General features: G+C 71.7%; 57 protein-coding genes and 1 riboswitch (2 of these 58 cut by a window edge). Of the genes, 40 read left to right on the forward strand and 17 right to left on the reverse strand.

Annotated elements, in window-relative coordinates:
- Positions 1-390 carry the 5' end (the start) of a 3-deoxy-7-phosphoheptulonate synthase gene (gene aroF, locus AB0L65_RS29100; protein WP_364251325.1) on the reverse strand. 642 nt of this gene lie to the left of the window's left edge, so the window shows 390 of its 1,032 coding nt (coding positions 1-390); it begins with the start codon at positions 388-390; its stop codon lies beyond the left edge, outside the window.
- A gap of 194 nt (positions 391-584) precedes the next feature.
- Between aroF and AB0L65_RS29105 the strand changes: the two genes are divergently transcribed.
- The 5 genes from AB0L65_RS29105 to AB0L65_RS29125 all read left to right on the forward strand — a co-directional run bounded on the left by AB0L65_RS29105 (position 585) and on the right by AB0L65_RS29125 (position 5,089).
- On the forward strand, positions 585-1,226 hold the full coding sequence (locus AB0L65_RS29105; RefSeq protein WP_364251329.1) for a molybdopterin-dependent oxidoreductase: 642 nt from the start codon (positions 585-587) through the stop codon (positions 1,224-1,226).
- A gap of 54 nt (positions 1,227-1,280) precedes the next feature.
- A complete protein-coding gene (locus tag AB0L65_RS29110) occupies positions 1,281-2,438 on the forward strand; it encodes a histidine kinase (protein ID WP_364251332.1) in 1,158 nt (385 codons plus the stop codon).
- Between the two features lie 66 nt (positions 2,439-2,504).
- Complete coding sequence (locus tag AB0L65_RS29115) at positions 2,505-3,245, forward strand: LytTR family DNA-binding domain-containing protein (protein ID WP_185072934.1); 741 nt, start codon at positions 2,505-2,507, stop codon at positions 3,243-3,245.
- The gene (locus AB0L65_RS29120; RefSeq protein ID WP_364251336.1) at positions 3,242-3,535 is read left to right on the forward strand and encodes a hypothetical protein; all 294 of its coding nucleotides are present in this window, start codon (positions 3,242-3,244) and stop codon (positions 3,533-3,535) included. Before AB0L65_RS29115 ends, AB0L65_RS29120 begins: the two co-directional genes overlap by 4 nt.
- A gap of 63 nt (positions 3,536-3,598) precedes the next feature.
- A complete protein-coding gene (locus AB0L65_RS29125) occupies positions 3,599-5,089 on the forward strand; it encodes a cation acetate symporter (protein WP_364251339.1) in 1,491 nt (496 codons plus the stop codon).
- 338 nt (positions 5,090-5,427) lie between these two features.
- Here the strand turns inward: AB0L65_RS29125 and AB0L65_RS29130 are convergent, their stop codons facing one another.
- On the reverse strand, positions 5,428-6,267 hold the full coding sequence (locus AB0L65_RS29130) for a deoxyribonuclease IV (RefSeq protein ID WP_364251342.1): 840 nt from the start codon (positions 6,265-6,267) through the stop codon (positions 5,428-5,430).
- A gap of 167 nt (positions 6,268-6,434) precedes the next feature.
- Between AB0L65_RS29130 and uraD the strand changes: the two genes are divergently transcribed.
- From uraD to AB0L65_RS29165, 7 genes are read left to right on the forward strand one after another with little or no spacing between them, the layout of a single operon-like run.
- The gene (gene uraD, locus AB0L65_RS29135; RefSeq protein ID WP_355191621.1) at positions 6,435-6,935 is read left to right on the forward strand and encodes a 2-oxo-4-hydroxy-4-carboxy-5-ureidoimidazoline decarboxylase; all 501 of its coding nucleotides are present in this window, start codon (positions 6,435-6,437) and stop codon (positions 6,933-6,935) included.
- On the forward strand, positions 6,932-7,231 hold the full coding sequence (uraH, locus tag AB0L65_RS29140) for a hydroxyisourate hydrolase (RefSeq protein ID WP_185072939.1): 300 nt from the start codon (positions 6,932-6,934) through the stop codon (positions 7,229-7,231). Before uraD ends, uraH begins: the two co-directional genes overlap by 4 nt.
- Positions 7,232-8,092: a factor-independent urate hydroxylase gene (pucL, locus tag AB0L65_RS29145; RefSeq protein WP_364251345.1), complete on the forward strand. Its 861-nt coding sequence runs from the start codon at positions 7,232-7,234 to the stop codon at positions 8,090-8,092.
- A gap of 5 nt (positions 8,093-8,097) precedes the next feature.
- On the forward strand, positions 8,098-8,958 hold the full coding sequence (locus AB0L65_RS29150; RefSeq protein ID WP_364251348.1) for an FAD binding domain-containing protein: 861 nt from the start codon (positions 8,098-8,100) through the stop codon (positions 8,956-8,958).
- Positions 8,958-9,431, forward strand: a complete 474-nt coding sequence (locus AB0L65_RS29155) for a (2Fe-2S)-binding protein (RefSeq protein ID WP_364251351.1) — start codon at positions 8,958-8,960, stop codon at positions 9,429-9,431. The genes AB0L65_RS29150 and AB0L65_RS29155 overlap by 1 nt, the downstream gene beginning before the upstream one ends.
- Positions 9,428-10,819, forward strand: coding sequence for an 8-oxoguanine deaminase (locus tag AB0L65_RS29160; protein WP_364251354.1), 1,392 nt, complete (start codon positions 9,428-9,430; stop codon positions 10,817-10,819). Before AB0L65_RS29155 ends, AB0L65_RS29160 begins: the two co-directional genes overlap by 4 nt.
- A 48-nt stretch (positions 10,820-10,867) precedes the next feature.
- Positions 10,868-11,080: an EF-hand domain-containing protein gene (locus AB0L65_RS29165; protein ID WP_364251357.1), complete on the forward strand. Its 213-nt coding sequence runs from the start codon at positions 10,868-10,870 to the stop codon at positions 11,078-11,080.
- Between the two features lie 56 nt (positions 11,081-11,136).
- Here the strand turns inward: AB0L65_RS29165 and ppk2 are convergent, their stop codons facing one another.
- Positions 11,137-12,021, reverse strand: a complete 885-nt coding sequence (gene ppk2 / locus AB0L65_RS29170; RefSeq protein ID WP_364251359.1) for a polyphosphate kinase 2 — start codon at positions 12,019-12,021, stop codon at positions 11,137-11,139.
- Positions 12,022-12,311: 290 nt separating this feature from the next.
- Here ppk2 and AB0L65_RS29175 point away from each other — a divergent pair, with 290 nt between their 5' ends.
- The 3 genes from AB0L65_RS29175 to alc are packed head-to-tail and all read left to right on the forward strand — an operon-like array spanning position 12,312 to position 15,796.
- Positions 12,312-13,538, forward strand: a complete 1,227-nt coding sequence (locus AB0L65_RS29175) for a glycerate kinase (protein ID WP_364251362.1) — start codon at positions 12,312-12,314, stop codon at positions 13,536-13,538.
- Positions 13,539-14,843, forward strand: a complete 1,305-nt coding sequence (gene allB / locus AB0L65_RS29180) for an allantoinase AllB (RefSeq protein WP_364251365.1) — start codon at positions 13,539-13,541, stop codon at positions 14,841-14,843.
- Positions 14,844-14,845: 2 nt separating this feature from the next.
- Entirely contained in the window at positions 14,846-15,796 is a 951-nt protein-coding gene (alc, locus tag AB0L65_RS29185) for an allantoicase (RefSeq protein WP_364251368.1), read from the forward strand.
- A 146-nt stretch (positions 15,797-15,942) separates the two neighbouring features.
- Here alc and pknB read toward each other — a convergent pair whose 3' ends face one another.
- From pknB to thiO, 4 genes are all read right to left on the reverse strand, one after another.
- Positions 15,943-17,847 carry a Stk1 family PASTA domain-containing Ser/Thr kinase gene (gene pknB, locus AB0L65_RS29190; RefSeq protein ID WP_364251371.1) on the reverse strand — a complete coding sequence of 635 codons (1,905 nt, stop codon included), beginning with the start codon at positions 17,845-17,847 and terminating at the stop codon, positions 15,943-15,945.
- A gap of 220 nt (positions 17,848-18,067) precedes the next feature.
- Positions 18,068-18,823, reverse strand: a complete 756-nt coding sequence (locus AB0L65_RS29195; protein ID WP_350729052.1) for a thiazole synthase — start codon at positions 18,821-18,823, stop codon at positions 18,068-18,070.
- Positions 18,816-19,016: a sulfur carrier protein ThiS gene (gene thiS / locus AB0L65_RS29200; RefSeq protein WP_350729053.1), complete on the reverse strand. Its 201-nt coding sequence runs from the start codon at positions 19,014-19,016 to the stop codon at positions 18,816-18,818. The genes AB0L65_RS29195 and thiS overlap by 8 nt, the downstream gene beginning before the upstream one ends.
- Positions 19,013-20,128 carry a glycine oxidase ThiO gene (gene thiO, locus AB0L65_RS29205; RefSeq protein ID WP_364251375.1) on the reverse strand — a complete coding sequence of 372 codons (1,116 nt, stop codon included), beginning with the start codon at positions 20,126-20,128 and terminating at the stop codon, positions 19,013-19,015. Before thiO ends, thiS begins: the two co-directional genes overlap by 4 nt.
- A riboswitch (TPP riboswitch) is annotated at positions 20,118-20,235 on the reverse strand. (Overlaps the previous gene by 11 nt.)
- Before the next feature lie 53 nt (positions 20,236-20,288).
- On the opposite strand from thiO, the gene AB0L65_RS29210 reads away from it, so the two are divergent.
- From AB0L65_RS29210 to thiE, 3 genes are read left to right on the forward strand one after another with little or no spacing between them, the layout of a single operon-like run.
- Entirely contained in the window at positions 20,289-21,458 is a 1,170-nt protein-coding gene (locus AB0L65_RS29210; RefSeq protein WP_364251378.1) for an FAD-dependent oxidoreductase, read from the forward strand.
- Positions 21,459-21,488: 30 nt separating this feature from the next.
- On the forward strand, positions 21,489-21,863 hold the full coding sequence (locus AB0L65_RS29215) for an Rv2175c family DNA-binding protein (RefSeq protein WP_357705314.1): 375 nt from the start codon (positions 21,489-21,491) through the stop codon (positions 21,861-21,863).
- A complete protein-coding gene (gene thiE / locus AB0L65_RS29220) occupies positions 21,841-22,479 on the forward strand; it encodes a thiamine phosphate synthase (RefSeq protein WP_364251381.1) in 639 nt (212 codons plus the stop codon). The genes AB0L65_RS29215 and thiE overlap by 23 nt, the downstream gene beginning before the upstream one ends.
- Before the next feature lie 168 nt (positions 22,480-22,647).
- Here thiE and AB0L65_RS29225 read toward each other — a convergent pair whose 3' ends face one another.
- A complete protein-coding gene (locus AB0L65_RS29225; protein WP_364251384.1) occupies positions 22,648-23,715 on the reverse strand; it encodes a polyprenyl synthetase family protein in 1,068 nt (355 codons plus the stop codon).
- A gap of 169 nt (positions 23,716-23,884) precedes the next feature.
- On the opposite strand from AB0L65_RS29225, the gene metF reads away from it, so the two are divergent.
- Positions 23,885-24,805 carry a methylenetetrahydrofolate reductase [NAD(P)H] gene (metF, locus tag AB0L65_RS29230; protein WP_363963605.1) on the forward strand — a complete coding sequence of 307 codons (921 nt, stop codon included), beginning with the start codon at positions 23,885-23,887 and terminating at the stop codon, positions 24,803-24,805.
- A 789-nt stretch (positions 24,806-25,594) separates the two neighbouring features.
- Here metF and AB0L65_RS29235 read toward each other — a convergent pair.
- Both AB0L65_RS29235 and AB0L65_RS29240 read right to left on the reverse strand, forming a co-directional pair.
- Positions 25,595-26,155 carry a GNAT family N-acetyltransferase gene (locus AB0L65_RS29235; RefSeq protein ID WP_364251387.1) on the reverse strand — a complete coding sequence of 187 codons (561 nt, stop codon included), beginning with the start codon at positions 26,153-26,155 and terminating at the stop codon, positions 25,595-25,597.
- 10 nt (positions 26,156-26,165) lie between these two features.
- Complete coding sequence (locus AB0L65_RS29240) at positions 26,166-26,642, reverse strand: YbaK/EbsC family protein (protein ID WP_364251390.1); 477 nt, start codon at positions 26,640-26,642, stop codon at positions 26,166-26,168.
- Between the two features lie 199 nt (positions 26,643-26,841).
- Here AB0L65_RS29240 and AB0L65_RS29245 point away from each other — a divergent pair, with 199 nt between their 5' ends.
- Both AB0L65_RS29245 and AB0L65_RS29250 read left to right on the forward strand, forming a co-directional pair.
- Positions 26,842-27,570, forward strand: coding sequence for a L,D-transpeptidase family protein (locus tag AB0L65_RS29245; protein WP_364251393.1), 729 nt, complete (start codon positions 26,842-26,844; stop codon positions 27,568-27,570).
- A 123-nt stretch (positions 27,571-27,693) separates the two neighbouring features.
- On the forward strand, positions 27,694-29,391 hold the full coding sequence (locus AB0L65_RS29250) for a hypothetical protein (protein ID WP_364251396.1): 1,698 nt from the start codon (positions 27,694-27,696) through the stop codon (positions 29,389-29,391).
- Positions 29,392-29,426: 35 nt separating this feature from the next.
- On the opposite strand, the gene AB0L65_RS29255 is transcribed toward AB0L65_RS29250, so the two are convergent.
- Together AB0L65_RS29255 and AB0L65_RS29260 are read right to left on the reverse strand one after the other, a co-directional pair.
- Positions 29,427-29,945, reverse strand: a complete 519-nt coding sequence (locus AB0L65_RS29255; protein ID WP_364251399.1) for a hypothetical protein — start codon at positions 29,943-29,945, stop codon at positions 29,427-29,429.
- 49 nt (positions 29,946-29,994) lie between these two features.
- A complete protein-coding gene (locus tag AB0L65_RS29260) occupies positions 29,995-30,612 on the reverse strand; it encodes a TetR family transcriptional regulator (protein WP_363963615.1) in 618 nt (205 codons plus the stop codon).
- Between the two features lie 96 nt (positions 30,613-30,708).
- Here AB0L65_RS29260 and AB0L65_RS29265 point away from each other — a divergent pair, with 96 nt between their 5' ends.
- From AB0L65_RS29265 to AB0L65_RS29275, 3 genes are all read left to right on the forward strand, one after another.
- Positions 30,709-31,902, forward strand: a complete 1,194-nt coding sequence (locus AB0L65_RS29265; RefSeq protein ID WP_364251402.1) for a cytochrome P450 — start codon at positions 30,709-30,711, stop codon at positions 31,900-31,902.
- A gap of 6 nt (positions 31,903-31,908) precedes the next feature.
- Positions 31,909-32,100, forward strand: coding sequence for a ferredoxin (locus tag AB0L65_RS29270; protein ID WP_185072964.1), 192 nt, complete (start codon positions 31,909-31,911; stop codon positions 32,098-32,100).
- Positions 32,101-32,573: 473 nt separating this feature from the next.
- Complete coding sequence (locus tag AB0L65_RS29275; RefSeq protein ID WP_350729075.1) at positions 32,574-32,960, forward strand: SAV_6107 family HEPN domain-containing protein; 387 nt, start codon at positions 32,574-32,576, stop codon at positions 32,958-32,960.
- A 694-nt stretch (positions 32,961-33,654) separates the two neighbouring features.
- Here the strand turns inward: AB0L65_RS29275 and AB0L65_RS29280 are convergent.
- The 5 genes from AB0L65_RS29280 to AB0L65_RS29300 form a co-directional block, all read right to left on the reverse strand.
- Entirely contained in the window at positions 33,655-34,149 is a 495-nt protein-coding gene (locus AB0L65_RS29280; protein WP_026214021.1) for a transcriptional regulator, read from the reverse strand.
- A gap of 263 nt (positions 34,150-34,412) precedes the next feature.
- Entirely contained in the window at positions 34,413-35,306 is an 894-nt protein-coding gene (locus AB0L65_RS29285) for a universal stress protein (RefSeq protein ID WP_364251405.1), read from the reverse strand.
- On the reverse strand, positions 35,307-36,728 hold the full coding sequence (locus AB0L65_RS29290; RefSeq protein ID WP_364251408.1) for an amino acid permease: 1,422 nt from the start codon (positions 36,726-36,728) through the stop codon (positions 35,307-35,309).
- A 10-nt stretch (positions 36,729-36,738) separates the two neighbouring features.
- Positions 36,739-37,674: a carbamate kinase gene (gene arcC, locus AB0L65_RS29295; protein ID WP_364251411.1), complete on the reverse strand. Its 936-nt coding sequence runs from the start codon at positions 37,672-37,674 to the stop codon at positions 36,739-36,741.
- A 10-nt stretch (positions 37,675-37,684) separates the two neighbouring features.
- Positions 37,685-38,929 (reverse strand): arginine deiminase, encoded by a 1,245-nt coding sequence (locus AB0L65_RS29300; protein ID WP_364251414.1) that lies wholly within the window; start codon positions 38,927-38,929, stop codon positions 37,685-37,687.
- A gap of 205 nt (positions 38,930-39,134) precedes the next feature.
- Here AB0L65_RS29300 and pyrR point away from each other — a divergent pair, with 205 nt between their 5' ends.
- The 16 genes from pyrR to AB0L65_RS29380 all read left to right on the forward strand — a co-directional run.
- Complete coding sequence (gene pyrR, locus AB0L65_RS29305) at positions 39,135-39,680, forward strand: bifunctional pyr operon transcriptional regulator/uracil phosphoribosyltransferase PyrR (RefSeq protein WP_185072969.1); 546 nt, start codon at positions 39,135-39,137, stop codon at positions 39,678-39,680.
- The gene (locus AB0L65_RS29310; RefSeq protein ID WP_350729083.1) at positions 39,677-40,594 is read left to right on the forward strand and encodes an aspartate carbamoyltransferase catalytic subunit; all 918 of its coding nucleotides are present in this window, start codon (positions 39,677-39,679) and stop codon (positions 40,592-40,594) included. Before pyrR ends, AB0L65_RS29310 begins: the two co-directional genes overlap by 4 nt.
- The gene (locus AB0L65_RS29315) at positions 40,591-41,877 is read left to right on the forward strand and encodes a dihydroorotase (protein ID WP_364251417.1); all 1,287 of its coding nucleotides are present in this window, start codon (positions 40,591-40,593) and stop codon (positions 41,875-41,877) included. The genes AB0L65_RS29310 and AB0L65_RS29315 overlap by 4 nt, the downstream gene beginning before the upstream one ends.
- Positions 41,874-42,980: a glutamine-hydrolyzing carbamoyl-phosphate synthase small subunit gene (gene carA / locus AB0L65_RS29320; protein WP_364251420.1), complete on the forward strand. Its 1,107-nt coding sequence runs from the start codon at positions 41,874-41,876 to the stop codon at positions 42,978-42,980. Before AB0L65_RS29315 ends, carA begins: the two co-directional genes overlap by 4 nt.
- Positions 42,967-46,254 (forward strand): carbamoyl-phosphate synthase large subunit, encoded by a 3,288-nt coding sequence (carB, locus tag AB0L65_RS29325; protein ID WP_364251423.1) that lies wholly within the window; start codon positions 42,967-42,969, stop codon positions 46,252-46,254. Before carA ends, carB begins: the two co-directional genes overlap by 14 nt.
- Before the next feature lie 38 nt (positions 46,255-46,292).
- Positions 46,293-47,144 carry a dihydroorotate dehydrogenase electron transfer subunit gene (locus tag AB0L65_RS29330; RefSeq protein WP_350729091.1) on the forward strand — a complete coding sequence of 284 codons (852 nt, stop codon included), beginning with the start codon at positions 46,293-46,295 and terminating at the stop codon, positions 47,142-47,144.
- On the forward strand, positions 47,134-48,111 hold the full coding sequence (locus AB0L65_RS29335) for a dihydroorotate dehydrogenase (RefSeq protein ID WP_350729093.1): 978 nt from the start codon (positions 47,134-47,136) through the stop codon (positions 48,109-48,111). Before AB0L65_RS29330 ends, AB0L65_RS29335 begins: the two co-directional genes overlap by 11 nt.
- Before the next feature lie 49 nt (positions 48,112-48,160).
- Complete coding sequence (gene pyrF / locus AB0L65_RS29340; protein ID WP_364251626.1) at positions 48,161-48,856, forward strand: orotidine-5'-phosphate decarboxylase; 696 nt, start codon at positions 48,161-48,163, stop codon at positions 48,854-48,856.
- 908 nt (positions 48,857-49,764) lie between these two features.
- Entirely contained in the window at positions 49,765-50,088 is a 324-nt protein-coding gene (mihF, locus tag AB0L65_RS29345; RefSeq protein ID WP_020541698.1) for an integration host factor, actinobacterial type, read from the forward strand.
- A 116-nt stretch (positions 50,089-50,204) separates the two neighbouring features.
- Positions 50,205-50,798 (forward strand): guanylate kinase, encoded by a 594-nt coding sequence (gene gmk, locus AB0L65_RS29350; RefSeq protein ID WP_185072975.1) that lies wholly within the window; start codon positions 50,205-50,207, stop codon positions 50,796-50,798.
- Positions 50,799-50,803: 5 nt separating this feature from the next.
- Complete coding sequence (rpoZ, locus tag AB0L65_RS29355) at positions 50,804-51,073, forward strand: DNA-directed RNA polymerase subunit omega (RefSeq protein ID WP_364251426.1); 270 nt, start codon at positions 50,804-50,806, stop codon at positions 51,071-51,073.
- Positions 51,074-51,081: 8 nt separating this feature from the next.
- A complete protein-coding gene (gene coaBC, locus AB0L65_RS29360) occupies positions 51,082-52,386 on the forward strand; it encodes a bifunctional phosphopantothenoylcysteine decarboxylase/phosphopantothenate--cysteine ligase CoaBC (protein ID WP_364251429.1) in 1,305 nt (434 codons plus the stop codon).
- A gap of 180 nt (positions 52,387-52,566) precedes the next feature.
- Positions 52,567-52,890, forward strand: a complete 324-nt coding sequence (locus AB0L65_RS29365) for a hypothetical protein (protein ID WP_350729099.1) — start codon at positions 52,567-52,569, stop codon at positions 52,888-52,890.
- 128 nt (positions 52,891-53,018) lie between these two features.
- A complete protein-coding gene (gene metK / locus AB0L65_RS29370) occupies positions 53,019-54,206 on the forward strand; it encodes a methionine adenosyltransferase (protein WP_350729101.1) in 1,188 nt (395 codons plus the stop codon).
- Between the two features lie 257 nt (positions 54,207-54,463).
- Complete coding sequence (locus AB0L65_RS29375) at positions 54,464-56,599, forward strand: primosomal protein N' (RefSeq protein WP_364251432.1); 2,136 nt, start codon at positions 54,464-54,466, stop codon at positions 56,597-56,599.
- 49 nt (positions 56,600-56,648) lie between these two features.
- A protein-coding gene (locus AB0L65_RS29380) for a hypothetical protein (protein ID WP_364251435.1) crosses the window boundary here: on the forward strand, positions 56,649-56,916 show its beginning. Its footprint extends 1,166 nt past the window's final position; 268 of the gene's 1,434 nt are visible here — the first part of the coding sequence; the start codon lies at positions 56,649-56,651; its stop codon lies beyond the right edge, outside the window.

Raw genomic sequence — 56,916 nt, forward strand, 5'->3', positions numbered from 1 at the left:
GAAGGCCCCGCCGCGCAGCAGCACCGCCCCGGCCGCCTGCGCCATCCTGGCCGCGTCCAGCGTCTGCTGGTGCGTCTCCACCGCGCACGGCCCCGCGATCAACGTCACGGTGTCGGGGCCGATCGGCACGCCGCCCACGTGGACCGTGGAGCGTTCCGGGTGGTTCTCCCTGCTGACCAGCTTGTACGGGGTGGACACGCGCATGACGTCGCGCACCCCGCCCATGCCCCGCAACGTGACCGGGTCGAGCTGGGTCACGTCGCCGACCAGCCCGACGATCGTCCGTTTCACACCCTTGCTGACGAAAGCCTCGACCCCGGCCGCCTGGACGACCGACACGATCGCCGAAAGATCATCCGCGGTGGCCTCGGGGCCCATCACGATCACCATCTGAGCTTCTCCTTTGTCCGGAAACACAGAAGGCCCCGGGTCCTGTCGGACCCGGGGCCTTCGTTCGCCTGTCTGCTAGCGCAGCGTCAGATGGCGAACGGACTCGGGTCCGTCGCCATACCAAAACAGGGACGCGTTGCGCATAGGCCGTAAGGATAGCGCACCGAACCCGGCCGCGAAGCACTATCGATCCGATGGCAGGATGGCCCCACACGGCGAGTCAGGTGAGGGGAGTGATCGTGGAGGAGTCGCGCCTGCCTCCAGGCCAGTACGTGCCGCGCGGCCGACCCGTGATCCACTACGGCAGGGTGCCCCGGTTCAAACCGGAGAGCTGGGACTTCCTGGTCTTCGGCGCCACCGCGTCCGGAGCGGAGCACCATTTCTCCTGGAGCGAGTTCGAAGGGCTGCCGCGGGCCACCCGCATCGCGGACTTCCACTGCGTCACCAAGTTCTCGCTCATGGCCAACGAGTGGACCGGCGTCACCCCCGCCACGATCATGGCGGCCGCCCCGCCCGGTCCCGGCGTGAGTCACGTGATGATCTGGGCCGAGTACGGCTACAGCGCCAATCTGCGCATGGCCGACTTCGCGGCCCCGGACACGCTGTTCGCCATGGAGCTCGACGAGAAGCCGCTCAGCCCCGACCGCGGCTTCCCGCTGCGGATCGTGGTGCCCCACCTGTACGCGTGGAAGAGCGTCAAGTGGGTGCGTGGCATCGAATACCTCGTCGAAGATCGCCGGGGCTTCTGGGAGGAGCGCGGCTACCACAACGTCGCCGACCCCTGGCGCGAGCAGCGCTACTCCTACCAGGAAGAACCCGGAGAGGGACCCCCCTAGACTTCACTCCTGGTTTTCCCCCGGACACGCTCTGTATTGGCTACGGTTTTCCCCGTGCTGACCACCGCGTGCGTGGCGCTGTCCTCCTCCTTGGCCTCGTTGGCCCTCGTCGCCGGCTACGGGCTCGCCCGCGCCCGGTGGCGCCTTGCGGCGCTGCCGGAGGGCCGTAGATCGGACGAGGCGACGTTCACCACGCTGCACATCGCCGCGATGGCCGCCCCCGCCCTGCGGGCCGGGCTCAACCGTGACTCCGCCCGCAAGGCCGTACGGCACCTGCGCACGCTGCTCGGCACCCAGGCCGTCGCGATCACCTCGACCGAGGCCGCGCTGGCCTGGGAGGGCCCGTGCACCGACGACGTGCTCACCTACGCCCGGGCGACCCTGGCCGCGGGGCGGTCCCAGGTGTTCGCGGGCGAGCCGCACGGCGCGGTCGTGGTGCCGCTGACCGTGGACGGCACGGTCGTGGGCACGCTGGCGGCCTTCGACGACGAGGTGAGCGCCGCGCTCGTGCGCACGGTCTCGGAGGTCGCCCGCTGGGTGTCGGGCCAATTGGAGCTCGCCGACCTGGACGCCTCGCGGCGGCGCGCGCTGGAGGCGGAGATGCGCGCGCTGCGGGCGCAGATCTCGCCGCACTTCGTCTACAACGCGCTCACGACGATCGCCTCGTTCGTCCGCACGAACCCCAAGCGCGCCCGCGAGCTCCTGCTCGACTTCGCCGACTTCTCCCGGTACGCGCTGCGCCGGGCGCACGACTTCACGACCCTGGCCGACGAGCTGACCTGCGTCGACCGCTATCTGCTTCTGGAACGTGCCAGATTCGGCGACAAGCTGCGCTTCAGCATGCAGGTGGCGCCCGAGGTGCTGCCCGTGCCCGTGCCGTTCCTGTGCCTGCAGCCGCTCGTCGAGAACGCCATCAAGCACGGCATGCGCGGCCGCGGCGGCAGCGGCGAGGTGCGGGTGGTGGTGCGTGACGCGGGCCCGGAGGCGCACATCACGGTCGAGGACGACGGCGCGGGCATGGACCCGGAGTGCGCGCGGCGGATGCTCGACGAGGACCCGGCCCGCGAGGGCAGCGGCATCGGGCTGGCCAACGTGGACCTGCGGATGCGCCAGATCTACGGCGACGGCTACGGGCTCGTCGTGGAGACGGCGCTGGGCGCGGGCACCAAGGTGCGGCTGCGGGTGCCCAAGAGTCAGCTTAGCTCGTTGTAGTCATTTCATTACACTGAGCTGGCGTGTCGCTTGTGACCTTTGCTTTCATACGGCAGCGTGGAGGACATGCTGAGAGTCCTGGCCGTCGACGATGAGGTGCCCGCTCTGGAGGAGCTCGCCTACCTGCTGCGCCAGGACGAACGGATCGAACACGTCGCGACCGCCGCCGACGGCGTCACGGCGCTGCAGGACATGGTGCAGATGATCGGCGGGGGCGAGCGGCTCGACGGGGTGTTCCTCGACATCCGGATGCCCGGGCTCGACGGGCTCGACCTGGCCCGGCTGGTCGGCGGTTTCCCCAGCCCGCCCCGGCTGGTGTTCGTGACGGCGCACGAGGAGTGCGCGGTGCAGGCGTTCGAGCTGGAGGCCGTCGACTACCTGCTCAAGCCCGTCAGGGCCGAGCGCCTGGCCGAGGCCGTGCGCCGGCTGGAGGCCACCTCCCTGCCCGCGCCCGAGCCCGGCCAGGACGAGGTGATCCCGGTCGAGCTGGGCGGGCGCACCCGGTTCGTGCCGCAGCAGGCGGTCTGGTTCGCCGAGGCCAAGGGCGACTACGTGCGGCTGCACACCGCCGACGGCAGCTACCTCGTGCGCATGTCGCTGGCCGCGCTGGAGCGGCGCTGGTCGGACGCCGGGTTCATCCGCATCCACCGCAGCACGCTGGTCTCCGGGCGGCACGTCAGCGAGCTGCGCTTCGAGGGCGGGCGGGTGACGCTCACCGTCGGCACCGAGACGCTGCAGGTCAGCAGGCGGCACAGCCGGCAGGTGCGCGAGCAGCTCGTACGCCACCACCGGGGCGTGTTCTCGTGACGGCGGAGCGGCGGGTGATCGTCTCCCGCAGGCCGGCCGCGCTCGGGCGCTCCCGCGACCGGTTCGACCCGGACGACGGCGGGCCCGACGTGCCGGCGATCGTGGGGCGGCAGTTACGGCAGGCGCTGCTGACCGTGGGCGCCGTGGCCGCGCTGCTGGCGGGCGTCCCGGTGATCGCCGTGTGGGTGACCGCTCCCTGGGCCTGGTTCGCGCTCTCGCTGGCCGTGCAGGGGGTCTGGGTCGTGCTGGCCGTGCTGCAGCTCAGGCGCGCGGAGCGGCTGGAAAGGTGAGCGGGCTGCGGCTGGGGCGGGCGGGGCGGCTGGAGAGATGAGCGGGCTGGGGCGGGCGGAGAGATGACCGTCGCGGTGCTGACCGGGATCGCCTTCGTGCTGGTTCTGGGCGTCATGGTGGGCTCCGCGCGACCGCGCCGCGCCAGCGGCGTCTCCGACTTCTCCGTGGCGGCCAGGGCCGTTCCGCCCTGGTGGAACGGCGCCGCCATCGCCTCCGAGGTCACCTCGGCCGCGGCCTGCCTGGGCCTGGCCGGGCTCATCGCCACCCGGGGCGGGCCGATGCTGTGGTACCCGCTGGGGGCCACGGCCGGGTTCGTCGTCATCCTCGCCCTGGTCGTCGCCCCCTTGCGGCGCTCGGGGACGTACACGCTGCCCGACTTCGCCGAGTGGCGGCTGAGATCGGTCAGGCTGCGGCGCTCGGCCACGTTCCTCGTCCTGGTGATCGGGCTGGCGTTCATGGTCGCGCAGCTCCACGCGGCCGGGGCGGTGGTGCGGCTGCTGACCGGGCTCCCGCCGTGGCTCGGGTGGGTGGCCATCGCCTCGGCGGCGCTGGTCGTGGCCTGCGTGGGCGGGCTGGGGAGCGTGACGAGCGTGCTGGCCGCGCAGTTCTGGCTGAAGCTGGTCGTGTTCGCCGGGGTGGGGGCGGTGTGCTGGTGGGCGGCGGGCGCGCGGTCCGTCACCTGGTTCGAGGGGGCGTACCGGGCGGCCGAGCCGGGGCTGGCGGGGGTGGGCGACCCGTCGCTGCCCGGCGTGCTGACCGTGCTGGTGGCCTGCGCGCTGGGCACGATGGGGCTGCCGCACGTGATCGTCCGGGTCTACACCAACAGCGACGGGCGCGAGGCCAGGCGGTCGATCGTGGCGACGCAGGTCATGCTGGCGGTGTTCTGCGTCGTGCCGCCGCTGTACGGGCTTCTGGGGCACGGGCACGTGCACGAGGGGCCCTCGGACGAGATCGTGTTGCTGCTGCCCGCCAGGCTGCTCCCAGGGCCCGTGGGGGACGCGCTCACCGGGGCGCTGGCCGCCGGGGCCTTCGCCGCCTTCCTGGCCACCACGGCGGGCGTGCTGGTGGCGGTCGGGGGAGCGGTGTCGGCGTGCCTGGCCAGGGCCGGGGTCCGTGCCTTCCGCACGGCCGTGTGCCTGGTGCTGCTGGCCGCGCTCGCCCTGACGGCGCTCACCGGGCCGCAGGCGTCGGTGGCGCTCGTCCTGCTCGGCTTCAGCCTCTCGGCGGCCACGCTCTGCCCGCTGCTGGTGCTCGGGATCTGGTGGCGGCGGCTGACGGACGCGGGGGTGGCGGCCGGGTTCGCGCTCGGCGGGGGCGTGACGGCGGTGCTGGTGGTCGAGGAGCAGGCGGGCGTGAAGATGGGCGTGCTCACGTCCAACCCCGCGCCGGTGGCGGTGCCGGTCGCGTTTGCCGCGATGGTAATGATTTCCCTGGTCACACCGGGTCGGATGCCGCGCGGGGTGGGGCGGATGATGGCCAGGATGCATCTGCCCGAGCATCTCGCGGGCCCACGGGACTACCGCTCGTCGCAGCACGGCGACCGCTCATCGTAACAGCACTCTCCGTATGGCGATGACTACGGACCGTTCAACGAGCTGTCCGAAAACAGGGTATCGCCCGCAAGATCGCGACCGTAGTGTTTCGGCAACGAAAGCCACTCCGGCGCATCGGGGGGGACGAGCCGGGGGGCTCACAACAGGCCTGATGCGCCGGCTTCACCGGTGACCGCCCAGGTCACCACGGCTGCCGGGCCCCCATCCGGGGGTGGGGCCCGCCACGCCGGTCAGGTGAAGGGGCGCCTGCTGAGGCCCTCAGCCGGCCCCGCGATTCGGCCCTTCGGGGGCGGCCGGATCGCGCGAGCAGGCGCCCCTTTCACGACGAGCCGGTCGGGTCAGGAGTCGCGGAGCTTCTTCAGCAGGGCGATGTCCTCGGCGTGCTTGGGCGCCTTGCCCGGCGTCTCGATGCAGATCGGCACCCCCGCCACGGCCGGGTGGCGCATGAGGTCGGCGAACGGCTGCGCGCCGATGTGGCCGGCCCCGATGTTCTCGTGCCGGTCCTTCTTGGCGCCGCACACGTCCTTGGAGTCGTTGGCGTGGATCAGCTTGAGCCGCCCGGGGGCGATCTCGTGCAGGGCGTCGAACGTCTCCTTCACCCCGCCCGGCGCCGCGAGGTCATGGCCGGCGGCGAAGGCGTGGCAGGTGTCGAGGCAGATGCCGACGCGCGGATGCCAGTCGAGCGCGGCCAGGTAGGGCTCGATGTCCTGGACGGTGGCGCAGAGCATGGCGCCCTGCCCCGCCATCGGCTCCAGCAGCAGGTCGGGGCCGCCGTCGGGGATCTCCTCCAGCAGCGGCAGCAGGTTTTCGCGCACCTGGCGCAGCGCGTCGTCGCGCGACTGGGTGACCGCCGAGCCCGTGTGCACCACGACCCCCTTGGCGCCGATCTCGGCGCCGCGCCGCAGCGTGTGACGCACCAGCGCGATGGAGTTGGCCAGGGTCTCCGGGCTGGGCGAGCCGAAGTTGGCGAGATAGGGCACGTGGACGAACGCCTCGACGCCCGACTCGGCCAGCTTGGCGTCCTCGCCGGGCTTGCCTTCGGCGAGCGCCCAGGCGCGCGGGTTGGTCACGAAGACCTGGATCATCTCGGCGCCGATCTCGGCCATGTATGCCAGGCCGCCCGTCGCGAGGCCGCCCGCGACGAGCACGTGCCCGCCGATCAGGGATGTTGGGGTCATGATGCGTCCCAGTGTAGGCGCACGCCCCGACAACCCGGGGGCCGGCGCCGACCGGGCGCGTCGGCCCGCCGGTTGGATGATGACACGAAAAGTCCTGGCCGCGAGGGTGGCCGGTTCGGAGTTCTCGCGGATGGACCGGGCACGAAGCGGGTGTGTGTACTTCTGACATGCCCGACACGCTGAGCGACTTCAACGCCGGCTCCCCGGCCGGCGCCGAGGAGGAGCTGCTGGCCTGCTGCGCCTCGCGCGCCTTCGCCGCGAAGGTGGCGGCGCTGCGGCCGTACGACGACGTCGACGAGCTCGTGGCGACCGCCGAGGCGGCCGTCCGGGACCTGGGGTGGGACGACGTGATGGAGGCGCTCGGGGCGCACCCGAGGATCGGGGAGCGGGCGGCGGGCGAGGCCAGGGAGGCGTCGTGGTCGCGCCAGGAGCAGTCCGGCGTGGAGGAGGAGGCGCGCCAGGCGCTGGCCGCGGGCAACAAGGCGTACGAGGACCGGTTCGGGCACGTCTACCTGGTCTGCGCCACCGGGCTCACCGGGGCCCAGATGCTGGCCAGGCTGCGCGAACGGCTGGGCAACGACGAGGAGAGCGAGCGGGCGGCCGTGCGGGGCGAGCTGGCCGCGATCACCGCGCTGCGGCTGCGCAAGCTCATGAAGGAGGGGACATGAGCTTCTCGACGCACGTGCTGAACGCGGTCACCGGGCTGCCCGCGCGGGGCGTCCACGTCCGCCTGGAGCACGAGGGCCGCGTGGTGGCCGAGGGGCGCACCGACGACGACGGGCGCATCAAGGGCTGGAACCCGGGAGCCGGCGTCCACCGCGTCGTCTTCGACACCGGGGCCTACCTGGAGGAGACGTTCTACCCCGAGGTCGTCGTCACCTTCACCGTCGCCGACCCCGAACGGCACTACCACGTGCCCCTGCTGCTCAGCCCGTACGCCTACTCCACCTACCGAGGGAGCTAGATGTCCATCAGGCTCGGACCCAACCGCTACGGCAAGGCGGAGACCAGGCTCGTCCGCGTGGTCAGGGACGGCCCGGTCCACCACGTCAAGGACCTCAATGTCAGCACCTCGCTCTCCGGCGACATGGAGGCCGTCCACCTGACCGGCGACAACGCCGCCGTCCTGCCCACCGACACGCAGAAGAACACCGCGTACGCGCTGGCGAAGAAGCACGGCGTCGGCCAGATCGAGGGGTTCGCCCTCCTGCTGGCCAGGCACTTCGTGCAGGCGCAGCCGACCGTCCACCACGCCAGGGTCGAGATCGACGAGTACGCGTGGACCCGCCGCGGGCCGCACTCGTTCGTCCGCGACGGCGGCGAGGTGCGCACGTGCGTCGTCCACTGCGACCAGGACGGCCGCTCCACCGTGGTGTCCGGGCTCAAGGACCTGGTGCTGATGAACACGACCGGCTCGGAGTTCCATGGCTACATCGTGGACGAGTACACCACGCTGCCGCCCACCACCGACCGCGTCCTGGCCACCGCCGTCGCCGCGCGCTGGCGGCACGCGGGGGACACGCCCGCGTACGGCAAGTCGTACGAGCAGGTGCGCCAGTGCCTGCTGGACGCGTTCGCCGACACCCACAGCCTGTCGCTCCAGCAGACCCTTTACGCCATGGGCGAGCGCGCCCTGAACACCTGTCCCGAGATCTGCGAGATCCGGCTCGCGATGCCGAACAGGCACCACTTCGCCGTGGACCTGTCGCCGTTCGGCCTGGCCAACGAGAACGAGGTCTTCCACGCCGCCGACCGCCCTTACGGCCTGATCGAGGGCAGCGTGCTGCGGGAGGACGCACCCGGCGCCGGATTCGCCTGGGAGTAGGAGATATGGACTTCTTGCGACCCACGACGTGGGAGGAGGCGCTGGCCGCCAAGGCGGACCGGCCCGACGCGGTGCCCATCCAGGGCGGCACCGACGTGATGGTGGAGATCAACATGGACGTGCGCAGGCCCGCCGCGCTGCTCGACCTCAACCAGGTGGCCGAGCTGCGGGAGTGGGCCATGGTGGGCGGCATGTGCCGGCTCGGGGCCGCGGTGCCGTACGCGCGGGTCATCGAGGAGCTGGCCGGGCCGCTGCCGGGGCTCGCCCAGGCCGCGCGCACGGTCGGCTCGCCGCAGATCCGCAACCGCGGCTCCGTCGGCGGCAACCTCGGCGCGGCCTCGCCCGCCGGCGACAGCCACCCGCCGCTGCTGGCGGCCGGCGCGGTGGTCGAGGCGGAGTCGCGCGAGCGCGGCGTCAGGATGATCCCGGCCGACGACTTCTACCTGGGGGTCAAGCGCAGCGCGCTGGAGCCGGACGAGCTGATCAGGGCCGTGCACGTCAGGCCCGCGACCGGGCCTCAATACTTCTCCAAGGTCGGCACGCGCAACGCCATGGTGATCGCGGTGTGCTCGTTCGCGATCGCGCTGCACCCGGACGAGCGGCGGGTCGGCACGGGGATCGGCTCCGCGGCGCCCACGCCGCGCCGGGCGCCGGAGGCGGAAGAGCTGCTGGCCCGCGAACTAGACTGGACGGAGCCGCTCGATCCGGCGTTGACCAGGCGATTCGGCGAGCTGTGCGCGGCGGCCGCGGCGCCGATCGACGACGTACGGGGAAAGGCCGCCTACCGGGTGCACGCCATCGGCGTGATGGCCCGCCGCACGCTGGCCTGGGCCTGGAACGACCATCTGGGAAAGAGGGCCGCCTGATGCGCGTCACCTTCACCGTCAACGGCCGGAAAGAGATCGCCGACGACGTCTGGGAAGGCGAGAGCCTCCTGTACGTGCTGCGCGAGCGTGTCGGGCTCCCCGGCTCCAAGAACGCCTGCGAGCAGGGCGAATGCGGATCCTGCACGGTCTATCTCGACGGCGTGCCGGTCTGCTCCTGCCTGGTCGCCGCCGGGCAGGCCGAGGGGCGTCAGGTGCGCACCGTCGAAGGGCTGGCCGAGGAGGACCGGCTCGACCCGGTCCAGCAGGCGTTCGTGGAGTGCGGGGCCGTGCAGTGCGGGTTCTGCACGCCGGGGCTGCTGGTGCAGGCGCACGACCTGATCGCGCGGGTGGAGCGGCCCTCCGACGCGGAGATCAGGGAGGCGCTGGCCGGGAACCTGTGCCGGTGCACGGGCTACGAGAAGATCATCGAAGCGGTACGGCTGGCCGCGTCGCGGAAGGCGGCCGCCGAGTGAGCCTGCTCATCGAGAACGTCCACATCGCGCCGGTCGCCGGCCCGGAGATCCAATCCGGATATATCAGGATCGAGGGGGACCGGATCGCGGAGCTCGGCCCCGGTCCCGCGCCTGCTGCTCCGGGCGCGGCCGGCCACTCGAACAGGATCGACGGCACCGGCTGCCTGGCCACCCCCGGCCTCGTCAACACCCACCACCACCTCTACCAGTGGGCCTCGCAGGGCCTGGCCCAGGACGCGACGCTGTTCGAGTGGCTGGTCGCGCTCTACCGGGTGTGGGCCGCCATGGACGCCGAAGTGGTCAACGGGGCGGCCACGGCGGGCCTCGGCTGGCTGGCGCTGTCGGGCTGCACCACCTCCAGCGACCACCACTACATCTTCCCCAAGGGCAGGGGCGACCTGTTCGCGGCCGAGATCGAGGCCGCCCGCGAGGTGGGCATCCGCTTCCACCCCGCCCGCGGCTCGATGGACCGGGGCGAGTCGCAGGGCGGGCTGCCGCCGGACGTCGTGGTCGAGGAGCTGGACGAGATCCTGACCGCCACGGCGGAGGCCGTGGACGCCTACCACGACCCGTCCTTCTCCTCGATGCTGCGGATCGCGGTCGCGCCGTGCTCGCCGTTCTCCTCCAGCGCCGAGCTGATGACCGAGTCCGCCGCCCTGGCCAGGGCCAAGGGCGTACGCCTGCACACGCACGTCGCCGAGACCTCGGACGAGGACGAGCACTGCCTGGCCCAGTTCGGGCTGCGCCCCGTGGACTACATGGAGAAGCTGGGCTGGCTGGGGCCCGACGTGTGGTTCGCGCACTCCGTACACCTGAGTGACGACGACATCGGCAAGCTCGCCGCCACCGGCACGGGCTCGGCGCACTGCCCCTCGTCGAACGGCCGGCTCGGCGCCGGCATCGCCCGCGTCTCCGAGATGCTGCGCCGCGGCGCCAACGTGGGCCTCGGCGTGGACGGCAGCGCCTCCTCCGAGCTGACGCCGCTCGTGGGAGAGCTGCGGCAGGCTCTGCTGTTCCAGCGCGCCAGGTACGGCCCCCAGGCGCTCACGGCCCGCCAGGCCCTCGAGATCGCCACGCTCGGCGGGGCCCGCAACCTCGGCCGCGAGCACGAACTCGGCACCCTCGAACCCGGCAAGCTGGCCGACCTCGCCCTCTGGCGCGTCGACGGCCCCTTCACCTCGGCGGTGGCCGACCCGGTCTGCGCGCTCGTCTTCGGCCCCCCGCCGCCGCTCGCGCGGGTGCTGGTCGGCGGCCGGGTCGTGGTCGAGGACGGCGAGCTGCGGACCGTCCCCCAGGACGCCGCCGGGCGCGCGGGCGCCGAGGCCCACCGCCGGCTGATGCGGCTGGCGGACGAACGTGGCCTGACCGCCGCCAAGGAGCTCCACTGACCGGGAGACTAGGGTGGGAATGTCCCGAACGAGCAGAAAGGCGATCCCGTGCCCGAGGAACTCCCCGACGAGCGGCTGGCGCAGCTCAAGAGCACTTTCGCGTCGATCGACACAGACGGCGACGGCTACATCAGCGAGGCCGAGCTGACGCGGCACTTCCCGGGTCTCCCGGCGGAGGCGCTGGGGGCGATGAGCCAGGCCGCCGACTCCGACCAGGACGGCCGCTACTCGCTGGAGGAGTTCATCCGCACGGTCTCCTGACCTTTCCGGGTCACCTGGCGCATCCGCGTCGAAGAACCGGCCGCGACGCCCGTCGGTCAGGCGGGCGGGCCGGTGTGGTCCTCCTCGAAGATGTCGGCGGCCGACCGGACGATGAGCGGGTCCGGGGTGCCGACCACCTCGTAGTCCTTCTTGTCGTAGTGGAACAGGCTCAGCACGTGACGCATGGCCTCCACCCGGCCGCGCTTCTTGTCGTTGCTCTTGATGACCGTCCAGGGAGCCTCGGGGATGTCGGTGTGGAGGAACATCTCCTCCTTGGCGACGGTGTAGTCGTCCCACCTGTCGAGCGAGGCCAGGTCCATCGGCGACAACTTCCACTGCCTCACGGGGTCGACCTGGCGGATGATGAAGCGGGTGCGCTGCTCGGAGCGGGTCACCGAGAACCAGAGCTTGATCAGACGGATGCCGTCGCGTACCAGGGCCCCCTCGAACTGCGGCGCCTGCTGCATGAACTCGCGGCACTGGGCCTCGGTGCAGAAGCCCATCACGCGCTCGACCCCGGCACGGTTGTACCAGGAGCGGTCGAACAGGACGATCTCCCCGGCGGCGGGCAGGTGGGCGATGTAGCGCTGGAAGTACCACTGGGTGCGCTCGCGTTCCGACGGCTTCTCCAACGCGACCACCGTGGCGCCGCGGGGGTTGAGGTGCTCCATGAACCGCTTGATGGTGCCGCCCTTGCCCGCCGCGTCCCGGCCCTCGAACAGGATGACCAGCCGCTCCCCGTTCGCCTTGACCCAGTACTGCAGCTTGAGCAACTCGATCTGCAGCAGCCGCTTGACGCGCTCGTACTCCTGCCGCTGCATGCGCTCGGAATACGGATAGTGCTCGCGCCAGGTGTCGAACGGGCTGCCGTCAGGCCGCAGCAGCACCGGATCGTCATCGTCACTGTCGTCCACGATCAGGCCCGGCGTCGAATCCAGCAAGCGAACCTGCTCCGTGTCCGGAAGGGCAACCTGCTTCACGCCCACCGCCTCGTCGTTCTCGCCTCGCATCAGCTTCCCGTACCCGCCAAGCCATCAGGGGAACGGTTCGGGACGATCAGGTTAATCCCGTACGGCATCACCAGCACCGTGCGGTCGTCCTGGCCGCCGGCGTACCGGTGTGGTTCCTTGGAACACACCGGTGTCAAGATGATGGGTCACGCCTTCCTGCCCGCTCGCACCGGGCAGGAAGGCGTGTCAGGACATTGTTCACCATCCTGTAGGGGTTCGTAGTGGTTCAGCAGGTTCTGGTCGCCCCCGACAAGTTCAAGGGATCGCTGACGGCGGCCGAGGTGGCCGCCCGGGTCTCGGCCGGGCTCGGCGTCCCCACGGTGGAGCTGCCGGTGGCCGACGGGGGCGACGGCACCGTGGACGCGGCCGTGGCCGGCGGGTTCAGCCGGGTCACGATCGAGGTCACCGGGCCCACCGGCGAGCGGATCTCCGCCTCGTACGCCTGGCAGGACGCCGCCGCGACGGCGGTGGTGGAGCTGGCGGAGGCGTCGGGGCTGCGCCGCCTCCCCGGCGGGCACGAGCCGCTGACCGCCACCAGCCACGGCACGGGCGAGCTGATCGCGGACGCCGTGCGCCGGGGCGCCAAGCGCGTGGTCCTGGGGCTGGGCGGGAGCGCCTGCACCGACGGCGGAGCGGGCATGGCGCAGGCGCTCGGCGCGCGCCTGCTGGACGCCGACGGCGGCGACCTCCCCCGGGGCGGGGCCGCGCTGAAGGAGCTCGCCCGGATCGACCTGTCGGGGTTCGTGGACGTCTCCGGTGTGGAGTTCGTGGTGGCCAGTGATGTGGACAACCCGCTCCTCGGCCCGCACGGCGCCGCCGCCGTCTACGGGCCCCAGAAGGGCGCCACCCCGGACGACGTCAAGACGCTGGAGGCCGGTCTGACCCGGCTGGCCGCCGTCGCGACCGCCACTCACGGGCTGATGGGCGCGCCGGAGCGCAGGAGCTCGCGACGAGAGAGCGAGGGACGAGCCAACGAGGAGCGAAGCGGGCGCGACCATGAGCACGAGCACGACGACACGCCGCGCGCGATGGGCGTGGCGGGCGCGCCGGGGGCGGGGGCGGCCGGCGGGGTGGGGTTCGCCGCGCTGGCGTTCCTGCACGCCGAGATCCGGCCCGGCATCGGCTACCTGCTCGACCTGCTCGGGTTCGGCGAGCTGGTCAAGGACGCGCGGCTGGTGATCACCGGCGAGGGGTCGCTCGATGAGCAGTCCCTGCGCGGCAAGGCCCCCGTCGGGGTGGCGCGGGCCGCGGCCGAGGCGGGCGTCCCCGTGGTGGCCGTCTGCGGGCGCCGTACGCTCACCGACGACGAGCTGCGGGCCGCCGGCATCGAGGCCGCCTACGCCCTCACCGACCTCGAACCCGACCCCGAACGCTGCATGGCCGAGGCCGGGCCCCTGCTCGAACGCCTGGCCGCACGGCTGGCAGCCGTCCATCTCCAAGAGGACTAGATGATCGATCTGGTGATCCGATCCCGCCGCACCGTCACCCCCGAGGGGGAGCGGGCGGCGGCGGTGGCCGTGCGGGGCGAGAAGATCGCGGGCCTGTACGACTACGACGCCCCGCTCGACGCCGCCGAGGACATCGACCTGCGCGACCTGGCCCTGCTCCCCGGCCTGGTCGACACCCACGTGCACGTCAACGAACCGGGGCGGACGCACTGGGAGGGGTTCGGCTCGGCGACCAGGGCGGCCGCCGCCGGAGGCGTCACCACGATCCTCGACATGCCGCTCAACTCCCTCCCGCCCACCGTGAACGTGGCCGCCTTCGAGGCCAAGCTGCGGGCCGCCGAGGGGCAGTGCCACGTGGACGTGGGCTTCTGGGGCGGGGCCGTGCCGGGCAACGTCAAGGACCTCGCCCCCCTGCGCGAGCGCGGGGTCTTCGGGTTCAAGTGCTTCATGTCGCCGTCGGGGGTGGAGGAGTTCCCGCCGCTTGGCGACTCCGAGCTGCGGGAGGCGCTGACCGAGGTGGCCGCGGTCGGCGGGGTGATGGTGGTGCACGCCGAGGACCCGGCGCTGCTCGGGGAGCCGGCCGGGCCGACGTACCGGGAGTTCCTGGAGTCGCGGCCGGGGGAGTCGGAGCGCAGCGCCGTCGCGCGGGTGGTGGGGCTGGCGGCGCGGACCGGCGCCCGGGTGCACATCCTGCACGTCTCCAGCGCCTCCTGCCTGGAGGTGCTGGAGTCGGCTCAGGCCGAGGGTGTGGCGGTCACGGCGGAGACGTGCCCCCACTACCTGACGCTGGCGGCCGAGCAGGTGCCCGAGGGGGCGACCGCGTACAAGTGCTGCCCGCCCATCCGCTCCGAGGCCAACCGCGACCTGCTGTGGGACGGGCTGGCCAGGGGCGTGCTGAGCTGCGTCGTGTCCGACCACTCGCCCTCGCCCGCCGACCTCAAGGTGCCCGACTTCGCCGCCGCCTGGGGCGGCATCGCCTCACTCCAGCTCGGGCTGCCCGCGGTCTGGACGGAGGCGTCGCGGAGGGGGTACGGGCTGGGGGACGTGGTGCGCTGGATGTCGGCCAATCCGGCGGCGATGGCCGACATTCCCGGAAAAGGCGGGATAAAGCCCGGTAATGATGCCGATTTGGTGGCATTCGACCCGGCCGCCGACAACGCGGTGGACGCCGCGCGCCTGCACCACAAGAACCCGGTCACCCCGTATCACGGCCGGGTGCTCAAGGGCGCCGTACTGACCACCTGGCTGCGCGGGCGGCCCGTGGACGACGTGCCGCACGGACGATTCCTGTTGGGAGAGCAGTAGATTTGCCAGGTTTCAGCACCCTGCCGGACCTCGCCCTGCGCACGCTCGGCGGATCGGTCGTGGCGGCCAGCGACGAGTCGTTCGCCGAGAAGGAGAGCCTGATCCGGCCGGGGCGGCCCGGCTTCCAGGCGGAGACGTTCGGGAGCAAGGGGCAGGTCTACGACGGGTGGGAGACCCGCCGGCGCCGCTCGCCCGGCCACGACTGGGCCCTGGTACGGCTCGGCGTCCCCGGCGTGATCCGCGGCGTGGTGATCGACACGTCCTGGTTCAAGGGCAACTACCCGCCCCACGCCCGCGTCGAGGCCGCCTCGGTCGAGGGCCACCCCTCCCCGGCCGAGCTCGAGGCCGCTCCGTGGACGGAGATCGTGCCCCGGGCCGAGCTCACCGGCGACAGCGAGCACCACTTCGCCGTCACCGACGAGCGCCGGTTCACCCACGTGCGGCTGAGCATCTTCCCCGACGGCGGCGTCGCGCGCCTCCGGGTGCACGGGGAGGCCCGGCCCGACCTGTCCGTGTACGACGGGCTCGGCCTCGACCTGGCCGCGCTCGCGAACGGCGCGCTGGTCACCGCCTGCTCCAACGAGTTCTACTCGGCCCCCAACAACGCCATCGCCCCCGGCCTGGCCCGCCACCAGGCGGAGGGCTGGGAGACCGCCCGCCGCCGCGGCGACGGGAACGACTGGCTGGTCATCCGGCTGGCCGGGCGCGGCGTGATCGGTCTGGCCGAGATTGACACCACGAACCTGCTGTTCAACGCGCCGGGCGCGGTCTCGCTGACGGGCCTGGACGGTGACCGGGAGGTGGAGCTCCTCCCGAGGACGCGCCTGCAGCCCGACACCCCGCACCGCTTCCGCCTGGCCCACCCTGACCCGGTCACGCACGTACGGGTGGACATCTACCCGGACGGCGGCCTGGCCCGCGTCCGCCTCCACGGCCACCTCGCCACGCCCTGACCAACCCGCGTCCGCCTCGCCAACCCCAGGCCGTGGCGGCCGCCCAAGCCTCAGCGCCGCCTCACCCGTGCGACGGCTCTCTGTCGACGGCTCTCTGTCGGCGGCGCGGGCGTTCCGGCGATCGCCCGTGCGCCGCCGAAGGGACCTCACTGCCAGAGGACGACCGTGGCCCCCTGCGGCCGCTCGCTGTTGGGCAACGGCCGCTGGAACTGGACCACCCCGCGGTTGCCCAGCCGCTGCACCCGCACCTTGAACCCCAGCGCCTCTAACTCCGCCTTGGCGTCCCTGACCTCCTTGCCGATCACCGCCGGCACCAGGGCGAACTGCTGGTCGTCGCGGGCCTCGTCGTCCCTGTCGCCGTTGAACCAGTCCCAGAAGTCCGTCTGGCACCGGGCCACCGTGACCATGACCTGCGCGCCCTTGTCCACCTCGGACTTCGCCTTGGGCGTCTGCGCGATGACCGTGCACGGCTCGGCGTCGTCGTCGACCTCGTTGACCTGCACCTGGAAGCCCAGACCGCCGAGATATTGGGCGGCCTCGTCCTTGGGCATGCTGTTGACGTCGGGCATCACCATGCCGGCGCTGACGTAGATGTCGACCTTGGCGCCCTCCCGCACCTTCTCGCCGACCTGCGGCGAGGTGCGGATGACCTTGTCGCGCTCGACCTCCTGGTTGGCCAGCCGCTTGACGACGCCCACGGTCAGCCCGGCATCGGCGATCTTGGCCCGGGCCTGATCGCCGGTCATGCCCTCGGTGTTGGGCACGGCGACGCGCTTGGGCCCGAGCGAGGGGACCAGCGTGATCGTGGTGCCCTTCTCCACCTCGGTGGCGGCCGCCGGGTCGGTGCTGAGGACCAGGCCCGCGGCCATCTTCTCGTTGTTGACGCCGTCGGCCTCCTGGACCTTGAAACCGGCCGCGGCGGCGCTGCTCTTGGCCAGCGCCAGGTTCTTGCCGACCAGGTCGGGGACGGTGACCATCTCGGGCTGCGCGAAGTACCAGCCGGTCAGCCCGACCGCGACCACCATCACCCCGGCGAGCAGCACCAGGAACCAGTTGGGCTTGAACCCCGCCCGCTGCCGCTGCGGCGGCACCTCCGCCCGCGGCTGGATCAGGGTGTGGGCGGGGGCGGGCTGGGGCATCGAGGCGGCGCCGGAGGCGTTGAAGACCTGCGTCCGGGCGTGGGAGGCCGGCGGGTTGGTCAGGCGCGGCAGCATCCGGTGCGCGTCGACGGCGGCCACGAGCATCGCGGTCGCGTCGGCGGGGCGCTGGTCCGGCTCGCGGGCCGTGGCCTGGGTCACCAGCGTGTCGATCAGCGGCGGCACGTCGGCGAACACCGAGGACGGCGCGGGCACGGTGTCGTGGACGTGCCGGTAGGCCACCGACATGGGCGTCGCGCCGTCGTACGGCTGCTGGCCGGTGACCAGCTCGAACAGCATGATGCCCGCGGCGTAGACGTCGCTGCGCACGTCGGCGGCGCCGGTGGTGACCTGTTCGGGCGCCATGTAGCCGATGGTGCCGATCATCACGCCGGTGCGGGTCTGGTTGGTGGCCTCGATGGCCCGGGCCAGGCCGAAGTCGACGACCTTGACCCGGCCGTCGTCGGTCATCAGGACGTTTTCCGGCTTCACGTCGCGGTGGACCATCCCGGCCTGGTGGGCCGCGCCGAGGGCGGCGAGCACCGGGATCATGATCTCGAGCGCCTCGCGGGCGGGCAGTCTGCCGCGCTCGCGCAGGATGTCGCGCAGCGTCTTGCCGGGCACGTACTCCATCGACAGGTAGACGACGTCGTTGTCCGTGCCCTGGTCGAAGACGTGCACCACGTTGGGGTGTGAGAGGCGGGCAACCGACTTGGCCTCGCCGATGAACCTGCGCACGAACGCGGGGTCCTCGGCCAGTGAGCCGTGCATGACCTTCAGCGCCACCGTCCGGTCCAGGCGGACGTCCAGCGCGAGGTAGACGGTCGCCATACCGCCCCGGGCGATCCGGCTCTCGATGCGGTAGCGCCCATCGAGGAGCCGCCCGACCAGGGGGTCCGCAGTCGTCGTATCCACCCCGCTGAGTTTACGGGCGTTTTGCCACTGGGAGGGCCTCACCGCCCGAAACCGATGCTGAGACGTTCCCGTTGGAACGTCCCAGCTCCTCACGCGTCACTCGGGTCGGCGAGTCACCGGCACTCGGGTCGGCGAGTCACCGGCACCCGGGCCGGGGCGTCGTCGGCATCCGGGCCGGGGAGTCGTCGGCATCCGGGGGAGGAGGTCGTCGGCGCTCCGGTCAGGGAGTCATCGGTGAGGAGGCCTCGGCGTAGCGCCTGCGCGGGATGCGGCCCGCCAGCCGCGCCAGCCGTCCCGCCTCCACGGCCTGCTTCATGGCGACCGCCATGAGATCGGGCCGCTGCGCCCTGGTGACCGCCGTGGCCAGCATCACGGCGGCGCAGCCCAGCTCCATCGCCAGCGCGGCGTCGCTGGCCGTGCCGATGCCCGCGTCGAGCACCACCGGCACGGACACGGCCTCCACGATCAGCTCGATGCTGTGCGGGTTGCGGATGCCGAGCCCCGAGCCGATCGGCCCGCCCAGCGGCATGACGGCCGAGCAGCCCGCCTGCTCCAGCCGCCGCGCCAGCGCGGGGTCGTCCCCGATGTACGGCAGCACCACGAACCCGTCGGCCACCAGCCGCTCGGCCGCGTCGAACGTCTCGATCGGGTCGGGCAGCAGGGTCCGCTCGTCGGAGATGACCTCGACCTTGATCCAGTTGGTGCCGAGGGCCTCCCTGGCCAGCCGCGCCGTCAGCACGGCCTCGCCCGCCGTGAAGCAGCCCGCGGTGTTGGGGAGCACCTTGATGTCCCGCTTGCGCAGCACATCCAGGACCGAGCCGCGGGCGTTCGGGTCGAGCCGCCGGATCGCCACCGTGGTCAGCTCGGTGCCGGACGCGGCCAGCGCCTGGTCGAGCACGTCGAGCGAGGGCGCGCCGCCGGTGCCCATGATGAGCCGGGAGGAGAAGCTCTCCCCGGCGATGATCAGATCATCCACCTTGCACCGCCGTCAGAACCTCCACCCGGTCACGGTCGCTGAGCGCCGTCGTCTCCCACGAGCTCCGCGTGACCACCTCGTCGTTGACGGCCACGGCCACTCCGGTGGTGGCCGTGGTCAATGTGCGTACGGCCTGCGCCACGGTCGTGCCGTCGGCCACCTCGTGCGAGGCCCCGTTGATCATCACAATCATGAAATATCCCGAAATCTCCCGGGCGAGCACATGGCCGCGAGCTCGCCCTCCTCGCCCAGCAAAATGTCCGCCGTGAGCGGCGCCAGGAGCACGCCGCCCCGGTGATGGCCGGTGGCCAGCGCCAGCCCCGGGGTGCCGCTGGGGCCGATGAGCGGCAGGTTGTCCGGCGTGCCCGGCCGCAGCCCGGCCACCACGTCGGAGACCTCCAGCTCCGTGATGCCCGGCACCAGCTCCCTGGCGTCGCGCAGCAGCTCGTAGAGCCCGCCCGCGGTCACCCTGGTGTCGAAGCCCATCTCCTCCTGTGTGGCCCCGACCACCAGCTCGCCGTCGCCCCGGGGGACGAGGTAGACCGGTGTGCCGAGCACGGTGCCGCGGACGCACCGGGTGAGCAGCGGCTGCGGCGAACGCAACCGCATGATCTGCCCCTTGACCGGCCGGACCGGCACCTCGGCCAGCCCGGCGCTCCACGCCCCGGCCGCCAGGATCACCCGCTCCGCCCGCAGCTCGGCTCGCCGGTCGTCGCCGCCGGGCGGCTCCAGGCGTACCCCTGTGACCCGGCCGCCGTCGCACAGCAGCTCGCCGACGCGCGCCCGTACGAGCTGGACTCCCCGCCGGTCGAGCGCGGCGAGCAGCGCCGCCGTCACGCGGCGCGGGTCCACCCAGGAGTCGCCGACGGCCAGCAGCCCGCCCCGCACCGAGGGGGCCAGCATGGGCTCCAGGCGGCGGCACTCGCGCCCGGTCAGCCGCCGGACGGGCAGCTCCAGCTTCTCCAGGTACGCGGCCAGCTCGTCCAGCGCGGCCAGGTCGTCCGCCCCGAACGCCACGTCGAGCGTCCCCTCGGAGCGCAGGTCCAGGGCCTCGGGGCCGGCCAGCCCCGCGTCGGCGGCCAGCTCGGCGGCGAAGGCGGGCCAGCGGCGCAGCGACGCCACACCGAGCCGCAGCAGCGGCACCTCCGTGTAGGTGACCTCGCTGACCGGCGCCAGCATCCCCGCCGCCGCGTGCGAGGCCCCCGAGGCGGGGGCCGGGTCCACCAGGGTGACGGGCCGCCCTTCGCGGGCCAGCCGCCAGGCCAGCGAGAGACCGACGACCCCGCCGCCCACGATCACATCCATCCGCGCTCCCTTCGCCGGCATGATCCGGATCAGGTGTCTTGCGGTCGAAGGCCCGATGGCAGCCTTCCTCTCAGCCCGGTCACGGCCGGACTCCCGCGCGTCTTACGCCCCCAGCCTACGGCCTCGCTGCGACGCCCGGACACCGGCCCACGTTAGGGTCATGAACGTGAACGAAGTCGTGGTGGTGGGAGCGGGTCTGGCCGGAGTGCGCACCGTGGAGGCGCTGCGCGCACAGGGGTTCGGCGGGCGGATCACGCTGGTCGGCGAGGAACGGCATCGCCCCTACGACCGTCCACCCCTGTCCAAGGCCGTGCTGTTCGGCGACGCCGACACCAGCTACGTCGACACCGACCTGGCCTCGCTCGACGTGGTGTTCCAGCCGGGGGTCAGCGCCAAGGCGCTGCGCGAGGGGGTCGTGGAGACCACCGAGGGCGAGCTCGGCTACGACGGGCTGGTCATCGCCACCGGCGCCGAGCCGATCAGGCTGCCCGGCGACGGCCCGCAACACGTGCTGCGCACGCTCGACGACGCTCACGAGCTCAGGGCCATGCTCGTCCCCGGCGCCCGTGTCTCGATCATCGGCGCCGGCTGGATCGGCGCGGAGGTGGCCACCGCCGCCCGCCGCGCCGGGTGCGCGGTGACCGTGATCGAGGCCGGCCCGGCGCCGCTCGCGACGGCCGTCGGCGCCGAGATCGGGGCCCGCACCGAGCGCTGGTACGACGGCATCGACCTGCGGCTCGACACCATGGTCGACTCCGTGGACGAGGGCGGCGTGCGGCTGGTGGGCGGCGAGTTCGTGGACGCCCACGTGGTGGTCACGGGCATCGGCGTGCGCCCGGCCGTCGAATGGCTCACCGGCGCCGACATCGACCTCCACAACGGCGTCGTCGTGGACGAGCACCTGCGCGCCTCCCTCCCGAACACGGTCGCCGTCGGCGACTGCGCCGCCTGGTGGTCGCGCCGCTGGCAGACCAGGCTCAGGGTCGAGCACTGGGACACCGCGCTCAACGCCCCCGAGGTGGCCGCCGCGAGCCTGCTGGGCGAGGACGTCGCGTACGATCCCGTTCCGTACTTCTGGTCGGAACAGTTCGGGCACATGGTGCAATACGCCGGTCATCATTTGGCAGGCGAGCGCCTGATCTACCGGGGCGAGCCGGAGGGCAAGTGGTCGGCCGTCTGGCTCACGGCCGACGACGCCCTCGCCGCGGTGCTCGCCGTGGACCGGCCGCGAGACCTCGTACAGGGGCGCAGAATCATCGGCGCGGGACACCGTCTCGACGCGGAACGCCTGGTAGATCCAGAAGTCTCTCTACGGGATTGTGTTGTTTGAGCAAGCACGGCATGTGGTAGTTGTGGTTTCGTGACGCTTTCTGTTGCACAGATCGACCGGGAGACCGACCAACTCGTCGACGAGTGGCTCACGCTCCCCGAAGTGGCCTCGCGCCTAGACCTTTCGATCGGGCGGGCCAAGCAACTCCTCAAGGACCACAAGCTGCTCGGCGTACGCCGGGGGGGCGGCGGGCCACAGGTGCCCGCTGTGTTCCTCGATGGAAAGGACGTGATGAAGGGCCTGCCCGGCACGCTGACCGTGTTGCTGGACGCCGGCTACGACGATGTCGAGTCGCTGCGCTGGCTCTTCACCCCTGACGAGTCCCTGCCCGGATCGCCCATCGAGGCGATCAAGGCCGGCCGTCACACTGAGGTCAAGCGGCGTGCCCAAGCCCTCGGTTTCTGAAGCCCGCCTCTATCTCTGCACCGACGGCCGCCGCGACCGCGGCGACCTGGCGGAGTTCCTCGACTCGGTGCTGGCCGGCGGCGTGGACATCATCCAACTGCGGGAGAAGGGTCTGGAGGCCCGCGAAGAACTCGCGCTCCTCGAAGTCTTCCGCGACGCCTGCGACCGGCACGGCAGACTGCTGGCCGTCAACGACCGGGCGGACGTCGCCTACGCCGCCCGGTCCGACGTGCTCCACCTGGGGCAGGACGACCTTCCTGTGACGGTCGCGCGAGAGATACTCGGCGACGACATCGTCATCGGACGGTCCACCCACTCCGTGGCCGAGGCTTCCGCCGCGGCAGCGGAGCCGGGCGTCGACTACTTCTGCTGCGGCCCCATCTGGCCCACGCCCACCAAGCCCGGCCGCCCGGCCCCCGGCCCGCCGCTGCTCCGGCACGCGGCGGCGCTGGAGACGTCGCGGCCGTGGTTCGGGATCGGCGGCATCGACCTCGCGAACCTGGACGAGGTGATGTCGTACGGCGTGCGCCGCGTGGTGGTCGTACGCGCGATCACGGACGCGGAGGACCCGGGCGCGGCGGCGGCGGAGTTCGCCAAGCGCCTGTCCTCCGCCTGACCGGCAAGCCCCTGACCGGCAAGCCCCTGACCGCGGCGGCCACCTGACCGCAGGAGGCCGCCCGGCCGTACGGGGCCCTGTGACCCACGAGGCGCCCGCCACCACACGGGCGCCTCCGAGTCGGCGGCCGGGCCCAAGGTGGCGATCCCCTGCCCAGGACAGGTCAGGTCAGGTCTTGCGGGAGGTGGCGGCGATGGCCAGCTCCGTCAGAGCCGCGCGGGCCTCCACCGTGATCGGCGCCTCGTCCAGCGCGGACAGCGCGTCCCCCAGATAGTCGCCGATCAGGTCCTCGCACTCCTGCAGCGCACCCGTCTCGTCGATGATCTGCCGCAGCGTCTCCACCCCGTGCTCGTCCAGCCCGGGATCCCCCAGCAGTTGCCGGACGGTATCCGCCGCACCCGGGGACGCGGCCGCCAGCGTGCGGGCCACGAGCATCGTCCGCTTGCCCTCCCGCAGGTCGTCGCCGGCGGGCTTGCCCGTCTGCGCCGGGTCGCCGAACACCCCCAGGATGTCGTCACGCAGCTGGAACGCGATCCCGACCCGCGTGCCGTAACCCGTGCACAGCTCGTCCATCCAGGGCGCGAGCTTGCCGCCGGCGAGCACCAGCCCGAGCCTGAGCGGCTGCTCCACCGAGTATTTGCCGCTCTTGAACAGCGCCACCCGCAGCGCCGACTCGAACGTGTTCTCGCCGTGGGCCTGCTCCAGCAGGTCGAGGTACTGGCCGCACATCAGCTCCGTACGCATGTGGTCGTGCACGGGCTGGGCCGCCGCCAGGGACTCGGGCGGCAGGCCGCTGGTGCGCCACATCTCGCCCGACCAGATCAGCAGCAGGTTGCCCAGCAGGATCGCCGCGCCCTCGCCGAACTGCTCCGCGGACCCGTACCAGGCGGACTTCTCGTGCAGCGCCTGGAACCGGCGGTGCGCGGACGGCATGCCCCTGCGCAGGTCGCTCTTGTCCATCACGTCGTCGTGCACCAGCGCGCTGGCCTGCAGCAGCTCCAGCGAGGCCGCCGCGGTGAAGATCGCGGGCACGTCCGTGCCGCCCGCGCCGCGCCAGCCCCAGTAGCAGAACGCCGGACGCAGTCGCTTGCCGCCGGCCAGCAACTCGTCGGCGGCCGTGCGCAGCGGCTCGAGCTCGGGGTCACCGGGGGCGGGCAGCTGTCGTTCGACGAACTCTCCGAGGGCACGCTCCACCTGTGTGCGGAGGGTGTTCATGCCAACGGCGTCAGTGGTCATGCCTTGAGACTAGTGGCCGTGTGCGGGGGATCGGATGTGCAGGTGTCCCAATAGGGGCATCTGGGGTGGCGTGGATGGTGATGTGCCGCTCGTGCCGGTGACATGGCTGTGGCGGCAGGGGTGACACGGCCGTGACCTTGAGTCGGCGAGGTCCCTGTAACCTTGGCACATGGCGCTTGGTCGACCCTCCATCCTGCCCGATCGTGTTCCCACCGTCCGCGACATGCTCGCCGCCGGTGGCCGGTCGTTCTCCTTCGAGTTCTTCCCGCCGAAGACCGACGAGGGAGAGCGGCAGCTCTGGAAGGCGATCAGGGAGCTGGAGTCGCTGCGGCCGACGTTCGTGTCGGTGACCTACGGCGCGGGCGGCTCCACGCGCGACCGCACGGTCGACATCGTCGAGCGGATCGCCCACGACACGACGCTCACGCCCGTGGCGCACTTCACGGCGGTCAACCACTCGATCCGCGAGCTGCGTCACCTGGTGGGGCGCTTCGCCGACGCCGGGGTGCGCAACATCCTGGCCGTCCGCGGCGACCCCCCTGGCGACCCGACGGCCGAGTGGTTGCAGCACCCCGAAGGCGTCCTCTACGCCGAGGAGCTGGTGCGGCTGATCAGGCAGGCGGGCGACTTCTGCGTCGGCGTCGCCGCCTTCCCGTACAAGCACCCGCGCTCGCCGTCCATCGAGAGCGACACCGAGTTCTTCGTGCGCAAGTGCGAGGCGGGGGCCGACTACGCGATCACGCAGATGTTCTTCCGCGCGGACGACTACCTGCGGCTGCGCGACCGGGTGGCGGCCAGGGGGTGTGACACGCCGATCATCCCCTGCATCATGCCGGTGACGCAGATGAGCACGATCGCGCGCTCGGAGCAGCTGTCGGGAGCGCCGTTCCCGGCGGAGGTGGCGGCCCGCTTCGAGGAGGTGGCCGACGACCCGGCGGCGGTGCGGCGGCTGGGCATCGAGCACGGGGCCGAGCTGTGCCGGCGGCTGCTCGACGAGGGCGCGCCGGGCATCCACTTCATCACCTTCAACCGCTCCAGCGCGTCGCGCGAGGTCTTCCAACGCCTCGACGCGGTGCCCCTTTCCGCCTGAAAACCTGTCGTTCTTTACGGCTCTTTACGGCTCGTTCTTTACGGCGGAGCACGGGCGGCGCCACCCGCCGCCCGTGGCCGGTGACCTCCAGGAAGACGCCCGCTGACCCGCACGTGGCCGGCCGCCGCAACGGCGCAACGTGGGCCTCTTCGGGGGTTCACAAGCGTTGACCCCGCGCGATCGGCAAGATCGCCCGACGAAGAACCCCAACGCTTCCCACCCGCCGCACGACATTGCGCCGCCCCCGTCGCCCATCTTCGCGCCGCACGCATTGCGCCGGGCTCCGCCGACCTCCCTTCTCGCCGCACCGGCGCCGGAGGGGCCGTGCGGACCTGGGCCGAATGCCGGGTGGGAGGCGCGCTGGGCGGGGCCGGACGCCGGGGCCGGACGTCGAGTGGGGAGGCGCGCTGGGGTTGGGTGCGTCGCTTCGCGTTTCGCTGGCCGTCCTTCCGTCACCGCGCCGTGGGATCGGGCCCGATCCCGTCGCTCGCAGTGCTGGGTCCAGGGGTCGTCGCCGCGTGGTGCCGGTCCACCCAGGTTGTCGCCCGCTGTGCCGGGTCGTCGCCCGCAGCGTCGGGGCCATCGGTCGTCGGTTGCCTCGAGGTCCGTTGGGGTGGTGAGTGCGGTGGGAGGCAAGGGGCCCGTCACCCGCCCGCAGGGGGACCGGGCGGGTGACGGGCAGGGGGTTATAGACGGTTAGTAAAGGGGTGACTACCTTGCGTAATGGATGGTGCCCCAAGTAATCAGCAGACAAACCCGATGGTCATGGGTTCATCCGGGAGGTGATCCTCACGTCAAGGGCAGGGGGCGGCCCATGATGGCGTAGTCCTCGTAGCCGCCCGGGAAGATGAACCTCGAGAGCAGGTCCGTGAAGCCCATGCTGGCGTAGAGGTGGCGGGCGGCCGTGGGCTGGTCGTGGGTGGACAGGACGGCCGAGCGCTCGGGGCGGCCCGCGCAGAGGGTGCGGATCATGGCGCGGCCGATGCCCTTGCTCTGGAAGTCCGGGTGGACGTGGATCTCGGCCAGCTCCAGCGCGTAGCCGAGCCAGGCGGTGGCGGCCTCCTGGCCGATCCGGTCCGTCAGGGCGCGGAAGACCACGTCGTGCCACCACTGCCCGGGGGTGCCGCGGAAGCCGTAGGCGAAGCCGACGGTGAGGGGAGCGGAAAGGGACGGATCGCGCAATTCTGCGAAATAACACTGAAAATGGGGATAAGTCGCGTGATTTCGCATAATGGTTTTGCGGCCGTTGATCTGGTCCGCGGGCGGGTTCATGGCGGCCGCGTAGACGTCGATCACCGTGTCCAGCCGCTCGACGAACTCGGCCGGCCCCGCCCCGCGAAACTCGATCACCCGTCGCACACTACTCGACGTCCACCGCCGTGCCGCCGGTGATCCGCACGAGCTCGTCAAACGTCGTCGGGAACACGGTCAGCGGATGCCCCCCGGCCGCCCACACCACCTCGTGCTTGCTCAGCCAGTTGTCCACCAGGGTCCGCACGGGAGCCGGATGCCCGACCGGGGCCACGCCGCCGATGGGCTGTCCGGTCGCCGCCCTCACGAACTCCGGCGTCGCCCGGCGTACCTTCCCGACCCCCGCGGTGCGGGCGATCAGCTCCACGTCCACGCGGTGCGCCCCGCTGGTCAGCACGAGCAGCGGCGCGCCGTCCGCGTCGAAGATCAGGCTGTTGGCGATGGCCCCGACCTCGCACCCGACCTGAGCCGCGGCGGTCGCCGCCGTGGGCGCCTTCTCGGGCAGGACGATGACCTCACCGTCCGCCCCCAGTTCGCGCAGGGCGGATTGAACGACGACCGCGTTGGCCGGCAACTTCTCAGACATGGACACACTCTAAACAGGTTGACCGCTTCATTACCGATTCATGATGAGTGGTATAAGGTCAACTGATCGTTTGCTCATGGTATGCGAGGTGGTACTGGTGGGGGCTCGACGGCTGCCCGGAGTGGCTGCTCTCTTGACGGCAGGCGCCGTCGCACTCTCGGGCTGCGGCGCGCATGGATTGCATCGTTCGACGGCGTCCATGAGGACGGCGTCCCCGACCACCACACATACCTCCGCGGGAGCCCGATCCGGTCCCGCCGCCATCACCCCCGCCACGGTCACCGCGCCGGGCAAGACGCTCAGGCTCGGCGCCAAGGGCAAGTCCGTCCAGTGGCTGCAGAGGCGCCTGGCCCAGCTCGGCTACCGCCCCGGCAGGGCCGACGGCCGGTACGGGGGCGCGACGCTGGCGGCCGTGTGGGCGTTCCAGAAGGTGAACGGCATCAAGCCGACCAGCACCGTCGCCAGGCGCACATGGGACGCCCTGGAGAGCCCCAGGTCGCCGCAGGTCCTGGTCAAGAACGGCAAGCCGACCCGCGCCGAGGTCAACCTCACCAAGCAGATCATGGTCCTGTACGTGGACGGCGAGGTGAAGCTGATCACCCACGTGTCCTCCGGCAGCGGCGTCCCCTACTGCGAGTCCGCCGCGTGGCAGGGCAAGCAGCAGCGGTTCTGCGGCTCGGCCACCACGCCGACGGGCGACTACGCGACGACGTGGCGCGCTCGCGGCTGGCACAAGTCGTACCTGGGGCAGCTCTACAACCCGATCTTCTTCAACGGCGGCATCGCCTTCCACGGCGCGCTGTCGGTGCCGCTGTATCCGGCTTCGCACGGGTGCGTGCGCATGCCGATGAACGTGGCCGAGGTCCTGCCCGGGATGCTGGGCAAGGGCGTGCCGGTGCACGTCCGGGGCAGGTTCAAGCGGCTCTGAGACGCGCGTTCTGAGCACGCCCGCCGTGCCGCCGGCGGCATAACGCCCGCATAACCAGAAGCGGTGACGGGCCCGTTATGCCGCTTTTGCTGGACTCCCTCCTGACTTTCTTGGGGGGAGAGCATGACGACTGCGTTCATGACGCCGGCGCCCGTTCACACGACGGCGCGGCATACGGGACGGGCCCGCCTGTGGTGGCTGCTGGCGGCCGGGTGGGTCGCCCACGTGGCGTTACGGCTGTGGCTGTACCGGTATCACACGGGACCGGTGGCGAACCCGGACGAGACCGGATACCTCCTCGCCGCCCGCTGGCTGGCCGGCGGACCGGGCGCCGACCTCACCGGCTCGACCTTCTACCAGGGCGGCTATCCGCTGCTGCTGGTCCCGGTCTTCTGGCTGACCTCCGACCCCGTCCTGGCGTACCGGCTGGTGGCCGGGGTGGGGTCGATGGCGGCGGCGAGCGCGTACCCGCTGGCGTACCTGCTGCTGCGGCGGATGGGCCTGGGCCGGCGGGCGGCGCTGATCACGGCGTTCGTCGCGGCGCTGTCGCCGGCGCTGGTGGTGTTCTCCGGACTGGCGCTGACCGACGCGATCCTGCCCGTGCTCGTCCTGGCCTGGCTGCTCGCGCTGCACGACCTGGTCGCGTACGGGTCGGCGCGGGCCGGGGCGGTGGCGGGCGCGCTGTCGGCGTTCGCGATGGCGGCCCATCTGCGGGGGACCGTGGTCCTGGCGGTGTGCGTCCTGGCCGTCGTGGTGGTGTGGGTCCGCAAAAGGGCGGTGGTGCCGGGCCGCGGGAGGGCGGTGGGTCCGGCGGTCGCGGCGCTGGTGGGCGCGGCCGTGGTCGCGGTGGCGGGCAAGGCGCTCAACGGGGCGCTGAGCGCCGCGCTCTATCCGGGCGGGCCCCGCGACCTGTCGGGGCTGCTGGTGTCCAGGCTCACGAGCCTCGAAGGCCAGGCGTGGGCGCTGTCGGGGGCGGCCGGGCAGCTCTGGTACCTCGTCGCCGGCACCTGGGGGCTCGCGGGCATCGGCCTGGCGGGCGCGGCGGCCACGCTGGTACGGCGGTCCGCGCCGTACGCGCACCGCGTTCTCGCGGGCACGCTGCTGCTGACGACCCTGGGCATCGCGTACGCCTCCTCGGCCGCCCTCCCGGACGAGCACCGCGTCGGCAACTACGTCTACGGGCGCTACCTGGCCTGCGTCGCCGTGGCCTGGACCCTCGCCGGCCTGATCGTCCTCATCAAGGGTGGGCGCCTGGCCGTGGTGCGGCACGCGCTGGCCGCCGCCGGGCTGATGGCGGTGACCGGCGGGGTGGCCGCCTGGTACGCGGGGGACCGGCTGGAGCGTTACGCGTTCATCGCGTTCGACTTCCCCGAAGTGATCTTTCTCACGGGTGAGAACGACGCGCTGAACCTGGTCGAGGCCTCCGTGCCCGCCCTGATCCTGCTGGCCTGCCTGACCGGGGCGGCCTTCCTGACCGCGCGCCGGGCCAGACTGCTGCTGGTGGTCGGCGTGCTGGCGCTGATCGACATCGCGTTCACGGCCGGGCAGGCGCCCGCCCGCCCGTCGGGCGGCGTGGACTGGCTGCCGGCGCCGTCTCCCGGCCGCGTGGCGGTGGACCGGCGGGTGCGGTGGAACATCTGGGTGCCGCTGTCGTATCGGGTGTCGTGGACCCGGATCGAGTTCTACAACGGCCGGCCCCCGGCGGGCGCGTGCACGGCCGTGGTCCCGTACGGGACGGCTCCGCCGCCGGGCTGGGCCGCCACCGGACGCGGCGGCGCCCAGATGGGCTGGACGACCTGGTCGAACGACGGCTGCCACTGAGCCCTCAGGCCCGGGCGCCCGTGGCCCGCCTGCCTTCAGGTCCGGGCGCTCGCGGCTCGCCTGCCCTGCGCGGCCGCCATCGCCACCCCCGCGGCCTGGGCCAGCCCGGCCGCCACCAGGACGAGTACGGTGGCCGACTGCCACCCGGGAAGGCCGCCGGCGAAGTCAGGGGTGTCGTAGAGCCCCGCCAGCGCCCTGGCGGGGTTGACCAGCGCGACGAGGACAGCGAGGGCGTACGGGACGATCAGGACGCCCGACAGCACGAGCAGGGGCGTGCGGCCCCGGCCGCCCCGCCGCAGGAGCACGCCGATGACGGCGTACGCCACTCCCAGGACCCCCACGACCACGGCGGCGCCCAGTATCAGGCTCCAGGCGTCCCTGCCCACCGCCGTCATCCCGTCAGCGGCGAGCCGGCCGCCCGCCCACTCCGGGCCCGCGATCTGCGCCTTGACGGCCGCCTCGACGGCCACGAGGTTGACCCCCGCGTACGCCGCCGCCAGGACCGGCCCCAGCGCCGGCAGAACGAAATCGATCAGCCACCGCTTGCCCGCCATCCGGCCCCCCTCCGCTCCGGTCAGCTTCTCAGAAAGCGGGCATCCGGAGCTATCCGAGGGAGCGCAGGCCGGCGAGCGTGATCTCGGCCGCCCGGCGCGCCGTGCTCGACATCTGCTCCGCGGACAGGTCGTGGCCGAGGTCGGCGACGATCGCCAGCTTCACCGCCCCGAACATCGCGCCCACCGCGGCGGCCGCCTCCACCGGGTCCAGCTCGGGGTAGGCCTCCCGCAGCGCCCGTGCCAGCGTGGTCTGGCTCTCGAGCAGCATCACCAGCGCCCGCGCCCGCAGCGTGGGCTCTTTGAGCACGAGCCGGATCCGCAGCTCCGCGTCCTCGAACGTGAGCTCCTCGTACGTGGTCAGCCAGGTCAGGCTCTCCTCCACGATCCGCAGGAGGACGTCGCCCGGCGACTCGCCGGGAGCCCTGTCGGCCATCGCCGCGGCGGCCAGCTCCATCTTGCGGGCGGAGTCGTAGAAGACCACGTCCTCCTTGCTCGCGAAGTAGCTGAAGAACGTGCGCGTCGACACGTCGGCCTCCGCGGCGATCTCGGCCAGTGTGGTCTCGTCGAAGCCCTTCTCGTCGAACAACCGGAGCGCGGCCTCGACCAGTGCCCGGCGCGTGCGCTGCTTCTTGCGCTCCCGCAGTCCCACGCCGCCGTTATCTACCATGACGGAACTATACTGCATGCATATATGATTTTCATGCATTGAAATTTTGCAATGAATGAGGTTTTCTGGGGGTGGAGCTCGGAAAGGAGCCGAAACATGTCCGACGTGACGTTTCCCACCGACCGGCAGCGCCCGTTCGATCCGCCCGACGAAGCCACTGAGCTGCGAGAACGGGCGAACATGCACCGTATGACCTTCGCCGACGGCCACCGGGGCTGGCTGGTGACCGGCTACTCCGCCGCCCGCGCGGTGCTCGCGCACCCGCGCTTCAGCAACCGCTCAGAGCTCGCGCACCCGCCGATCGAGGGCTCTCTGCTCCGGATGAGGATGCAGAAGGACGCGAAGACGCCGCCCGGGTTCTTCCTGCGCATGGACGAGCCCGAGCACGCGCGCTTCCGCAGGCTGCTGACCGGCCAGTTCACCGTGCGCAGGATGAAGATGCTCGAACCCAGGGTCGAGGAGATCGCCAACGCCTGCCTCGACGACATGGCCGCCGCCGGCGGGCCCGTGGACCTCGTCGAGAAGTTCGCGCTGCCGATCCCGTCGCTGGTGATCTGCGAGCTGCTCGGGGTGCCGTACGAGGACCGCGGGCAGTTTCAGGAGGACACCAAGCTCCTGGTCAACCTGGAGTCCAAGGCCGAGGACGCGATGGCCGCGCTCGGCCGGATCACGGCGTTCATGTACGGGCTCGTCCAGCGCAAGCGCAAGGAGCCGGCCGACGACCTGATCAGCGGGCTCATCGAGGGCGGGGAGCTGAACGACGAGGAGCTCGCCGGGGTGTCCCTGCTGCTGCTGGTGGCCGGGCACGAGACGACCGCCAACATGCTGGGGCTCGGCACGTACGCCCTGCTCACGAACCCCGCGCAGCTCGCCGCCATGCGTGACGACCCGTCGGTGGTGGAGAACGGGGTCGAGGAGCTGCTGCGCTACCTCACGATCATCCACCTCGGCCCGATGCGCACCGCGCTGGAGGACGTCGAGATCGAGGGCAACCTCATCAAGGCGGGCGAGTGCGTGGCGCTCCACCTGCCCACCGTCAACCGCGACTCGTCCCGCTTCCCCGACGGCGACCGGCTCGACGTCACCAGGCCCGCGGGCGGGCACCTGACCTTCGGCCACGGCATCCACCAGTGCCTGGGGCAGCAGCTCGCCCGCATCGAGATGCGCATCGGGTACCCTGCGCTGCTGCGCCGCTTCCCAGGTCTACGCTTGGCCGTAACACCCGAGGAGGTGCCGATGCGCTCGGACATGAGCATCTATGGAGTGCACCGCCTCCCAGTCACTTGGTAGGTCACCATGGAAATCAAGGCAGATACGACGGTGTGCATCGGGGCGGGCATGTGCGCGCTGACGGTGCCGGAAGTGTTCGACCAGAGCGAGGACGAGGGCACGGTGGTGCTCTTGCAGAAGGTGCCTCCCGCGGAGCTGGAGGACGGCGTCCGTCGCGCCGTGACCCTCTGCCCGTCGGGCGCCATCTCGGTCGTCTGACGACCGTCTTCTTGTCCTCCTGAACCACCCGGCCGTCGCCGCAAGCTCTCCGCGGCGACGGCTTTTTCGCGCCTTCGGACTCATGCTCGTCGAACCTGTGTTCGTGGAATCGGTTGACACCGAGCGTGATCGAAATTATGTTCGACGTAGTGACGGTGGGGCTCGCGGCTCAACGTCACCAGGACCTGGTCGCGGGCCGTTCGCTTCCCCAAGCGTTCCCCCGCGGCCAGGCTCCATGGGCGAAGGGCACGTCCTCGTCGTCGGCGGAGACGAGTGGGCGTGCCCTGGCCGGACGGGGAGTGGGGAAGCTCCACGTCCGGCCAGCCCGGTGGAAATGTCGGTGGGGTCTGCGATTGTTGGCACCACCGGCGGAGACGCCGGCGGCCGCCCACGACTCCAAGGAGGCGCGCAAGATGGCACCACGGCCTAGAGAAACGCCCGGGCCCCGGCTGTCGCCTGCGGTTCGGGCACACTTGACCGATTCTCGTTCCTGCCTGGCGGAGGCGACCGGCGCTCGCACTCCGGCATCCCGATACGTGGCCGCCCACCTGGCGGCTCTTCGGGCGGCGGCGGCGATCCTGGCCGCCCGTCCCCGTCCCATGGAAGGCCGCAGGCGCCGCCTGCGCAGCGCCTGGGAGCTGCTGCCCGAGGCCGAGCCGCGCCTGGCCGAGTGGGCCGCCTACTTCTCGGTGAGCGCCGCCAAGCGCGCCGCCGCCGAGGCGGGCATGGTCAGCCGGGTCAGCGCGGCCGACGCCGACGAGCTCCTGGCCGAGGCGGAGACGTTCGTCTCCACGGTGGAGGATCTGCTCGGCATGCCGGCCCAGCCCCAACTGCCGGTCAACGTCCCGCTGGCAGGCTGACCCTCCCACGTCCCTTCACCGGGCCGATCTCACCTTCATGGTCCGGGTGGACGTTCCCGTCGCCGGGCTGGACCCAGCCCTGGATGCGCCGGGCTGACCGCGGTGTCCGGGTGCGCCGGGTTCCGAGGTCGCCGCACCGCGCTCGAACGCGGCTTTCGCGCGGCCGGGCGCCGACGATACTGCCCCGGTGGATGTCCCCTTGGTGGCCCACCGGCTCTTGCCGCGCCGTAACGCGGCCGACCGCCGACGAGCTTCCGGCCGAGCCGGAGACGCGAGCCTGCACGGAGTGCCCGCCCGACCCAGCCCCGGCGGGCGTTCCTTGACGGCCGGCCTCGGTTCGCCCCGCTCTGGCGGTCGTGCCGGAGCGGGGCTTCCGTGCGGCTGAGCGCCGACGGGACGTACGTCGGCGCACACCACCGATCCCGCTCGCTCGGTGGTGCTCCGACGTGGACCCCCACACGCCAGTAAGCGCTTTCCGGGACGGCCGCCCTGTGCGGGGGCGGAATGTGTCCACGGTGGCGCGAAACCAGGCTCCATGCCGCTCGGAAAGCGCGGCGGGCCAGGAAAGGGCACTCGATGCCGGGTGGCTCGCCGACCGCGTGGCGGTGACGAGCCCTCAGGCGCGCGAGGCGGCCTCAGAGCGGGGTGAGACGGCCTCGGAGGGAGGGGGCGACCTCAGGGGAGAGGGACAGCCTCAGAACGACTCGACGGCGCGGCGGGCCTCGGCGTCGAGAACACCCCAGCTGATCAGCTCCTCGGTCAGCTCGCTGGGCGACTTGTCGTAGATCACGGCAAGCGAGCGCAGGTCCTCCTGGCGGATCGACAGCACCTTGCCGTTGTAGTCACCGCGCTGGCTCTGGATCGTGGCGGCGTAGCGGGCGAGTGCCCCCGCCTTCTCCTTCGGCAGCGTGGCCAGGCGCTCCAGGTCGATCACAAGCTTGGGTGTCGGTCCGAGCGGGCTGGGCGCGGCTCCGCCCGGCAGCAGCTCGGATACGGGCACCCCGTAGAAGTCGGCAAGCTCGGCAAGCTTCTGTACGGTCACCGCACGGTCGCCACGCTCGTACGAGCCCACGACCACGGCTTTCCACCTGCCACGCGACTTTTCCTCGACTCCATGCAGGGACAGGCCCTGCTGGGTGCGTATGGCGCGGAGTCGTGCACCCAGCGACTTTGCGTACTCAGACGGCATTGTGTGGCCCCCGGTCTTGTATGTATCGCTCTCAGTAGATTGTGCTCCCTTGCGGCGTATGCCCTAGCCACCGGGGGGTCTGGTGCCAAGCCCGGCACCATCGGTAGCCATGGCCCCAGGTTTACCCCAGAACGCCGCGAGGTGTGGTTACGCACAGTGACGGTAAAGGGGCGGACGCCTGAGGTCAAGCTGATTGGAAAAAAGATGCCGAATCCGATCCGGTAGGGATCGCCGCAATCGCCCCTCATGTCCCAGTGGTAACGCTACTTCGTCAGAGTTTGACGAGAAATTTCCCCACCCTGGGTCTGCCGCGTGAGAATCATGACAGGGCAGGTCGCAGCCCGTACGATCTTGATCGAGGTGTCTCCGAGGAAGACCCGCCTGAGTGGCCCGGTGGCGCTGGAAGCGCATATGATCATCTCGCCGGGGAGCCACGAGGTCGTGCCGAGTGCCTGCGCGACGTTGCGGCCCTCCAGCACCTCCACCTCCACGCGTGGCCGTCCGTGGGCCGCCGCCCGCAGGTTGGAGGCCGCCTCGTCGCGCAGGCGGACGAGCATCTCCTCCTCGATCCTGGCGCGCCTGCCGTTGCTGATCACCAGCGTGACCAGCCGCAGGGGCACGTCCAGCGACGCGGCCACCGCCGCCGCGTCCTTGACCGCCGCGTCGCAGCCGGGGCTGCGCCGGTAGGCGACGGTGAGGCGTTCGAAGGCGGCGGGGGGCTTGTCGCCGTAGCCGCGCGGGGCGAGCAGCACGGGAACGGAGGACGAGTGCAAGAGCTGGTCGGCGGTGCTGCCGACGGTGATGCGGCCCTTGCCGCCGCCGGCGGCCGAGCCGATCACCACGACGTCGGCGCCGCGCCTGCGCGCCAGCTCCACCAGCCCGCGCCCGCTGCCCTTGTGGGTGTGGACCACGTAGTCGGCGTCGTCGCCGGCCAGCTCGCGCGCCTGCCAGAGCGTCGCGTCGGCCTGCTCCATCAGGTACGCGCGCCACGCGCTCTCCTCGGCCCTGGCCGGTCCGGGCGCGGACCACGCGGGCGGCTGCACGTAGGCCACCGTCAGACGCCCGTGGACCTGTTCCCTGACCAGCGCGGCCAGTGCCAGCCCGTCCCTGCCCCTGGGCTCCGGGATGCAGCCGGCCAGCACGTTCTCGAGCTTCATTCAGCCCACCTCGGCGTTCAGCCGCGAATGGCCGTAGCCGTACAGGAAGTAGCAGATCAGCCCCACCAGCATCCACAGCCCGAACGCCACCCAGGTGACCCCGGCCAGGCCCGCCATCACGATGAGGCAGAGGACGGCGCCGAGCACCGGCGTGGCGGGGAACAGCGGCGTGCGGAAGGTGCGCGGCAGCTCGGGGCTGCGGTAGCGCAGGACGAGCACGCCGACGTTCACGATGGCGAAGGCGAACAGGGTGCCGATGCTGGTCGCCTCGGCGAGCTGGCCGAGCGGCACCAGGCCGGCCAGCACGGAGATGAACGCGGCGACGATGAGGGTGTTCGCGACGGGGACCTGGTGGCGCATGTCGACCCGCCGGAAGACGCGCGGGATCAGCCCGTCGCGGGACATGGCGAACAGGATGCGGGTCTGGCCGAAGATGACGGTGAGCACGACGCTGGCGATGGTGATGACCGCCCCGAAAGAGACGATGAGGCCCGGCCAGGTGGCGCCGACGGCCAGGTCGGCGATGTAGGACAGGCTCGCCTCGGTGTGCTTGGCGTCGAACTGCGTCCACGGCAGCGCGCCGATGGCGGCCATCGCGACGAGCACGTAGATGGCCGTCACGATGACCAGTGACAGGAGGATCGCCAGGGGCAGGTCGCGCTTGGGGTTCTTGGCCTCCTCGCCCGCGGTGGAGGCGGCGTCGAAGCCGACGTAGGAGAAGAACACCTGCGAGGCCGCCGCCGTGATGCCGGCCACCCCCAGGGGTGCGAAGGGCGTGAAGTTCTTGGCCTGGAAGGCGGTGAACGCCACCACGCAGAAGAAGAGCAGCACCACGACCTTGATCATCACGAAGATCGCGTTCGCCGTGGCGCTCTCCGAGGCGCCGTACAGCAGCAGCCACGTGGCGAGCAGGACGATGACGATCGCGGTGATGTTGATCACGCCGCCGTCCTGGCCGGGGGAGCGGGTGATCGCCGCGGGCAGCGTGAAGCCGAACAGGGAGCGCAGGAACGAGTTGAGGTAATTGCCCCAGCCCACGGCCACCGCCGCCACGGACACGGCGTACTCCAGCATGAGGCACCAGCCGCAGATCCACGCCACGAGCTCGCCCAGCGTCGCGTACGCGTAGGAGTAGGACGAGCCGGACACCGGGATCGTCCCGGCCAGCTCGGCGTACGACAGGGCCGAGAACAGCGCCGTGATCGCCGCCAGCACGAACGACACCACCACCGCCGGCCCCGCCTTGGGCACCGCCTGCCCCAGGATGACGAAGATGCCGGTGCCGAGCGTGGCGCCCACGCTGAACAGCGTCAGCTGCCAGAGCGACATGGTGCGCCGCAGCTCGCCCCCCTCGCCGTGACCGCCCTCCGCGATGATGCGCTCCGTGGGCTTGGTGCGGAAGAGCCGTTGGGCCAGTGTCACGGGACACCCCCTACAGCGTGCTCGTCAGCGGCCACCTGCCGTTGGGTGTCACGATCGTTCCCGCTGTGCCGTCGAGTATGCGCTCGGCCTCGTCGAGTCTTCCGATCGCGGCCATGTCGCCGGTCGTCTCCACGAACCGGCACACCGCCTCCACCTTGGGCCCCATCGACCCCGCGGGGAACTCCAGGGCGCGCAGCTCGTGCGGCGTGGTGTGGGCGATCTCCGTCTGGTGCGGCGTGCCGAAGCCCCGCATGACGCGCGGCACGTCGGTGAGGATGAGGAACGCGTCGCACTCCAGGGCCTCGGCCAGCATCGAGGCGGTGAGGTCCTTGTCGATGACCGCCTCCACGCCGGTCAGCCGGCCGCGCTCGTCGCGGACGACCGGGATGCCGCCCCCGCCCGCGCACACCACGATGACGCCTTCGCGGATCATCTGGTGGATCAGCCGGGTCTCGACGATGCGGCGCGGGGTCGGCGACGGCACGACGCGCCGCCATTGGTCGCCGTCGCGCCGGACCGTCCAGCCGTACTCGGCGGCCAGCTTCTCGGCCTCCTCGCGCTCGTAGACCTGGCCGACGAACTTGGTCGGGTGCTCGAACGCGGGGTCGACGGCCGTCACCAGCGTCTGCGTGACCATGGCCAGGACCTGACGGCCGGGCAGGGCGTTCTGCAGGGCCTGCTGCATCCAGTAGCCGATCATGCCCTGCGTCTGCGCGCCGAGCGTGTCGAACGGGTACGGCCTGGTCAGGTTGGGGTCCGCGGCGCTCTCCAGGGCCAGCAGGCCGACCTGCGGGCCGTTCCCGTGGGTGATGACCAGCTCGTGCCGGTCGGCGAGCCGGGCGAGCGTCTTGACGGCCGCGCGGACGTTGGCCCGCTGGACGTCCGCGTCCGGCGCCTGGCCGCGCCTGAGCACCGCGTTGCCGCCCAGAGCGACGATGACCCGCATCGGCCCCTCCTCAGACTCCGTCGCGTTCGAGCGGGCAGCTCATGCAGCGCGGGCCGCCGCGCCCCCGGCCGAGCTCGCTGCCCCTGATCGTGATGACCTCGATGCCGTTGTCGCGCAGGTAGGCGTTCGTGGTGGTGTTGCGCTCGTAGGCGACGACCACGCCGGGCTCCAGCGCCAGCCCGTTGCAGCCGTCGTCCCACTGCTCCCGTTCGGCCGCGTGGAGGTCCTGCGTGGGCGTCAGGACCGTGATGGCGGGCAGGTCGATGGCGTGGGCGATGGCCTGGTGCATGTCCTGCGGCGGGTGGTCGGTGACCTTGAGCTCCTTGCGCGTCTCGCCGGGCTCGATGGTGTACGCGGGCAGCATCCCCAGACCCGCGTACTGGGTGAACACGCCCACGTCCAGCATCGTCATCACGGTGTCGAGGTGCATGAACGCCCGCGCCTTCGGCATGTCGAGCGCCACGATCGTCCGCGCGGAGCCGGCCGCGAACAGCCGCTGCGCCAGCATCTCCACCGCCTGCGGCTGGGTGCGCTCGCTCATGCCGATCAGCACCGCGCCCCTGCCGAGGACCAGCACGTCGCCGCCCTCGATGGTCGCCGGCGCGACCGGCTGGCCCGGCATCCAGCAGTGGAAGCCCCCCCGCCCGGGCCGGTTGAAGCCGTCGGCGAACGTCGGGTGGTACATGTAGACGGCCTCCATGTTGACCGTCTCGCGCATGCGGGCCTTCTTCTTCATCGCGTTGATCGACACGCCGTCGTAGATCCAGCAGGACGTGTCGCGGGTGAAGAGGTGGTTGGGCAGCGGCGGCAGGATGAAGTCGTCGTCGCGCATGGTGTGGAAGGTCACGGAGCCGGGGCCGCAGCCCCTCTCGAGCAGCTCGCCCTTGGTGATGCCGCCGGTCAGGTAGACCTGCAGCGTCGCGGAGTCCATGCCGTCGAGGATGTTGCGGACGTCGTCGGTGGCGCCGGGGCCGAGCCAGCGCTCGTCGACGACGGCGTCGAGGATGTGCTTGCGCGCCTCGGGGATGTCGACGGTCTCCCTGAGCAGGTCGGCCAGCAGGTGGACCGTGATGCCGCGGCCGGTCAGCACCCGCTGGAACTCCTCGTGCTCCTCCATCGCGCGCTGGACCCACAGCACGTCGTCGAAGAGGAACGCGTCCTTGTTGGACGGGGTCAGCCGTCTGAGCGCCCGGTCCGGCCCGTGAACGAGCACCTGGCGCAGGCGTCCGACCTCGGAATCGACGTGAAAGGCCATCTTCGCAGCATCCCCTCCTGGCGGCTTCCCCGGGCAGTATCAGCGTCTCCCCGAGGAAGCCGGTACGCCATCCGTACCCCGATGAAGCTTCGTGACGCCACGGGAGCCCTCTCGCGTTGTTCCTGGTAGCCCCTGGTACTGTGTGTGCCGACCAACACCCTTTTAAGACCCGTCCCGTGAGGCGGGAAAGGTGGTGAGATTCGCCATGTCCGATTCCAGGGCTGTCCTCGAGGCCCCTGACATCCACCGGGCGCTGACCCGCATAGCACACGAGATCCTCGAGCGCACCAAGGGCGCCGACGACGTCGTGCTCCTCGGCATCCCGACCCGCGGCGCCACGCTGGCCCGCAGGCTCGGCGACCGCATCGAGCAGTTCGAAGGCGTCAAGATCCCCGTCGGCTCCATCGACATCACGATGTACCGCGACGACCTGCGGCTCAAGCCCGCCAGGCCGCTCGGCCGCACCGAGCTGCCGCCGGACGGCATCGACGGCAGGGTCGTCGTGCTCGTGGACGACGTCCTCTACTCCGGCCGCACCGTGCGCGCCGCGCTCGACGCGCTCAACGACCTCGGCCGGCCCACCGCGGTGCAGCTGGCCACGCTGGTCGACCGCGGCCACCGCGAGCTGCCCATCCGCGCCGACTACGTCGGCAAGAACCTCCCGACGGCCAAGAGCGAGAAGGTCAAGGTCTACCTGCAGGAGATCGACGGCCGCGACGCCGTGCTCCTCATGAAGGGGGACGCCAAGTGAACCGCCACCTGATCTCCGCGGGCGACCTCACCAAGGACGACGCGCTCCTCATCCTCGACACCGCCGAGGAGCTGGCGAGGGTCTCGGAACGTTCCATCAAGAAGCTGCCCACGCTGCGCGGGCGCACCGTGGTCAACCTGTTCTTCGAGGACTCCACCCGCACGCGCATCTCGTTCGAGGCGGCGGCCAAGCGGCTGTCCGCCGACGTGATCAACTTCTCGGCCAAGGGGTCGAGCGTGTCCAAGGGCGAGTCGCTCAAGGACACCGCGCTCACCCTCGAGGCCATGGGCGCCGACGCGGTCGTCATCCGCCACGGCGCCTCCGGCGCGCCACACCGCCTGGCCAACTGGGTGCGCGGCAGCGTCGTCAACGCCGGCGACGGCACCCACGAGCACCCCACGCAGGCGCTGCTCGACGCCTTCTCGATGCGCCGCCGCCTGGGCAGCCTCGAAGGGCGCAAGGTCACGATCGTCGGCGACGTGCTGCACAGCCGGGTCGCCCGCTCCAACGTGCTGCTGCTCGACACGCTCGGCGCCGACGTCACGCTGGTGGCGCCGCCGACGCTGCTGCCCGTCTCCGTCGGCTCCTGGCCGTGCGAGGTCTCCTACGACCTGGACGCGGTGCTGCCGAAGTCGGACGTGGTGATGATGCTGCGGGTGCAGAAGGAGCGGATGAACGCCGCCTACTTCCCCAGCGAGCGGGAGTACTCACGCCGGTACGGCCTGGACCGGGACCGGTTCGCCAAGATGCCCGAGGACGCCATCGTGATGCACCCCGGGCCGATGAACCGGGGCATGGAGATCGCCGCGGAGGTGGCCGACTCGGCGCGCTCCACGATCGTGGAGCAGGTCGCCAACGGTGTGACCATTCGCATGGCGGTGCTGTACCTGCTGCTGGGGGGAGAGAGCGCGTGATCATCAAGAATGTCAGGATTCTCGGCGGGGAGCCCGTCGACATCCGCGTCGCCGACGGGGAGATCGCCGAGATCGGTCAGGGCCTGGAGGGGCCCGAGACCGTCGACGGCGGCGGCGCGATCGCGCTGCCCGGCCTCGTGGACCTGCACACCCACCTGCGCGAGCCCGGCCGCGAGGACGCCGAGACCGTGCAGACCGGCACCCAGTCGGCCGCCCGGGGCGGCTACACCGCCGTGCACGCCATGGCCAACACCTCGCCGGTCGCCGACACCGCCGGGGTCGTCGAGCAGGTGTGGCGGCTCGGGCGCGAGTTCGCGCACTGCGACGTCCACCCCGTCGGCGCCGTCACCGTCGGCCTGGAGGGCAAGCAGCTCGCCGAGCTGGGCGCGATGGCCGACTCGGCCGCCCGCGTGCGGGTCTTCTCCGACGACGGCAAGTGCGTGGACGACGCCGTGCTGATGCGCCGCGCCCTGGAGTACGTCAAGGCGTTCGACGGCGTCATCGCCCAGCACGCCCAGGAGCCCAGGCTCACCTCCGGGGCCCAGATGAACGAGGGCGTGATCTCCGGCAGGCTCGGCCTGACCGGCTGGCCCGCGGTCGCCGAAGAGGCGATCATCGCCCGCGACTGCCTCCTGGCCGCCCACGTCGGCTCCAGGCTGCACATCTGCCACGTCTCCACGGCCGGCTCGGTCGAGATCATCCGCTGGGCCAAGTCCAAGGGCTGGAACGTCACCTGCGAGGTCACCCCGCACCACCTCCTGCTCACCGACGACCTGGTCGAGGAGTCCCCGGTGGGCGCGTACAACCCGATCTACAAGGTCAACCCGCCGCTGCGCACCCGCGCGGACGTCGAGGCGCTGCGGGCCGCGCTGGCCGACGGCACGATCGACATCGTCGCCACCGACCACGCCCCCCACCCGGTCGAGGACAAGGAGACCGAGTGGTCGGCCGCGGCCATGGGCATGGTGGGACTGGAGACGGCGCTCAGCGTGGTCCAGGAGGCCATGGTCGAGACCGGGCTGCTCGACTGGGCGGGCGTCGCCGAGCGCATGTCCGTCGTCCCGGCCCGCATCGGCCGTCTCGGCGGCCAGGGGCAGCCGCTTGAAGTCGGCGCCCCGGCCAACATCACGCTGTACGACCCGTCCGCGCGCACCGAGGTGGATCCGTCCGCATTCGCGTCGAAGAGCAGGAACACCCCCTACGAGGGGATGACGCTGCCCGGCCGGGTGGTGGCCACGTTCCTGCGCGGCAGGGCGACCGTTCTCGAAGGGAAGCTGGTTTGAACACATCGGTGCTCGTCCTGGAAGACGGCCGCGTCTTCCAGGGACGACCGTACGGCGCCGAGGGCGAGACGTTCGGCGAGATGGTCTTCAACACCGGCATGACCGGCTACCAGGAGACCCTCACGGACCCGTCCTACCATCGGCAGATCGTCGCCATGACGGCGCCCCACATCGGCAACACCGGCGTCAACGACGAGGACCCCGAGTCCGGGCGCGTCTGGGTCGCCGGCTATGTCGTGCGCGAGCCGTCCAGGGTCGTCTCCAACTGGCGGGCCAACCGCTCGCTCGACGACTACCTCAAGGAGCAGGGCGTCGTCGGGATCGCCATCTCCGGCACCCGCGCGCTCACCCGCCACCTGCGCGAGCGCGGCGCCATGCGCGCCGGCATCTTCACCGCGCCCACCGTGCCGGTCGAGGAGCTGGTCGAGCGCGTGCGGCAGTCGCCCCGTATGGAGGGCGCCGACCTGGCCGCCGAGGTGGCCACCGCCGAGCCGTACGTCGTGCCGGCGATCGGGGAGAAGAGGTTCACGGTCGCGGCCGTCGACCTCGGCATCAAGGGCATGACGCCGCACCGGATGGCCGAGCGTGGCTGCGAGGTGCACGTGCTGCCCGCGACGGCCACGTACGAGCAGATCATGGCGGTCGAGCCGGACGGGGTCTTCTTCTCCAACGGGCCCGGCGACCCCGCCACGGCGGACGTGAGCGCGCTGCAGGGGGTTCTGGAGGCCAGGGTCCCGTTCTTCGGGATCTGCTTCGGCAACCAGCTCTTCGGGCGGGCCCTGGGCCTTTCCACCTACAAGCTGCGTTACGGGCACCGGGGCGTCAACCAGCCCGTCCAGGACGTGCGCACCGGCAAGGTCGAGATCTCGGCGCACAACCACGGGTTCGCCGTGGAGGCGCCGCTCGACGCGCCGTTCGAGACCCCGTACGGTCAGGCCGAGGTCAGCCACGTCAACCTCAACGACCGCTGCGTGGAGGGGCTGCGCCTGCTCGACGGGCGGGCCTTCAGCGTCCAGTACCACCCGGAGGCCGCCGCGGGCCCCCACGACGCCGCCTACCTTTTCGACGAGTTCTGTGAGGTCATGAGCCGTGCCCAAGCGTGAGGACATCAGGTCCGTCCTGGTGATCGGCTCGGGGCCGATCGTGATCGGCCAGGCGTGCGAGTTCGACTACTCCGGCACCCAGGCGTGCCGCGTGCTGCGGGCCGAGGGGTTCCGCGTCGTCCTGGTCAACAGCAACCCGGCGACGATCATGACGGACCCCGAGTTCGCCGACGCCACGTACGTCGAGCCGATCACCCCCGAGTTCGTCGAGAAGATCATCGCCAAGGAGCGGCCCGACGCGCTGCTGCCGACCCTGGGCGGGCAGACCGCGCTCAACACCGCGGTCGCGCTGCACGAGTCGGGCGTGCTGGAGAAGTACGGCGTCGAGCTGATCGGCGCCGACTTCGACGCGATCCAGGCGGGGGAGAACCGCGAGCGGTTCAAGGAGATCGTCGCCAAGGTGGCCCGCGAGCGCGGGCTCAACGCCGAGTCGGCCAGGTCGGCCATCTGCCACACGATGGAGGAGTGCCTGGCCGCCGCGGGCGAGCTGGGCTACCCGGTCGTGGTCAGGCCGTCGTTCACCATGGGCGGGGCCGGCTCCGGCTTCGCCTACGACGAGACCGACCTGCGTCGCATCGGCGGCGCCGGGCTCGACGCCTCTCCGACCACCGAGGTGCTCCTGGAGGAGTCGATCCTCGGCTGGAAGGAGTACGAGCTGGAGGTCATGCGCGACAAGCGCGACAACGTCGTCATCGTCTGCTCCATCGAGAACATCGATCCGATGGGCGTCCACACCGGCGACAGCGTCACCGTCGCGCCCGCGCTGACCCTGACCGACCGCGAATACCAGAACATGCGCGACGTCGCCATCGCCGTCATCCGCGAGGTCGGCGTCGACACCGGCGGCTGCAACATCCAGTTCGCGGTCGACCCCCGCACCGGTCGCATGATCGTCATCGAGATGAACCCGCGCGTGTCCCGATCGAGCGCCCTGGCCTCCAAGGCCACCGGGTTCCCGATCGCGAAGATCGCGGCCAAGCTCGCGATCGGCTACACCCTCGACGAGATCCCCAACGACATCACCAAGGAGACCCCGGCCTCCTTCGAGCCGACGCTCGACTACATCGTGGTGAAGGTGCCGAGGTTCGCGTTCGAGAAGTTCAAGGGCGCCGACCAGACGCTCACCACGCACATGAAGTCCGTCGGCGAGGCCATGGCCATCGGCCGCTCCTTCCCCGAGGCGCTGCAGAAGGCGCTGCGGTCGCTGGAGAAGAAGGAGTCCTCCTTCACCTGGGCGGGTGAGAGCGGCGACAAGGCCGAGCTGCTCGAGCGCTGCCGCACCCCGCACGACGGGCGGCTGCGCACGATGCAGCAGGCCATCAGGGCGGGCGCCACGCCCGAGGAGGTGTTCGAGGCGACGAGCGTTGACCCGTGGTTCGTCGACCAGCTCTTCCTGCTCCACGAGGAGGCCGGGGAGGTCGCCGACGCCGCCGAGCTGACCACCGAGGTGCTCGAGCGGGCCAAGCGGCACGGGTTCAGCGACGCGCAGATCGGCGAGATCCGCGGCATCGACGAGGCCCGGGTGCGCGACCTGCGCCACGCGCTGGGGCTGCGCCCGGTCTACAACACCGTCGACACCTGCGCCGCCGAGTTCGCCGCGAGGACGCCGTACCTCTACTCCACCTACGACGAGGAGAACGAGGTCCCCTACGGCGAGCGCGAGAAGGTCATCATCCTCGGCTCCGGGCCCAACCGCATCGGGCAGGGCATCGAGTTCGACTACGCGTGCGTGCACGCCTCGTTCGAGCTGTCCAGGGCCGGGTTCGAGACCGTCATGGTCAACTGCAACCCGGAGACCGTCTCGACCGACTATGACACCTCCGACCGGCTCTACTTCGAGCCGCTCACGCTGGAGGACGTGCTGGAGGTCGTCTACGCCGAGCAGCAGACCGGCCCGGTCGCGGGCGTGATCGTGCAGCTCGGCGGTCAGACGCCCCTCGGCTTGGCGCAGGCGCTCAAGGACGCGGGCGTGCCCGTGGTCGGCACCTCGCCGGAGTCGATCCACCTGGCCGAGGAGCGCGGCGCGTTCGGGCGGGTGCTGGCCGAGGCGGGGCTGCCCGCGCCCAAGCACGGCACCGCGCTCACCGTCGCCGAGGCCCGGGAGATCGCCGAGGAGATCGGCTACCCCGTGCTCGTCCGGCCGTCCTACGTGCTCGGCGGCGCCGGCATGGCCATCGTGTACGACGACGAGACGCTGACGACGTACATGGCGGCCCAGGAGGGCGGCCACCCGGTGCTGGTGGACAAGTTCCTGGACGAGGCCATCGAGATCGACGTCGACGCCCTCTACGACGGCTCGGAGCTCTATCTCGGCGGCGTCATGGAGCACATCGAGGAGGCCGGGATCCACTCCGGCGACTCGGCGTGCGCGCTGCCGCCCATCACGCTCGGCAGCCACGACATCAAGCGCATCCGCGCCGCCACCGAGGCCATCGCCGCCGGGGTGGGCGTGCGCGGCCTGCTGAACGTCCAGTACGCGATGTCGGCCGGCGTCCTCTACGTCCTGGAGGCCAACCCGCGGGCCAGCCGCACCGTGCCGTTCGTGTCCAAGGCCACGGGGGCGCCGCTGGCCAAGGCGGCGGCCCGGGTGATGCTCGGCGCGTCGATCGCCTCGCTGCGCGAGGAGGGCATGCTGCCCGCGACCGGCGACGGCGGGACGCTGCCGTTGGACGCGTCGATCGCGGTCAAGGAGGCGGTGCTGCCGTTCAACCGCTTCCGGGGCGTGGACACCGTGCTGGGGCCCGAGATGCGCTCCACGGGCGAGGTCATGGGCATCGACGAGTTCTTCGGGATCGCGTACGCCAAGTCCCAGGCGGGCGCCTACGGCGAGCTGCCGACCAAGGGACGCGCGTTCGTGTCGGTGGCCAACCGGGACAAGCGTGCCATGATCTTCCCTGTGAAGGCGCTCGCGGATCTCGGATTCGAGATCCTGGCCACCGAGGGGACCGCCGAGGTGCTGCGCCGCAACGGCGTCCATGCCAAGATCGTGCGCAAGCAGAGCGAGGGTCCTGGTCCCGGAGGTGAGCGCACGAGCGTGCAGGCCATTCTCGACGGCGAGGTCGACCTGATCGTCAACACGCCGTTCGGCAGCCCCGGGCAGTCGGGGCCGCGGCTCGACGGCTACGAGATCCGCACCGCCGCGGTGCTGCGCGGCATCCCGTGCATCACCACGGTCTCAGGGCTCGCCGCGGCGGCGGCGGGCATCCAGGCGATCGTGCGCGGCGATGTCGGCGTACGGTCGCTCCAGGAGCACGCACAGGCACTCCGGGGCTGACCCCGCACGGGAGGTGAAGACGACTGGCCGGCACTCCGGTGCAGGTGACGGGCACGGTGCTGACCACGCGCCGGGTCGACGCCTACCATGCGCTGACGGTGGTGGCGCCCGGCATAGCCGAGCGCTACCGCCCCGGTCACTTCGTCTCCGTCGCGGTCGGCGGGGGCCAGACGTCGATGGTGACGCGCCGCGCGCTGTCCATCCATGACGTCAAGTCCGACTACGGCGGCACGGTCGAGCTGGTCTTCACCGCCCGCGGCCCCGGCACGGCCTGGCTGGCCGAGCGGCGCGCCCGCGACACGCTCGACCTGGTCGGGCCGCTCGGCCGGCCCTTTCCGCTGCCGCGCGACCCGGTGCACTGCGTGCTGGTCGGCGCCGAGTACGGCTCCGCGTTGCTGTTCCCGCTGGCCGACGCGCTGCTGGCGCGGGGCTGCCGGGTCGACTTCGTGCTGGGCGGCGCCGGGGCCGAGCGGGTGTTCGGTGCCATGCGGGCCCGCCGCATCGCCGAGACCACCACGCTGACCACCGAGGACGGCTCGCTCGGGCTTCGCGGCAAGGTCACCGACGCGCTACCCTCGGTGATCGCCGACACGCGGGCCGACGCGGTCTACGCCTGCGCTCCGATGGAGACGCTGCGGGCCGTGACGGCGGTGTCGATGGAGTTCGACATCCCGGTGCAGGTGGCCGTCGAGGAGTCGATGGCCTGCGGCATCGGGGTGTGCATGACGTGCGTGCTGCCCGTCATCGGGGATGACGGGGTGACCAGGATGGTGCGGGCATGCGCGGAAGGACCGGTGTTCCGGGGGGAGCGGGTGCGCTTCGAGGACGTGGGAACGATCCCGTTCGACGCGCTCGGCGCCCCCGGAGGCGGTGCGCGACATGTCAGTTGATATGCGGACATTTCTGGCGCATGTGGAGCTCGCGAACCCGATCACCACGGCCGCCGGATGCGCCGCCTCCGGGCGGGAGCTGGCCCAGTTCTTCGACCTGCACCGGCTCGGGGCGCTGACCACCCGCTCGATCACCATGGCCCCGCGCGCCGGGCGGCCCACGCCGCGCATGGCCGAGACGCCCTCGGGCATGCTCAACGCGGTCGGCCTGCAGGGGCCGGGCATCGACGCGTTCCTGGAGCGCGAGCTGCCCTGGCTCGCGCAGCGGGGCATCAAGACCATCGTCTCGATCGGCGGCGGCACCGTCGCCGAATACTCCGAGCTGGCCCGCAGGCTGGCCGACGCGCCCGGGGTCACCGCTCTCGAGGTCAATCTCTCCTGCCCGAACATGGAGGACCGCGGCCGCGTCTTCGCCCGCGAGGGCAGCGCCGCGGCCGAGGTGATCGCCTCGGTCCGCTCCATCATGCGCTACGACGTGCCGGTCGTGGCCAAGCTGGCCCCCGACGTGGCCGACATCGTGTCGGTCGCGCGGGCCTGCGTGGACGCGGGGGCCGACGCGCTGTCCATGATCAACAACCCGCTGGGCATGGCCATCGACACCGAGGCGCTGCGGCCCTCGCTCGCCGCCGTGACCGGAGGACTGTCGGGGCCCGCGATCCTGCCGCTCGCCGTACGGTGCGTGTGGCAGGTCCACGCCGCCCTGCCCGGGGTGCCCCTCATCGGCATCGGCGGCGTGATGAGCGGCAGGGACGCCTTCCAGCTGGTCCTGGCGGGCGCCTGCGTGGTCGGAGTGGGCACGGCGCTGTTCCACGACCCCTACGCCTGCCTGCGCATCGAACGCGAGCTTGAGGACCTTCTGAGGGCCCGCGGCTTCCAGCGCCTGGCCGACGCCGTCGGCCTCGCCCACCGCCCGCCGGGGAGCGCCCCCCGCCACCTGCTCGTCGACTCCGAAGAGAGCACACCATGATCATCAGCTGCCGTACCGAGGAGAGTCCGTCTTGAGTCCCGCCCCGCTCCTGACTCCCGCGCCCATCGCCGTCGCCCTGGACGCCCCGGACCTGGAGACCGCCGCCCAGTGGGCGGCCCTGGTGACGCCGCACGTCAGCACGGTCAAGGTGGGCCTGGAGCTCTACCTCCGCTACGGCCCCGACGTGATCGCCTCGGTGCGGGGGGCCAGCGGCGTGCAGGTGTTCCTCGACCTCAAGCTCCACGACATCCCCAACACCGTCGCCGGCGCCTCCCGCGCCGTCTCCCGGCTGCGCCCGGCCATCCTCACCGTGCACGCCGCCGGGGGCCCGGCCATGATCCGCGCCGCCGTGGAGGCCGCCGACCCGCAGACCCAGATCGCCGCGGTGACGATCCTCACCTCGCTGTCGGAGGCCGACCTGGCGCGCATCGGGCTCGTGGGGCCCGCCGACGACGCCGTGCGCCGCCTGGCCGCCCTGTCGGTGGAGTCGGGCGCCAAGGGGCTGGTGTGCTCGCCCAACGAGGTGTCCGCGGTGCGGGCGGAGGTGGGGGAGGGGATCACGCTCATCACGCCGGGGGTGCGGCCCGCGGGGGCCGACACGCAGGACCAGGCGCGGGTCGCCACGCCCGAACAGGCCCTCGCCGACGGCGCCGACCTCCTCGTCATCGGCCGCCCCATCACCGCCTCCCCCGACCCGGGCGCAGCCGCCGCCGCGATAGCCGCTTCTCTCCGCCGCGCGTCTTAACCCACTCTTTGTGGCTTCACCGTGGGTGCTTCTTGCGGCTGCCCGGTGGGCCGCGCGCCGTTCAAGCCATCCATCCTTTACGGCCGCGCACGGTGGGCCGCACGCGCCGACGTGCGTTGCCGTCTGTCATGGCCGGTCGTGAAGGCTCACGGGCCGGTCGCCGTGACGACGCGTACTCTTGACCGACTCCGTGGCGAATCGTCGGCCCATCGCGCCCGCGCCCTCACCTAGCCAGCACCCTCAGCCGGCCGGCGCCTGCCGTTCCGCCCACCTGAGCGATCGCCCCGATCGGGTGGGCGAACGGTCCCCCGGACCGGCTTGTCAGCTTGGCGCACAGCCCTGCCGCTCAGCCCCGGCCGGTAGTCGATCGCCCGCCGGCCTCTCGACCCCGACTGGTAGCTGATCGCTCTTCAGGCTCGCCGTCACGGTGTTCAACGCGCGGCGCGGGCGGGCCCGCGGCGCGGGTGATCGCGTGGCGCGGTGGGTGGTGATCCGCGGGCTCGGATCGGGGTGGTGGGTCCCTTGGCGCGGGGGTGCCGTCCGTGGGGTGGGCGGCGGGGTTTGTGGATCATGCCGTGCCGGGGTGCCTGGCAAGATCGTAATGCATCCGCGGGGGCCTGCGCACGCGATCTTCGGAATGGGTTTCGGCCCTGGTCTGGGCAGGATTTCGGACATCGGTGGGTGGCTGGAATGCGATCATCGTTGCGTTTCGCGACACCGTCGCGGGCCGACGCGCGAACCGGGAAGTGAGGGCGATTTGATCAGCACAATGTGATTTTACGATCACGCAGAGTGATGAAGTGGATTTTGTGAGGAGAGAAACGGCGCTTGACGTTGCTTAGGGGGCGATGACCAGCTAGTTTCCCTTCCCGTCCGAGTACATCGACAGAAATTCGAGGTGACCCGGCGTGGCTCTTCCTCCACTGACCCCTGAGCAGCGCGCCGCAGCCCTGGAGAAGGCTGCCAAGGCCCGTAAAGAGCGTGCCGAGGTCAAGAACCGGCTCAAGCATGGCGCGGTTTCTCTGGCTGAGGTGCTCAAGGATGGGCAGACCGACGACGTCATCGGCAAGATGAAGGTGTCGGCTCTGTTGGAATCGCTCCCCGGCGTCGGCAAGGTCCGCGCCAAGCAGCTCATGGAGCGGCTTGCCATCGCCGAGTCCCGCCGCGTGCGGGGTCTCGGCGCGAACCAGAGGGCCTCCCTCGAGCGCGAGTTCGGTGGCAACGAGAGCTAATCTCTGTTCCACAAGAAAGCGCAGGTTCAACGGGGGGTAGGAAAGTGACCGACAGGTCCTGGTCCGGCGAAGTCAGTGCCTACGAGGCATTCGGGCCCGGCGCGGAGGTCGGATTCTTGCCCTTGAGTGAACGGCGGCTGACGGTCCTTTCAGGGCCGTCGGGCGTCGGAAAGTCCACGGTCGTCGCCGAGCTCCGGCGGGCACACCCCGCGGTGTGGCTGTCGGTCTCGGTGACCACCAGGAGGCCCCGTCCCGGTGAGGTGAACGGGGTCCACTACTACTTCGTCGACGGCGAGGAGTTCGACCGGCTGGTGACGGCCGGGGAGCTGCTCGAGTGGGCGGAGTTCGCGGGAAACCGCTACGGCACGCCGCGCGAGCCGGTGCTGAAGAAGCTCGCCGACGGGGTCCCCACCCTGCTCGAGATCGACCTCGAAGGCGCCAGGCAGGTGCGCAGGAGCATGCCCGAGGCCCTGCTGGTGTTCCTGGCCCCGCCCACCTGGGAGGAGCTGGAGAAGCGGCTGCGTGGCCGTGGCACCGAGCCCGAGGACGTCATCGCGCGCCGCCTGGAGGCGGGGCGGGTCGAGATGGCCGCGGAGCAGGAGTTCGACTTGACACTCGTGAACACAAGCGTCCAAGACGTGTGCCGCCGGCTGATAGCCTTGATGACTGACCCTCAGGGGGTCACGACAACCACCAACCGAGAGGTCTGACAATCGTGGCAGGCACCACCCCGGCCGCGGAGGGCATCACCAACCCGCCGATCGACGCGCTGCTCGACATCGTCGACAGCAAGTACTCCCTGGTGATCATGGGGGCCAAGCGCGCCCGCCAGATCAACGCTTACTACTCCCAGCTCGGCGAGGGCCTGCTGGAGTACGTCGGCCCGCTGGTCGAGACGCACGCGCAGGAGAAGCCGCTGTCCATCGCGCTGCGCGAGGTCTCCGAGGGCCTGCTCAGCGCCGAGCCCATCGAAGGCGCGGTCTGACTCCTTCGATGAAGGTCGTCCTGGGCGTCAGCGGCGGCATCGCCGCGTACAAGGCTTGCGAGCTGCTGCGCCTGTTCACCGAGTCGGGGCACGAGGTGCGGGTCGTGCCGACCCGCGAGGCGCTGAAGTTCGTGGGCGCGCCCACCTGGGCCGCCCTGTCCGGCAACCCCGTGTCCGCCGAGGTCTGGGACGACGTTCACGAGGTGCCCCACGTGCGGATCGGCAAGCAGGCCGATCTCGTCGTGGTGGCGCCCGCGACCGCCGACGTGCTCGCCAGGGCGGCCCACGGGCTGGCCGGCGACCTGCTCACCAACACGCTGCTGACGGCCACCTGCCCGGTCGTGTTCGCGCCCGCGATGCACACCGAGATGTGGCAGCACCCCGCCACCCGCGCCAACGTCGAGACGCTGCGCGAGCGGGGCGCCGTCGTGATCGACCCCGCCGTAGGGCGCCTCACCGGCGCCGACACCGGCCCCGGGCGCCTGCCCGACCCCGCGGAGATCTTCGAGGTCTGCCTGCGGGTCCTGCGCGGCCGGCCCCGCGACCTGGCCGGGCGCAAGGTCGTCGTCTCCGCCGGAGGCACGCGGGAGGCGATCGACCCGGTCCGCTACCTCGGCAACCGCTCCTCGGGGCGGCAGGGCTACGCGCTGGCGCGCACGGCCGTCGCCCGGGGGGCCGAGGTGACGCTGGTGGCGGCGAACGTCACGCTGCCCGACCCCGCCGGGGCCAAGGTCGTACGGGTGGAGTCGGCGTCCGAGCTGCGCGACGCGGTGCTCGCCGCCGCGGCCGACGCCGACGCGGTGGTCATGGCCGCCGCGGTGGCCGACTTCCGGCCCGCCACGCGGCACGAGGCGAAGATCAAGAAGACGGACGGCGAGCCGGAGCCGATCTTCCTGGCCAAGAATCCCGACATCCTCGCCGAGCTCGGCACCCTCCGCCGCGAGGCCCGCGCCGCGCAACCGCGGCCCGCAACCGCGGCCCAACCCCTCCCCGCCGCTGGGCCGGAGTTGGCCGCCGACGGGCTGGAGCCGGGTGGTGTCGTGCCGCGCCGGGAGCGTGGGGCGTACCCCGAGGTGATCGTCGGGTTCGCCGCCGAGACGCACGACGTGCTCGCCAACGGCCAGGCCAAACTCGCCCGCAAGGGGTGCGACCTGCTGGTCGTCAACCAGGTGGGAGAGGGGCTGGCGTTCGGCACGCCCGACAACGCGGCCACCGTGCTGGTGGCGGGCGGCGACCCGGTCGAGGTGCCGTTCGGGCCCAAGGAGGCGCTCGCCGACGTCGTGTGGGACCTCGTGGCGGCCCGCCTTCCCTAGCGTGGCCCCGGCCCTTCCGGGATGTGCGTATCCGGTGCTCGTACCCGGTATTGGACCGTTCAAATCGTGCAAGAGCGATTACCCGATCACCTATTGCTACACCCCTGTCGCCTGCGGATACTTGGGGCGAAGGGGGATGGAATGCCGGTGGGTTCTGCTGTCAGAGACCGTTGTAGAACATTGCTCGGCGACCAGGGGGAGATCCGCTACGTCTTTCCGGCGGTGTCGGCGGGCCCGGGCGGGACGGGGAATTTCCTGATCGTGGTCACCGCTTCCTCGATATCGGTGCTGGCCACCAGGACGCTCAGGAGCGATCGGCCGGTCGCGGTGTTCGCGGAGTTCCCGCGACACACCCGGCTCGGCCCCATCCTGCCCGGACCGGTCATCGAGCTGGACTCCATGGTGTTCGAGTTCGATGAGGAGTACGCCGCGGTGGTGGCGGCCGCCGACGCGGAGATCTTCGCGCCGGAGACCCTGCCGCCCGACCCGCTGCCCGAGCTGTGACGGAATCCGGATCGCGGACGGTTTCGCGCCCCGGCGCCGGGTGGGGCTAGACTTCGGCGAGGCCCAGGTATGCCCATGCGTCCCGGGCCTTAAATCCGTCAGCAGCCGCTGCATGAGGAGCCACTGAGTTGTCACGTCGCCTGTTCACCTCCGAGTCGGTCACCGAAGGCCACCCGGACAAGATCGCTGACCAGATCAGTGACGCGATTCTCGACGCCATGCTCAAGGACGACCCCAAGAGCCGGGTCGCGGTCGAGACGCTGATCACTACCGGCCAGGTCCATGTCGCAGGCGAGGTCACCACCGAGACCTACATCGACATCCCGGCCCTCATCCGGGAGAAGATCCTCGAGATCGGCTACGACGCCTCCCACAAGGGCTTCGACGGCGCTTCGTGCGGCGTGTCGGTGTCCATCGGCGCCCAGTCCCCCGACATCGCCCAGGGCGTCAACGACGCCTACGAGAGCCGGGTCGACCAGGCCGAGGACGAGCTGGACCGCCAGGGCGCGGGCGACCAGGGCCTCATGTTCGGCTATGCCTGCCGCGAGACCCCCGAGCTCATGCCGCTGCCGATCACCCTGGCCCACCGGCTGGCGCAGCGGCTGTCGGAGGTGCGCAAGAGCGGCACGGTGCCCTACCTCCGTCCCGACGGCAAGACGCAGGTGACGATCGAGTACGACGGCGACACGCCCGTCCGCCTCGACACCGTGGTGGTCTCCACGCAGCACGCGGCGGAGATCGACCTGAAGGAGATGCTGACGCCGGACATCAAGGAGCACGTGGTCGACCCCGTGCTGGCCGGCCTCGACCTCGACACCGAGGGCTACCGCCTGCTGGTCAACCCGACCGGCCGCTTCGAGATCGGCGGCCCCATGGGCGACGCCGGCCTGACCGGCCGCAAGATCATCATCGACACCTACGGCGGCATGGCCCGCCACGGCGGCGGCGCCTTCTCCGGCAAGGACCCGTCCAAGGTCGACCGCTCGGCGGCCTACGCCATGCGCTGGGTGGCCAAGAACGTCGTCGCCGCCGGCCTGGCCGACCGGTGCGAGGTCCAGGTCGCGTACGCGATCGGCAAGGCGCAGCCGGTGGGTCTGTTCGTCGAGTGCTTCGGCACCGAGAAGCTGCCGGTCGAGAAGATCCAGGACGCCGTCCTCCAGGTCTTCGACCTGCGCCCGGCCGCCATCATCCGCGACCTCGACCTGCTGCGCCCGATCTACTCGGAGACCGCCGCCTACGGCCACTTCGGCCGTGAGGGCTTCTCCTGGGAGTCCACGGACCGCGCCGAGGCCCTGCGCACCGCCGCCGGTCTCTGACCTACGCCGTCCGAGCTCAAGGGGCGCCGCCTTGGTGTGCGGCGCCTCTGGGCGGGTCAGGCGCGCCCCCGGAGCCGGCGCGGCTGCGGAAGGCGGCATTCGCGGCCTTGAGGCCCGGGGACGCGCGGCGTGCTCGACGACCGGCCCACCTGGGTTGACGCGGCCTTCCGGCGTGCCCGTAACCGCCGGGGACGCGTGGCCCCGGCAACCGTTCCGCTCTCGCTCGGTCACGGCGAACGGTCTGGTAGACGTTATGCGTGACCGACTCCGACGACGCCCTTCTGCCGCTCGACGCCGTGCGGCCCCCAGCGTCGTCGAAGGACACCAAAGGGGCCCCCGCGCCCGCCCCTGAGCGCCCCGTGGCCAGGGTCGCGGTGGACAGCCCGCTGCCGCACCTCGACCGCCCCTTCGACTACCTGGTGCCCGACTCCATGCATGAGACGGCCGGGCCGGGCGTGCGGGTGCGGGTGCGGTTCGCGGGCAAGCTGGTCGACGGGTTCCTGCTGGAACGGGTGGACGAGAGCGACCACGACGGCAGGCTCATGCCGCTCGAACGCGTGGTGTCCCCCGAACGCGTGCTCACCCCCGAGATCGCCGGGCTGGCCAGGGCGGTCGCCGACCGGTACGCGGGCACCCTGACCGACGTGCTCCGCCTGGCCGTCCCGCCCCGCCACGCCAAGGCCGAGTCGGAGGAGCCCGCCAAGCAGGACCTGCCGCCCGCGGAGCCGTCCCAGACCGAAAGCGCATGGAACGCGTACCCGACCGGCCCCTCCTTCCTCGGCGCGCTGCGCGACGGGCGCGCGCCCCGCGCCGTGTGGTCCGCCCTGCCGGGCGCCAGGGGATGGGCGGGGGCCACGGCCGAGGCCGTGCGGGCGACGCTGGACGGCGGCAGGGGAGCGGTCGTCGTGGTGCCCGACGGGAAGGACGTGGCGCTGGCCGACGGCGAGTTCGCCCGGGTGCTGGGGCCGGGCAGGCACGTGGCGCTCACCGCCGACCTCGGCCCGGCCGAACGCTACCGCCGGTGGCTGAAGGTGCTGAGAGGCCAGGTGCGGGCCGTCGTCGGCACCAGGGCCGCGATGTTCGCCCCCGTCGCCGATCTCGGCCTGGTGGCCATCTGGGACGACGGTGACGACCTCCACGCCGAGCGCCTGGCGCCGTATCCGCACGCCCGCGAGGTTCTCGGCCTGCGCGCCCACAGGACCGGCGCCGCGATGCTCATCGGCGGATACGCGCGCACCGCCGAGGCCACCCAGCTCGTCGCCTCCGGCTGGGCCAGGCCGATCGTGGCCGCCCGCACGATGATCAGGGGCCTGGGCCCCCGGGTGCGCCCCGCGGGCGAGGACGCCGAGCTGGCCAAGGACCAGGCGGCCCGCCAGGCCAGGCTGCCCAGCCTCGCCTGGCGGGCCCTGCGCCACGGCCTGGACAGCGGGCCCGTGCTGGTGCAGGTTCCCAGACGCGGCTACCTGCCCGCCCTGGCCTGCCGGCACTGCCGCACTCCCGCCCGTTGCGCCCTGCCCCCAACACGGCCCCCCACACGGCCCCCCACGCGGAGGACGGCGCTGCCGCCCGACCCGCACGCCGGCACGGCCTTCCCGATTCCGGAGGCCCCGGCGGAGGCCGGCCACCTGTGCCACGGGCCGCTCGCCCTCCGGGGCGGCCACGCGGCCCCCTACTGCCGCTGGTGCGGCCGGGTGGACGCCGACTGGCGCTGCTCGTCCTGCGGCAGCCCCAGGCTCCGCGCCGTGGTCACCGGTGCCCGGCGCACCGCGGAGGAGCTCGGCAGGGCCTTCCCCTCCGTGCCGGTGCGCACGTCGGGCCGCGACGGCGTCCTGGCCACCGTCCCCGCCACCCGCGCGCTGGTCGTCGCCACGCCGGGCGCCGAGCCCGTGGCGGAAGGCGGCTACGCGGCGGCCGTGCTGCTCGACGGCTGGGCGCTCCTGGGCAGGGCCGACCTGAGGGCGGGCGAGGAGGCGGTGCGCAGGTGGATGAACGCCGCCGCCCTGCTCCGCCCCGCCGCCGAGCTGGTGGTGCTCGGCGACGCCGCGCTGCCCGCCGTTCAGGCCCTGCTGAGGTGGGACCCCGTCACCCACGCCGAGCGCGAGCTGGGCGACCGCGCCGAGCTGGGCTTCCCGCCGGCGGTGCGGATGGCCACGCTCACCGGCGTGGCGAGCGCGGTCAGGCAGATGCTCGACGAGGTACGCCTGCCGCCCGACGCCGAGGTGCTCGGCCCCGTCCCCGTGGACGAGGCGGGCCAGGAACGCGCCATGATCCGGGTACGGAGGTCCGGCGGGGCGGCCCTGGCAGCCGCGCTCAAAGGGGCCAGTGGGGTGCGTGCGGCGCGTAAGACGCCCGATGTCGTGAAGGTGAGTGTCGACCCGCTCGACCTGATTTAGACCATTTCCCCGATTCGCTCATCTGAAGGCCAGCCGTTAGCGTGCCCATGTGTCGATCGAATGGGTGAACCAGGCCATCGACGACCTGCGCGCTTGGGGACACGCGCGGGAAGTCGAGGTGGACGCGGACGAGGTCCGCCTGCTCTGCGACTACGCCAGCGACTATCTCAACGTCAACGAACTCGGCGACTTCAGCCCGGATACCTTCGACGAGCTGCTGCTGTCCATCTACCCGCGCAAGGTCATCGCCCCGCCGGAGAGCGCTCCGGAGACCGTCGCAGCCGCCCGCACCTTCGTCGACTACCTCAGCGAGGCGG

It is taken from the genome of Nonomuraea sp. NPDC052116 (assembly GCF_040680035.1).
In the GTDB taxonomy this organism is placed as follows: domain Bacteria; phylum Actinomycetota; class Actinomycetes; order Streptosporangiales; family Streptosporangiaceae; genus Nonomuraea; species Nonomuraea angiospora_A.

Coding starts and splice junctions, on each gene's coding strand:
- allB (WP_364251365.1), top strand. CDS start 13,539: ATGATCGATCTGGTGATCCGATCCCGCCGCACCGTCACCCCCGAGGGG.
- thiO (WP_364251375.1), bottom strand. CDS start 20,128: ATGGATGTGATCGTGGGCGGCGGGGTCGTCGGTCTCTCGCTGGCCTGG.
- thiS (WP_350729053.1), bottom strand. CDS start 19,016: ATGATTGTGATGATCAACGGGGCCTCGCACGAGGTGGCCGACGGCACG.
- uraH (WP_185072939.1), top strand. CDS start 6,932: ATGAGCTTCTCGACGCACGTGCTGAACGCGGTCACCGGGCTGCCCGCG.
- AB0L65_RS29300 (WP_364251414.1), bottom strand. CDS start 38,929: ATGGCCTTTCACGTCGATTCCGAGGTCGGACGCCTGCGCCAGGTGCTC.
- AB0L65_RS29240 (WP_364251390.1), bottom strand. CDS start 26,642: ATGTCTGAGAAGTTGCCGGCCAACGCGGTCGTCGTTCAATCCGCCCTG.
- AB0L65_RS29125 (WP_364251339.1), top strand. CDS start 3,599: ATGACCGTCGCGGTGCTGACCGGGATCGCCTTCGTGCTGGTTCTGGGC.
- coaBC (WP_364251429.1), top strand. CDS start 51,082: ATGAAGGTCGTCCTGGGCGTCAGCGGCGGCATCGCCGCGTACAAGGCT.
- AB0L65_RS29150 (WP_364251348.1), top strand. CDS start 8,098: ATGGACTTCTTGCGACCCACGACGTGGGAGGAGGCGCTGGCCGCCAAG.
- AB0L65_RS29245 (WP_364251393.1), top strand. CDS start 26,842: ATGAGGACGGCGTCCCCGACCACCACACATACCTCCGCGGGAGCCCGA.
- AB0L65_RS29265 (WP_364251402.1), top strand. CDS start 30,709: ATGTCCGACGTGACGTTTCCCACCGACCGGCAGCGCCCGTTCGATCCG.
- AB0L65_RS29335 (WP_350729093.1), top strand. CDS start 47,134: ATGTCAGTTGATATGCGGACATTTCTGGCGCATGTGGAGCTCGCGAAC.
- pucL (WP_364251345.1), top strand. CDS start 7,232: ATGTCCATCAGGCTCGGACCCAACCGCTACGGCAAGGCGGAGACCAGG.
- pyrR (WP_185072969.1), top strand. CDS start 39,135: ATGTCCGATTCCAGGGCTGTCCTCGAGGCCCCTGACATCCACCGGGCG.
- AB0L65_RS29225 (WP_364251384.1), bottom strand. CDS start 23,715: ATGACCACTGACGCCGTTGGCATGAACACCCTCCGCACACAGGTGGAG.
- uraD (WP_355191621.1), top strand. CDS start 6,435: ATGCCCGACACGCTGAGCGACTTCAACGCCGGCTCCCCGGCCGGCGCC.
- AB0L65_RS29210 (WP_364251378.1), top strand. CDS start 20,289: ATGAACGTGAACGAAGTCGTGGTGGTGGGAGCGGGTCTGGCCGGAGTG.
- AB0L65_RS29115 (WP_185072934.1), top strand. CDS start 2,505: ATGCTGAGAGTCCTGGCCGTCGACGATGAGGTGCCCGCTCTGGAGGAG.
- AB0L65_RS29255 (WP_364251399.1), bottom strand. CDS start 29,945: ATGGCGGGCAAGCGGTGGCTGATCGATTTCGTTCTGCCGGCGCTGGGG.
- AB0L65_RS29285 (WP_364251405.1), bottom strand. CDS start 35,306: ATGAAGCTCGAGAACGTGCTGGCCGGCTGCATCCCGGAGCCCAGGGGC.
- metF (WP_363963605.1), top strand. CDS start 23,885: ATGGCGCTTGGTCGACCCTCCATCCTGCCCGATCGTGTTCCCACCGTC.
- AB0L65_RS29105 (WP_364251329.1), top strand. CDS start 585: ATGGCAGGATGGCCCCACACGGCGAGTCAGGTGAGGGGAGTGATCGTG.
- AB0L65_RS29250 (WP_364251396.1), top strand. CDS start 27,694: ATGACGACTGCGTTCATGACGCCGGCGCCCGTTCACACGACGGCGCGG.
- arcC (WP_364251411.1), bottom strand. CDS start 37,674: ATGCGGGTCATCGTCGCTCTGGGCGGCAACGCGGTGCTCAGGCGCGGC.
- AB0L65_RS29280 (WP_026214021.1), bottom strand. CDS start 34,149: ATGCCGTCTGAGTACGCAAAGTCGCTGGGTGCACGACTCCGCGCCATA.
- AB0L65_RS29130 (WP_364251342.1), bottom strand. CDS start 6,267: ATGACCCCAACATCCCTGATCGGCGGGCACGTGCTCGTCGCGGGCGGC.
- AB0L65_RS29155 (WP_364251351.1), top strand. CDS start 8,958: ATGCGCGTCACCTTCACCGTCAACGGCCGGAAAGAGATCGCCGACGAC.
- AB0L65_RS29260 (WP_363963615.1), bottom strand. CDS start 30,612: ATGGTAGATAACGGCGGCGTGGGACTGCGGGAGCGCAAGAAGCAGCGC.
- AB0L65_RS29270 (WP_185072964.1), top strand. CDS start 31,909: ATGGAAATCAAGGCAGATACGACGGTGTGCATCGGGGCGGGCATGTGC.